This is a genomic window from Uniformispora flossi, assembly GCF_049534875.1.
Lineage (GTDB): Bacteria > Actinomycetota > Actinomycetes > Streptomycetales > Streptomycetaceae > Yinghuangia > Yinghuangia aomiensis.
Genome location: NZ_JBMULZ010000001.1, coordinates 334,984 through 391,737, shown reverse-complemented (window position 1 = coordinate 391,737; position 56,754 = coordinate 334,984). Strand labels below are relative to the sequence as shown.

Annotated in this window: 52 protein-coding genes (1 of these 52 only partly in view); 22 read left to right on the top strand and 30 right to left on the bottom strand. The window is 71.8% G+C overall.

What is annotated here, in order from left to right; all coding sequences use genetic code 11:
* The 3 genes in view from ACPA54_RS01750 to ACPA54_RS01740 are tightly spaced (at most 31 nt apart) and all read left to right on the top strand, a layout consistent with a single transcriptional unit that may run on beyond the window.
* On the top strand, nt 1-621 hold the 3' portion of the coding sequence (locus ACPA54_RS01750; RefSeq protein WP_423526027.1) for a thiolase C-terminal domain-containing protein. Its footprint begins 537 nt before the window's first position; 621 of the gene's 1,158 nt are visible here — the last part of the coding sequence; its start codon lies beyond the left edge, outside the window; the stop codon is at nt 619-621.
* 31 nt (nt 622-652) lie between these two features.
* A complete protein-coding gene (locus ACPA54_RS01745) occupies nt 653-1,729 on the top strand; it encodes an amidohydrolase family protein (RefSeq protein WP_423526025.1) in 1,077 nt (358 codons plus the stop codon).
* Entirely contained in the window at nt 1,726-2,346 is a 621-nt protein-coding gene (locus tag ACPA54_RS01740) for a TetR/AcrR family transcriptional regulator (RefSeq protein ID WP_423526023.1), read from the top strand. Before ACPA54_RS01745 ends, ACPA54_RS01740 begins: the two co-directional genes overlap by 4 nt.
* Nucleotides 2,347-2,457: 111 nt before the next feature.
* On the opposite strand, the gene ACPA54_RS01735 is transcribed toward ACPA54_RS01740, so the two are convergent.
* The 5 genes from ACPA54_RS01735 to ACPA54_RS01715 all read right to left on the bottom strand — a co-directional run bounded on the left by ACPA54_RS01735 (nt 2,458) and on the right by ACPA54_RS01715 (nt 5,721).
* Nucleotides 2,458-3,234: an SGNH/GDSL hydrolase family protein gene (locus tag ACPA54_RS01735; protein WP_423526022.1), complete on the bottom strand. Its 777-nt coding sequence runs from the start codon at nt 3,232-3,234 to the stop codon at nt 2,458-2,460.
* A gap of 147 nt (nt 3,235-3,381) precedes the next feature.
* The gene (locus tag ACPA54_RS01730; RefSeq protein WP_423526020.1) at nt 3,382-3,504 is read right to left on the bottom strand and encodes a hypothetical protein; all 123 of its coding nucleotides are present in this window, start codon (nt 3,502-3,504) and stop codon (nt 3,382-3,384) included.
* On the bottom strand, nt 3,501-3,839 hold the full coding sequence (locus ACPA54_RS01725) for an alpha/beta hydrolase family protein (protein WP_423526018.1): 339 nt from the start codon (nt 3,837-3,839) through the stop codon (nt 3,501-3,503). Before ACPA54_RS01725 ends, ACPA54_RS01730 begins: the two co-directional genes overlap by 4 nt.
* Nucleotides 3,840-3,857: 18 nt before the next feature.
* Nucleotides 3,858-4,766, bottom strand: a complete 909-nt coding sequence (locus ACPA54_RS01720) for an SAM-dependent methyltransferase (RefSeq protein WP_423526868.1) — start codon at nt 4,764-4,766, stop codon at nt 3,858-3,860.
* A gap of 145 nt (nt 4,767-4,911) precedes the next feature.
* On the bottom strand, nt 4,912-5,721 hold the full coding sequence (locus ACPA54_RS01715; RefSeq protein ID WP_423526016.1) for an alpha/beta fold hydrolase: 810 nt from the start codon (nt 5,719-5,721) through the stop codon (nt 4,912-4,914).
* Between the two features lie 159 nt (nt 5,722-5,880).
* On the opposite strand from ACPA54_RS01715, the gene ACPA54_RS01710 reads away from it, so the two are divergent.
* The gene (locus ACPA54_RS01710; RefSeq protein WP_423526015.1) at nt 5,881-7,242 is read left to right on the top strand and encodes a GAF domain-containing protein; all 1,362 of its coding nucleotides are present in this window, start codon (nt 5,881-5,883) and stop codon (nt 7,240-7,242) included.
* Nucleotides 7,243-7,257: 15 nt separating this feature from the next.
* Here the strand turns inward: ACPA54_RS01710 and ACPA54_RS01705 are convergent, their stop codons facing one another.
* Both ACPA54_RS01705 and ACPA54_RS01700 read right to left on the bottom strand, forming a co-directional pair.
* Complete coding sequence (locus ACPA54_RS01705) at nt 7,258-8,136, bottom strand: TIGR03619 family F420-dependent LLM class oxidoreductase (protein WP_423526013.1); 879 nt, start codon at nt 8,134-8,136, stop codon at nt 7,258-7,260.
* A gap of 98 nt (nt 8,137-8,234) precedes the next feature.
* Nucleotides 8,235-9,335: a cupin domain-containing protein gene (locus tag ACPA54_RS01700; RefSeq protein ID WP_423526011.1), complete on the bottom strand. Its 1,101-nt coding sequence runs from the start codon at nt 9,333-9,335 to the stop codon at nt 8,235-8,237.
* Nucleotides 9,336-9,925: 590 nt separating this feature from the next.
* Between ACPA54_RS01700 and ACPA54_RS01695 the strand changes: the two genes are divergently transcribed.
* Nucleotides 9,926-11,062 carry an MBL fold metallo-hydrolase gene (locus ACPA54_RS01695; RefSeq protein ID WP_423526010.1) on the top strand — a complete coding sequence of 379 codons (1,137 nt, stop codon included), beginning with the start codon at nt 9,926-9,928 and terminating at the stop codon, nt 11,060-11,062.
* 71 nt (nt 11,063-11,133) lie between these two features.
* On the opposite strand, the gene ACPA54_RS01690 is transcribed toward ACPA54_RS01695, so the two are convergent.
* A complete protein-coding gene (locus tag ACPA54_RS01690) occupies nt 11,134-11,649 on the bottom strand; it encodes a hypothetical protein (RefSeq protein WP_423526008.1) in 516 nt (171 codons plus the stop codon).
* Nucleotides 11,650-11,779: 130 nt separating this feature from the next.
* Between ACPA54_RS01690 and ACPA54_RS01685 the strand changes: the two genes are divergently transcribed.
* Both ACPA54_RS01685 and ACPA54_RS01680 read left to right on the top strand, forming a co-directional pair.
* Entirely contained in the window at nt 11,780-13,027 is a 1,248-nt protein-coding gene (locus ACPA54_RS01685) for an amidohydrolase family protein (protein WP_423526006.1), read from the top strand.
* A 32-nt stretch (nt 13,028-13,059) separates the two neighbouring features.
* Entirely contained in the window at nt 13,060-13,542 is a 483-nt protein-coding gene (locus tag ACPA54_RS01680; protein ID WP_423526004.1) for a MarR family winged helix-turn-helix transcriptional regulator, read from the top strand.
* Between the two features lie 42 nt (nt 13,543-13,584).
* Here ACPA54_RS01680 and fusA read toward each other — a convergent pair whose 3' ends face one another.
* From fusA to ligD, 5 genes are all read right to left on the bottom strand, one after another.
* Nucleotides 13,585-15,702, bottom strand: coding sequence for an elongation factor G (fusA, locus tag ACPA54_RS01675; protein ID WP_423526002.1), 2,118 nt, complete (start codon nt 15,700-15,702; stop codon nt 13,585-13,587).
* Between the two features lie 624 nt (nt 15,703-16,326).
* Nucleotides 16,327-18,576: an FtsX-like permease family protein gene (locus tag ACPA54_RS01670; RefSeq protein WP_423526000.1), complete on the bottom strand. Its 2,250-nt coding sequence runs from the start codon at nt 18,574-18,576 to the stop codon at nt 16,327-16,329.
* Nucleotides 18,573-19,265: an ABC transporter ATP-binding protein gene (locus ACPA54_RS01665; RefSeq protein ID WP_423525999.1), complete on the bottom strand. Its 693-nt coding sequence runs from the start codon at nt 19,263-19,265 to the stop codon at nt 18,573-18,575. The genes ACPA54_RS01670 and ACPA54_RS01665 overlap by 4 nt, the downstream gene beginning before the upstream one ends.
* Complete coding sequence (locus ACPA54_RS01660) at nt 19,262-19,789, bottom strand: PadR family transcriptional regulator (protein WP_423525997.1); 528 nt, start codon at nt 19,787-19,789, stop codon at nt 19,262-19,264. Before ACPA54_RS01660 ends, ACPA54_RS01665 begins: the two co-directional genes overlap by 4 nt.
* A gap of 141 nt (nt 19,790-19,930) precedes the next feature.
* A complete protein-coding gene (ligD, locus tag ACPA54_RS01655) occupies nt 19,931-20,956 on the bottom strand; it encodes a non-homologous end-joining DNA ligase (RefSeq protein ID WP_423525995.1) in 1,026 nt (341 codons plus the stop codon).
* Between the two features lie 120 nt (nt 20,957-21,076).
* Here ligD and ACPA54_RS01650 point away from each other — a divergent pair, with 120 nt between their 5' ends.
* Nucleotides 21,077-22,141, top strand: coding sequence for an ATP-dependent DNA ligase (locus tag ACPA54_RS01650; RefSeq protein WP_423525993.1), 1,065 nt, complete (start codon nt 21,077-21,079; stop codon nt 22,139-22,141).
* A 605-nt stretch (nt 22,142-22,746) separates the two neighbouring features.
* Nucleotides 22,747-23,397 (top strand): EboA domain-containing protein, encoded by a 651-nt coding sequence (locus ACPA54_RS01645; protein WP_423525991.1) that lies wholly within the window; start codon nt 22,747-22,749, stop codon nt 23,395-23,397.
* Between the two features lie 151 nt (nt 23,398-23,548).
* On the opposite strand, the gene ACPA54_RS01640 is transcribed toward ACPA54_RS01645, so the two are convergent.
* Nucleotides 23,549-24,781 carry a hypothetical protein gene (locus tag ACPA54_RS01640; RefSeq protein ID WP_423525989.1) on the bottom strand — a complete coding sequence of 411 codons (1,233 nt, stop codon included), beginning with the start codon at nt 24,779-24,781 and terminating at the stop codon, nt 23,549-23,551.
* A 160-nt stretch (nt 24,782-24,941) separates the two neighbouring features.
* A complete protein-coding gene (locus ACPA54_RS01635) occupies nt 24,942-25,553 on the bottom strand; it encodes a TetR/AcrR family transcriptional regulator (protein WP_423525988.1) in 612 nt (203 codons plus the stop codon).
* Between the two features lie 221 nt (nt 25,554-25,774).
* On the opposite strand from ACPA54_RS01635, the gene ACPA54_RS01630 reads away from it, so the two are divergent.
* The 3 genes from ACPA54_RS01630 (at nt 25,775) to ACPA54_RS01620 (ending at nt 29,176) form a co-directional block, all read left to right on the top strand.
* Nucleotides 25,775-27,259: an MFS transporter gene (locus tag ACPA54_RS01630; RefSeq protein WP_423525986.1), complete on the top strand. Its 1,485-nt coding sequence runs from the start codon at nt 25,775-25,777 to the stop codon at nt 27,257-27,259.
* Between the two features lie 42 nt (nt 27,260-27,301).
* Complete coding sequence (locus ACPA54_RS01625) at nt 27,302-28,183, top strand: acyl-CoA thioesterase (RefSeq protein WP_423525984.1); 882 nt, start codon at nt 27,302-27,304, stop codon at nt 28,181-28,183.
* A gap of 315 nt (nt 28,184-28,498) precedes the next feature.
* Entirely contained in the window at nt 28,499-29,176 is a 678-nt protein-coding gene (locus tag ACPA54_RS01620) for a hypothetical protein (protein WP_423525982.1), read from the top strand.
* A gap of 24 nt (nt 29,177-29,200) precedes the next feature.
* Here the strand turns inward: ACPA54_RS01620 and ACPA54_RS01615 are convergent, their stop codons facing one another.
* A complete protein-coding gene (locus ACPA54_RS01615; protein WP_423525980.1) occupies nt 29,201-30,106 on the bottom strand; it encodes a helix-turn-helix transcriptional regulator in 906 nt (301 codons plus the stop codon).
* 280 nt (nt 30,107-30,386) lie between these two features.
* Here ACPA54_RS01615 and ACPA54_RS01610 point away from each other — a divergent pair, with 280 nt between their 5' ends.
* A complete protein-coding gene (locus tag ACPA54_RS01610; RefSeq protein WP_423525978.1) occupies nt 30,387-31,439 on the top strand; it encodes an aldo/keto reductase in 1,053 nt (350 codons plus the stop codon).
* Between the two features lie 132 nt (nt 31,440-31,571).
* Here the strand turns inward: ACPA54_RS01610 and ACPA54_RS01605 are convergent, their stop codons facing one another.
* Together ACPA54_RS01605 and ACPA54_RS01600 are read right to left on the bottom strand one after the other, a co-directional pair.
* Entirely contained in the window at nt 31,572-32,174 is a 603-nt protein-coding gene (locus tag ACPA54_RS01605; protein ID WP_423525976.1) for an RICIN domain-containing protein, read from the bottom strand.
* A gap of 876 nt (nt 32,175-33,050) precedes the next feature.
* Complete coding sequence (locus ACPA54_RS01600) at nt 33,051-34,334, bottom strand: ATP-binding protein (RefSeq protein ID WP_423525974.1); 1,284 nt, start codon at nt 34,332-34,334, stop codon at nt 33,051-33,053.
* A 372-nt stretch (nt 34,335-34,706) separates the two neighbouring features.
* Here ACPA54_RS01600 and ACPA54_RS01595 point away from each other — a divergent pair, with 372 nt between their 5' ends.
* Entirely contained in the window at nt 34,707-36,719 is a 2,013-nt protein-coding gene (locus ACPA54_RS01595) for an NAD-binding protein (RefSeq protein ID WP_423525972.1), read from the top strand.
* Nucleotides 36,641-37,111 (top strand): RNA-binding S4 domain-containing protein, encoded by a 471-nt coding sequence (locus tag ACPA54_RS01590; RefSeq protein ID WP_423526866.1) that lies wholly within the window; start codon nt 36,641-36,643, stop codon nt 37,109-37,111. Before ACPA54_RS01595 ends, ACPA54_RS01590 begins: the two co-directional genes overlap by 79 nt.
* 257 nt (nt 37,112-37,368) lie before the next feature.
* On the opposite strand, the gene ACPA54_RS01585 is transcribed toward ACPA54_RS01590, so the two are convergent.
* Nucleotides 37,369-37,797 (bottom strand): GlcG/HbpS family heme-binding protein, encoded by a 429-nt coding sequence (locus ACPA54_RS01585; RefSeq protein WP_423525970.1) that lies wholly within the window; start codon nt 37,795-37,797, stop codon nt 37,369-37,371.
* Between the two features lie 605 nt (nt 37,798-38,402).
* On the opposite strand from ACPA54_RS01585, the gene ACPA54_RS01580 reads away from it, so the two are divergent.
* Nucleotides 38,403-38,804 carry a hypothetical protein gene (locus tag ACPA54_RS01580; protein WP_423525968.1) on the top strand — a complete coding sequence of 134 codons (402 nt, stop codon included), beginning with the start codon at nt 38,403-38,405 and terminating at the stop codon, nt 38,802-38,804.
* Nucleotides 38,805-38,939: 135 nt separating this feature from the next.
* Here the strand turns inward: ACPA54_RS01580 and ACPA54_RS01575 are convergent, their stop codons facing one another.
* From ACPA54_RS01575 to ACPA54_RS01555, 5 genes are all read right to left on the bottom strand, one after another.
* The gene (locus tag ACPA54_RS01575; protein ID WP_423525966.1) at nt 38,940-40,292 is read right to left on the bottom strand and encodes a phosphotransferase; all 1,353 of its coding nucleotides are present in this window, start codon (nt 40,290-40,292) and stop codon (nt 38,940-38,942) included.
* Nucleotides 40,293-40,911: 619 nt separating this feature from the next.
* Nucleotides 40,912-41,226, bottom strand: coding sequence for an MTH1187 family thiamine-binding protein (locus ACPA54_RS01570; protein WP_345674720.1), 315 nt, complete (start codon nt 41,224-41,226; stop codon nt 40,912-40,914).
* A gap of 518 nt (nt 41,227-41,744) precedes the next feature.
* Nucleotides 41,745-41,987, bottom strand: coding sequence for a hypothetical protein (locus tag ACPA54_RS01565; RefSeq protein ID WP_423525964.1), 243 nt, complete (start codon nt 41,985-41,987; stop codon nt 41,745-41,747).
* Between the two features lie 108 nt (nt 41,988-42,095).
* Nucleotides 42,096-43,202: an NUDIX domain-containing protein gene (locus ACPA54_RS01560; protein ID WP_423525962.1), complete on the bottom strand. Its 1,107-nt coding sequence runs from the start codon at nt 43,200-43,202 to the stop codon at nt 42,096-42,098.
* 240 nt (nt 43,203-43,442) lie between these two features.
* Nucleotides 43,443-43,955 carry an Ntn hydrolase family protein gene (locus tag ACPA54_RS01555; protein ID WP_423525960.1) on the bottom strand — a complete coding sequence of 171 codons (513 nt, stop codon included), beginning with the start codon at nt 43,953-43,955 and terminating at the stop codon, nt 43,443-43,445.
* Between the two features lie 187 nt (nt 43,956-44,142).
* Between ACPA54_RS01555 and ACPA54_RS01550 the strand changes: the two genes are divergently transcribed.
* Complete coding sequence (locus ACPA54_RS01550; RefSeq protein WP_423525958.1) at nt 44,143-45,375, top strand: PP2C family protein-serine/threonine phosphatase; 1,233 nt, start codon at nt 44,143-44,145, stop codon at nt 45,373-45,375.
* Nucleotides 45,376-45,468: 93 nt separating this feature from the next.
* Here the strand turns inward: ACPA54_RS01550 and ACPA54_RS01545 are convergent, their stop codons facing one another.
* The 5 genes from ACPA54_RS01545 to ACPA54_RS01525 form a co-directional block, all read right to left on the bottom strand.
* Entirely contained in the window at nt 45,469-46,173 is a 705-nt protein-coding gene (locus tag ACPA54_RS01545; RefSeq protein WP_423525956.1) for a Mut7-C RNAse domain-containing protein, read from the bottom strand.
* 8 nt (nt 46,174-46,181) lie between these two features.
* A complete protein-coding gene (locus ACPA54_RS01540; RefSeq protein ID WP_423525954.1) occupies nt 46,182-46,652 on the bottom strand; it encodes a hypothetical protein in 471 nt (156 codons plus the stop codon).
* A gap of 146 nt (nt 46,653-46,798) precedes the next feature.
* Nucleotides 46,799-48,394 carry an MFS transporter gene (locus tag ACPA54_RS01535; protein WP_423525952.1) on the bottom strand — a complete coding sequence of 532 codons (1,596 nt, stop codon included), beginning with the start codon at nt 48,392-48,394 and terminating at the stop codon, nt 46,799-46,801.
* 42 nt (nt 48,395-48,436) lie between these two features.
* Nucleotides 48,437-48,886 carry a nuclear transport factor 2 family protein gene (locus tag ACPA54_RS01530; protein WP_423525950.1) on the bottom strand — a complete coding sequence of 150 codons (450 nt, stop codon included), beginning with the start codon at nt 48,884-48,886 and terminating at the stop codon, nt 48,437-48,439.
* 238 nt (nt 48,887-49,124) lie between these two features.
* Nucleotides 49,125-49,778, bottom strand: coding sequence for a spermidine synthase family protein (locus ACPA54_RS01525; protein WP_423525948.1), 654 nt, complete (start codon nt 49,776-49,778; stop codon nt 49,125-49,127).
* A gap of 514 nt (nt 49,779-50,292) precedes the next feature.
* Between ACPA54_RS01525 and ACPA54_RS01520 the strand changes: the two genes are divergently transcribed.
* The 5 genes from ACPA54_RS01520 (at nt 50,293) to ACPA54_RS01500 (ending at nt 56,355) form a co-directional block, all read left to right on the top strand.
* A complete protein-coding gene (locus ACPA54_RS01520) occupies nt 50,293-51,711 on the top strand; it encodes an ABC transporter substrate-binding protein (RefSeq protein WP_423525946.1) in 1,419 nt (472 codons plus the stop codon).
* A gap of 42 nt (nt 51,712-51,753) precedes the next feature.
* Nucleotides 51,754-53,952 (top strand): branched-chain amino acid ABC transporter permease, encoded by a 2,199-nt coding sequence (locus ACPA54_RS01515; RefSeq protein ID WP_423525945.1) that lies wholly within the window; start codon nt 51,754-51,756, stop codon nt 53,950-53,952.
* Nucleotides 53,942-54,685 (top strand): ABC transporter ATP-binding protein, encoded by a 744-nt coding sequence (locus tag ACPA54_RS01510; RefSeq protein ID WP_345674707.1) that lies wholly within the window; start codon nt 53,942-53,944, stop codon nt 54,683-54,685. The genes ACPA54_RS01515 and ACPA54_RS01510 overlap by 11 nt, the downstream gene beginning before the upstream one ends.
* Entirely contained in the window at nt 54,682-56,088 is a 1,407-nt protein-coding gene (locus ACPA54_RS01505) for an ATP-binding cassette domain-containing protein (RefSeq protein ID WP_423525942.1), read from the top strand. Before ACPA54_RS01510 ends, ACPA54_RS01505 begins: the two co-directional genes overlap by 4 nt.
* 114 nt (nt 56,089-56,202) lie before the next feature.
* Nucleotides 56,203-56,355 (top strand): hypothetical protein, encoded by a 153-nt coding sequence (locus ACPA54_RS01500; protein ID WP_345674705.1) that lies wholly within the window; start codon nt 56,203-56,205, stop codon nt 56,353-56,355.
* 35 nt (nt 56,356-56,390) lie between these two features.
* Here ACPA54_RS01500 and ACPA54_RS01495 read toward each other — a convergent pair whose 3' ends face one another.
* On the bottom strand, nt 56,391-56,618 hold the full coding sequence (locus ACPA54_RS01495) for a hypothetical protein (RefSeq protein WP_423525939.1): 228 nt from the start codon (nt 56,616-56,618) through the stop codon (nt 56,391-56,393).
* Nucleotides 56,619-56,754: the final 136 nt, after the last annotated feature.

The window sequence follows — 56,754 nt, the reverse complement described above, 5'->3', positions numbered from 1 at the left end:
AACCCGCACGCCTGGTTCCACGGCCGCCCGATCACCCACGACGACCACCAGAACTCCCGGTGGATCGTCGAACCCGTGCTGCGCCTCCTCGACTGCTGCCAGGAATCCGACGGCGGCGTCGCCCTCGTCGTCACGAGCACCGAACGCGCCCGCGACCTGCGCGACGGCCCCGTCGCCCGCATCGCCGCCGCCGCCCAGGCCGACGTCTTCGGCGGCGTGACGACGACGAACTACTACCACGACGACCTGGCCTCGTTCCCCGAAGCCGAGGCCGTCGGCCGGAAACTGTGGGCCGCCTCCGGCCTCGGCCCGTCCGACATGCAAGCCGCCATGCTGTACGAGAACTTCAGCCCCGTCGTCTTCATGCTCCTGGAAGCCCTCGGCTTCTGCGGGCGCGGCGAATCCGCCGGATTCGTCCGCGACGGCAACCTCGGGCCGGGCGGCAAGCTGCCCGTCAACACGCACGGCGGCCTGCTCGGCGAGGGCTACATCCACGGCATGAACAGCATCGTCGAAGCGGTCCGCCAAATCCGCGGCACCGCCGCCAACCCCGTCCCGAACGTCGAACACGTCCTGGTCGCGGCCGGCCCCAGCGGACTGATCCTGGGAGCCGAACGGTGACGCCGACGTGGCCTTCCCCGAGGAGAACCCGATGACCACGGCGCCCGAACGCCTGATCTCCGCCGACTCGCACGTCCGCCCCACCCAGCCGCAGATCAAAGCGCACATGCCCGCCGCCATCCACGACGAATACGACCAGGCCCTCGGCACCCTCGCCGCGAACATGCGCCGCTCGATGGGCGCCGGACAGGCCAACACCCAGTCGCTGGAGAACCGCTCGTACCCGTCGGCCAACCGCCCCGGCTACGCCGACCCGCACGCCCGGCTCGCCGACATGGACACCGACGGCGTCGACGTCGAGGTGCTCTACTGCGAGGTGTCCGGCTTCCGCTACCTGTACCTCATGCGGGACGGCTGGCGCGCCGCGTCCCGCGCCTTCAACGACGCCCTGGCCGAGTTCGCGGCGGCGGACCCGCGGCGCCTGGTGCTGTCGTACCAGATCCCCATCCACGACATCGACCACGCCGTGGCCGAAGTGCGCCGGGTGGCCGCGGCGGGCGCCAAGTCCCTCCAACTCCCGGTCAACCCCTCCGAACTGGGCCTCCCCGACTACTACGACGACCGCTACGTGCCCCTCTGGACCGCGATCAGCGACCTCGGCCTGCCGGTCTGCCTGCACATCGGCCTCAACACCGTCCTCGACGACCTCGCCCGCCGCGACCCCACCCGCGGCAAGGGCATCATGGTGCCGGTCACCGCCCTGATGACCGCGGAAGCCTTCGGCATGTTCGTCTGCACCGGGGTCCTGGAACGCTTCCCCGACCTCAAACTCGTCTTCGTCGAACCCGGCCTCGGCTGGGTGCCCTGGTGGCTCAACACCGTCGACGACCAAGTCACCCGACAGGACTACGACTTCGGCCTCAAGGAACTGCCCAGCCACTACTTCCGGCGGCAGATCCACGTCACCTTCATCGAAGAACCGCACGCCCTCGGCAAGCTGCGGCACGACATCGGCGTCGAGAACATCCTGTGGTCCACCGACTACCCGCACCCGGTGTCGAGCTGGCCGCGCTCCCGGGAACTCGTCGACGAGCAGTTCGCCGGCATCCCCGCCGACGAACGCACGCTCATCCTGTCCGGCAACGCCCTGCGAGTATGGGACTTGTGACGACCCGCCCCACCTCCGGCCCACCGGACGACACCACCCGCGGCAAGGTGATCCAGGCGACCCTGGAATGCATCCTCGACAAGGGCTTCTACCGCGCCAGCTCCAACGAAATCGCCCGCCGCGCCGGCGTCTCCTGGGGCGTCATCCAACACCACTTCGGCACCCGCGAGGCCCTCATGGTCGCGGCCCACCGCGCCGGTGCGGCCCACCTCGAACACCTCGTCGAGGAAGCCGACGTCAGCGGCCCCACCCCGGCCGAACGCCTCACCCGCTACTGGGACCTCCTCAACTCCTACTACGGCCGCCCCGAGTACCTGGCCTCCCTCCAGATCTCCCTCAACCTCACCCGCGACCCCGCGGTCTCCGCCGAAGCCTCGGAAACCATCACCACCATCAACGAACGCACCCAGAAACGCTTCATCGACCTGGAGCACGAAGTCCTCGGCGGCGCCCCCACCACCCCCGGCTTCCTCTTCCACACCCTCCGCGGCCTCGCCCTCAGCCACGTGGTCCTGGAAGGCATCACCCCGACGGAACTCAAGGCCCAACGCCACCCGGAGAACCGTCCCACGCATGCCCGGGAGCTGATCGCGGCGCTGGCGAAGCAACTGGAGTGAGGGGCCGGGGGCCGGTGCCTCCGGGGTGAGGCCCGATCCACCGGGACACGTCTCGGGCGCCGGCCGGAACCCCGACCGACGCCCGAGACGCCCGTTGTTCGACCCCGTCGGCTACGCAGCCGCCGCGAACACCGGCAGGTAGCCCTGCGCCTGTCCCGTGGCCGTCGGGTGGTACGACTCGTCCACCGGCAGTGTCGTGCTGTGCAGCCATGCGGAACCCGAGCAGACCTCGTGCCCGGTGAACGGCGGACGCACGTCGCCGAACGTGAAGCCGGCGTCCGCGGTGCGCTTGGCGATCACCGTGTCCAGCTCGTCCGCGGCCCCGTTGAGCGCCCGGCGCTTCGTGTCGCCGATGCCGAACCAGCAGGACCCGCCGATCTTGTACAGGCGCGAGTAGCCCATCACCACCACGTGCGCGCCGGGCGCCCGCGACTTGATCGCCGCGTACACCTGGTCGAGCAGCCCCGGCAGCTGGTTGTCGGCGAACGCCCGCGCGTTGGCGACCGCGTTCAGGCACGAGTTCTCCGACTGCAGGACACACGTCGTCATCACGTCGGCGAACCCGGCGTCGTTGCCGCCGATCGAGATGCTGACCAGCGTCGTGGACGAATTCACCGCACTGATCTGCCCGTTCAGCACATCACCGGTCTTCGCCCCGGAACACGCCACAAACGCAAACGACGACGGCGCATGCGCCGCCGCCCACAAGGCCGGGTAGGCCTTCGTGCTGCGTTTGCAGTTCCCGCTGGCCCCGTCGTAACTCCCGGCGCCCACACCGGCCGAGTACGAGTCCCCCAAGGCGACATAGCGCCCCGTCTGCGCCTGTGCAGACGGGGCGAGCAACCCGAGCCCGAGTACCGCGAGAAGGAAAGCAAGAACGGCGGACATTCCCGCCGGCAGTGCACGTAACGAACATGCTTGGCGCATGGACACCTCCGCTGTCGGGAAAGCGCGTCCCATATGTAACAGCGAACGAAGATCGTTGGAAGTTGTCACGCAATCTTCCCGTCGACGCTGACCCGAACGGGTCAACCGTCAGCGGGAGAAGGTCTTGTCCAGCTGGCGGCCGGCGTCCTGCCGGAACCCGCGTCCGGCCGCGGAGGGGGCGAGCGGGGGAGCGCAGGCTTCCGCCCCGGGGGCGAACGCGGGGGTCTTCATCTGGTCGTGGGGCTGGGCCGCAGGGTGGTGGAGAGGAAGGCTCGGGTGCGGCGGCCGGTCTGCTGCGCGATGGCGGTGCCGTCGTTGGCCTGTTCGGTGTGGCCGCCGCCCATGATCCACAGGCGCAGGTCGCGCCCCGCACACCGGGCCTTGTCGACGAACGCCTCGATGTGGTCCAGGGGAGACCGGATGTCGTCCCGGCCGCCGATCACCAGCGCGGGGACCCGCAGCTTGTCGGCGTTGGGCAGCGGCAAGGTCCCGGACAGGTCGCGCCCCCGGAAGTAGGTCTGCGCGATCGAGCGCTTCACCGACGGCCAGATGCCTTCGTCGTGCACCAGTCCGGTCGGTAGTCCTCACCCCGCGCCGGAATCGTCCTTGCGCGCCACCCCCGCGTACATCCACACCCGATCCGACCCGCCCCGCGGGGTCCGCGCCGGCCGCCAGTACGGCGTCGGCACGACACCCGGCGACACCGGCGTCAGCCCGTCGAACAGCGCCCGGATCGCCGGGCGCGACCGCAGGGTCATCGGCGTCGGAAGGTGCGCGTAGGCAGCGGCGGCGCTGCGGGCCGAGGCCGGGTTGATCTCGTCGGTGGCGTGGGACAGGACGAGGAGGCTGCCCGGGGCGAGTCCGGCCATCAGCGTGCCGATCGCCCCTCGGGGGTCGTCGCCGTCGGCGAGGTAGTGCACGACGGCGGTGAGGATCAACGCGACCGGCCGATCCAGGTCGAGGACGTCGCGCAGGCCCGGATCCCGCAGCAGCTCCTCCGGGTTCCGCAGGTCCGCGGCCACCACGCCCGTGGCCGCCCCCGGGCGGGCCAGCAGTGCGCGGGCGTGCGCGAGGACCATCGGGTCGTTGTCGGCGTACACGACCCGGGTGTCCGCGCGGGAGTAGTCGTACGGGTCGCCCGCCGTCGGCAGCCCCGTCCCGACGTCCAGGAACTGGTGCACGCCGGACGCCGCCGCGAACGCCACCGCCCGCCGCAGGAAGGCCCGGTTGGCGCGGGCCATCGCGCGGAGTTCCGGGGCCGCCGCCAAAGCGTTCTCGGCGGCTTCGCGGTCGGCGGCGAAGTTGTCCTTGCCGCCGAGGTAGTAGTCGTACATCCGCGCCGGATGCGCGGTGTCGGTGCGCAGTTGGGCGCGCGGCGCGATCGCCCGCGGCGCACACGCCAGGTGCGGGGCGCCCGGGGCGCGGTTGGCGCGGGGGGCTTCCGGGGCCCGGTACACGACGCGTGCGCGGGCGCCGTGCTCGTCCGACGGCATCGGCGTCACAGGCTCTCCGCTCGGGTCACGCCGGACCCCGGCCGGGGAAGGCACACGCCCGCCCCCGCCGGAATCCCGCTCGTTCCGCAGCCTCGCCGCCGCGGCGAGGGAGACCACCGCGGCGGGGCGAAGGCTGACAAGGGGTTCAGCGGTGCAGGAACTCCGCCACCACACCGTTGAAACGCTCGGCTTCCTCGACGAACGGCACATGGCCGCTCTCCGCGAACCGCTCGACCTCCGCGTCCGGCAGCGCCTCGGCCAGCCACCCGGCCAGGTCGCCCGGGAACACCTTGCTCTGCTCGCCGTACACCAGCAGCGTCGGCACGGTGACACACGGCAGGACGGGGCGGAAATCGGCGTACGCCATGTCGAACCACACGTCCAGTGCCGCCTCGGTCGGCGTCTGGGTGGTCTCCGCATACGCCCCGTCCATCGCATCCGACGGCGGGGTCTTCGCGAAGCACGCCTCGATGAACGGCTTGATCGCCAGCGGCCGCGCATGCCGCACGGTCTGCGTGAACTCCGCCAGGTCCAGGCGCGAGTAGCCGCCGAGCAGCGGGAACCGCCAGTCCGGCCCGTCCAGGAACCGGGGCGACTGGTCGACGAACACGGCACTGCGTACGTTGTGGCATCCGAACTGTTCGACGTACGACAGGATCACCGCGGTTCCCATCGACCAACCGACCAGCGTGGCGTCGGTCAGCCCGAGCCGGTCGAGGAGTTCGCGGGCATCCCGGGCGTACTGCGCGAGCGTGTGCCCGTCCGGTGTCTTGCCCGACCGGCCGTGCCCGCGGAAGTCCGGGGCTATCACCCGGTTCCCGGCCGCCAGCGCGGGGATGTTGCCCGCCCAGAACGAGCTGTTCATCGTCCACCCGTGCAGCAGGACGACCGGTCGGCCCGTGCCGTGGTCCTCGTAGTACAGCGGCAGCGAGTCCGACAACTCGACGTAGGGCATGTGCGGTTCCTCCTGGCTGGGTCGTTTCGCGCCGGCGCGGCGCACGCACGGTGTAGCCGTCCGGAAAGTCTGCGTGAACCGGCAGCCCGGCACCCCGTTCGCGCGGGGGGTTGCATCAGGGTTGTGAGACCGCCGCCGCCCGCCTGTAGCGTGGGCGGCATGTCGGATCGACAGCGCGCGGGGGCGCGGGACCGGGCATCACGCGGCGGCACGTCTTCGGACGTCCGTACGCCGATCCGGGCATCCTGGGCCCGCGCGAGACGATCCGGCCTCGCCCCGGACGCCTACCTGCCGCCCGTGCCGCTCGTCGACGACGACCTCGAACACCGCCGCCAGGCCAGCCCGCTCGCGCACGTCTGGCCGCTGCTGCGCCGTTCGCTCGCCAACGCGACCAGCGGACCCAGCCAACTGCTGTTCCTGAGCGACGCCGAAGGCCACCTGCTGTGGGTGGAAGGCGAACACGCCACGCTGCGCGTCGCCGAACGCGCCCACCTGCTGCCCGGCGCCCTGTGGAGCGAAGACGCCGCGGGCACCAGCGGCGTGGGGACGACCCTCGCCACCGGACGCCCGTTCCAGGTCTTCGGCAGCGAGCACTTCCTGTCCGCCGCCACCGCGTTCACCTGCACCGGGACGCCCATCCACGACCCCGGCGACGGCCGCCTCCTCGGCGTCCTCGACTTCACCTGCGCGGCCCGCGACTGGCAGCCGCTCGCCGTCGCCCTACTGGACACCGCCCGGCGGCTCGCGGTCTCCGAACTCGGCGCGTCCCGGCTCCGCGAGGAAGCCCGCGTCCGCACCCGCTACGTCGACCGCCTCGCCAAACGCCTCGGCACCCGCAGCGCGATCGTCGCCCCGGACGGCCGCGTCGTGCACGCCGACCCGCCCGGCTGGCTCCCCTCCCGGCTGCCCGGCAAACCCGCGGAAGGCCCGGTCCTGCTGCCGGGCGGACAGGCGATCCTCGTCGAACGCCTGTCCGCGGGGGGCCTGTTCCTGGTCACCGCGGGGAGCGACCTGGACGGATTCGCCGTCGACCCGGTCCTGCGCTTCCGCGGCCTCGGCCGGGCGAGGGCCATCGTCGAGGTGGCCGGTGCCACGCACGAACTCGGCCGCCGGCACAGCGAGATCGTCGCGCTGCTGCTCGCCGACCGCGGCGGCATGAACGCCAAGGCCCTGGCCGCCGAGGTCTACGGCCCGCAGGGCCGGCCGATCACCGTCCGCGCGGAACTGGCCCGGCTCCGCGCGGTCCTCGGCCACCGGCTGGCGTCGGAACCGTACCGGCTCACCGAGGACTGCGAGGCCGACTTCCTCGACCTGGACCGGGACCTCTCCACCTGTCCCGCGGACGTGCTGCTCGACCGCTACCCGGGCCCGCTGCTGCCGGGCTCGACGGCGCCGGGCGTGGTGGCCCTGCGCGCGAGGTTGGCGGAACGCCTGCGGCGCCGGGTGGAGGGGAGCGGCGACGCGGACACGGTGATCCGGTGGGAGGGGTCGCCGCACGGGCGGGGGCGTTCGGGGGAATGAGTTTCCGGGCCGGGTTCAGTAGCGGGCGATCACGTCGTCGGCGAAGCGGCGTACGGCGTCGAGGCGGTGCTGCGGGGCGGTCGGGTCGTCCGCGGGGTAGACCCACCACGGCGAGGCCTGGCATTCGGTGACGCCGGCTTCCTCGAGACGCCGGTAGCCGTCGAGGTCGGCGATGTCGACCGGCATGACCTTGATCTCGAACGGCAGGTGGTCGCGCCCGTACTCGGCCCGCAGTTCGCGCAGTCGGGCCGTGGCGGCGACGATCTGGTCGGAGGTCGTGTTGACCGAGATCCAGCCGTCGCCGAGGCGGGCGGCCCGGCGCAGCGCGGGCTCGCTGTGGCCGCCGACGTACACCGGCAGCGGGTTCTGCGGTGCGGGGCTGATCATGACGCGGCCGAAGTCGTAGTGCTTGCCGTGGTACTCGACCCACTGCGGGCCGCCGCCCGCGCAGACCGCCTTGACGATCTCGATCGCCTCGTCGGTGCGGGCGCCGCGCGTCCGCATCTCGGTGCCGGTGTACGCGAACTCCTCGGGCATCCACGACAGCCCGACGCCGAGCCCGAACCGCTCCCCGGACATGACCGCCATGGACGAAACCTGCTTGGCCGTCAGCAGCGGGTCGCGGAGGGGGAGCTTGAGGACGTTCGTGTAGAAGCGGATCGTGCGGGTGACCGCGGCCATCGCGGGGATCGCGGTGAACGGGTCGACGTAGACGGTGTCCGGGGCCCAGAACCGCTCGCCGTCGTCGGTGTACGGGTACTTCGCGGACACCGACTCGGGATAGAACACCGAATCGGGCATCGCGACGGACGCGTAACCGTGCTCCTCGGCCGCTTGCGCCAGTCCGAGGAGCTGGTCGGCTTCGACGAGGGCGGCGGCGAGAGTCCACTTCATGGGCGTGTCCTTGCGGGTCGGGCTCGGCGGTCTGATTCTGCGGTAAGGCTTTGGAACTTTGCGGTTTCGTGCGCGTGGGGCAATCCGGTTCGGCTTGGTCAGGCGTCGCGGAGGGCGAACATCACCGAGACCAGGACGGCGGGTTCGCCGTCGAGCGGGCGCCAGCGGTGGTGGGTGCCGCGCTGCACCATGACGTCGCCGGTACGGAGGGACCTCACCACCGGATCGGTGCTCTTCTCCGCGGCGAGGTCGAGCGCGAGGCTGCCGGACAGCACGATGCCGACGTCGATCGTGGCCGTGGTGTGCCAGCCGGCTTCGCCCGGATCGTGCCCGGCGGCGAACTCCACGCGCCGCATGGCGACTCCGTCGCGGATGGGGGACAACTGCCAGTGCCCGTCGGCGTCGCGGAGGTCGGTTCCGCCTTGGGCCACGTCGGCGAGGGGGCCGCCGGTCTGCCACAGGTCGTACATGGCGATCTCACGGGGCGGGAATGCGGGCGCGGGCGGGCCGAAGGAGGCGGCGTAGGAGCGTCCTTCGGGGTCGGTGGCGGTGATGAGGAGGCGGGGGGTGGCGGTGCCGGGATCGCCGGTGTTGTCGGTGTCGGTGTCGGCGTCTTGCGGTGCCGGTGTCGCCGATGCGGTGGTGGGTGCGCCCGCCGGTGGCGCATCCGGTTCGGGAGAGAGCAGCACCGACAGGAACGTGCAGGGGCTTTCCCCCAGGACCCGCCACCGGTGCCGGGTACCGCGCTGGATGACGGCGTCGCCGGGCCGCAGCGCGTATTCGCCCGCGTCGAGCCCGAGCAGGATCTCCCCGTCGACGACGATCATGAGGTCGAGGGTCTCGCTCCGGTGCATGCCGGGCATCGCCGGATCGTCGCCGGGCACGCGCAGCCACGTGTCGTCCCCGGGAGTCCCGGCCGGGATTCCCGGGAACCGGATCAGCCGGCACACCGCCGCACCGGCCTGGGGGAACGCCCCGCGCATCCCGGCCGGCGGGTCGCCGCCGTCCTGCGCGGCGTCGCGCGGGGGCGCTTCGAACCACAGCAGCTCGGACAACCCGTGCCCGGACCGCGAGGCGACGGTGACCGCGGGGATGCCGTCCTCGGCGACTCCGTGCTCGGTCCCGGTGACCACCCGACGCACCCGGAACGCCCCACCGGTTTCTGCCGCGCCGCTCCCGGCTCCGCTGTCGTCGACCACACGCGCTCCCTCACCTGATCTGACGGTACGTCAGGATTAGCAGGGGTGGGTGCAGGCGGCAAGGGGGTGCCGGGGCTCGGTCGCCCTTCAGCTCGGAGAGTTTGCAGGTGGGCACGTGGAGCCAGCCCTCGACCCGCGCGTGTCTCCGGTCGTCGGCCGTCCTCGACGGCCTCGTGAAGCCCAGTACGACGGCCCGCGCCGCGATGGCGGTGATCAGGGCGTCGTAGGACGTCGGAGAGGGCTCGTCGCCCTCGCCGACTCCCGTTCTTCGACGAACGCGATCGGCCAGCCGAACGGGCAATCGATCCCGATCCTGTCCGCCGGCCGGCTGCGGCCGACTCGCAGGTCATGTCGTCGGCCGCCGCCTGCCACGACCGCGCCCGAGCGCTGTCACGCGATCTCGCATCCCGCAGCGCCCGCCGGTTCGGCAGCCCATTCGATCCCGATCGTGCGCATCCCTCTCTCGCCCATTCGGTCGGTCTGATTCGCCTCTTGGTGGGAACACCGCCGTCCCCGGGGGAGTTTTTCCCGTGAGGCTGCGAGCGTGCGGTCTTGGCGACGTGGCGGTGGTCTTTCCGAGGAGGGTTCGTATGGCGGAGTCGGCAGGGGCGGGCGGTCGGCAGACCGCGGCGCTGGTCGGGGCGGCCGCGGTGGCCGGGGTGGCGGCGGCCGTGGGGTGGGTGGCGCGGGATCTGCCGGCCGAGTTCGGCGGGCGGGCGGAAGGGAAGCGGCTGGGACGGATGCTGCGGTCGCCGCAGTTCCACGACGGGGCGTTCCGGAACCCCGTGCCGGCGAGCCTGGTCGAGGCTTCGGACGCGCCGGGCATGGTCCTGCAGATGCTGCGCGACCAGGAGACCCGCCGCCCGGCCGCGCCGGTGCCGTTGGTGGCGGAGCCGGTGGTGCCGGCGTCGCCCGACGGGGTGAGTGCGGTCTGGTACGGCCACGCGACCACGCTCGTCGAGATCGAAGGGTGCCGGGTGCTGTTCGACCCGGTGTGGAGCGAACGGGTCTCGCCGTCGCAGCTGGTCGGTCCGCGGCGGCTGCATCCGGTGCCGGTGCCGCTGTCCGGTCTGCCGCAGGTCGACGCCGTCGCCATCTCGCATGATCACTACGACCACCTCGACCGCGCCACCGTCCTTGCTCTCACCGCCGAGCAGACCGCGCCCTTCCTGGTTCCTCTGGGGATCGGTGCGCACCTGGAGCGCTGGGGAGTTCCGGACGACCGGATCATCGAACTCGACTGGGAAGAGCGCGCCACGGTCGGCGACCTCACGTTCACCGCGACAGCTGCCCGTCATTTCTCCGGCCGTACGCTGCACCGTCGCAACGACACCCTGTGGGGCTCGTGGGTCGTCGCCGGGCCCAGCCGCAAGGTCTTCTACGCCGGTGACTCCGGCTACTTCGACGGGTACGCGCGGATCGGTGCCGAGCACGGTCCCTTCGACCTCACGCTGATGCCCATCGGCGCTTACAGCCCGAGTTGGCCCGACATCCACATGAATCCGGAAGAGGCCGTTACCGCGCATCTCGATCTCGGGGGCGGGCTCCTGCTGCCGGTGCACTGGGCGACGTTCAACCTGGCGTTCCACCGCTGGTCGGAACCGGTCGAGCGGCTGTTGACCGCGGCAAAGACGAACGAGGTGCGGCTGGCTCTGCCGCGGCCGGGGGACCGGGTGGACACGACCGGGGTGAAGACAGACGACCGGTGGTGGGAGCTGGGCGGGTGAGGTCGGCCGCCGCCTAGTCGTGGCCGGTCGGCTTCCCCACCTTGGCTCGGATCAGGAACGGGTGTGAGGGGTCAGGCCTGTGGGGTGTTGTCGGCGCCGGGGTTGCCGTCGGTGCGGGCTTCGAGCCAGTCGGGCCAGGGGACCGGGGGGTTGGGGAGGGGGGTGATGTCGCGTTCGGCGAGGAGGGCCTGGAAGCCTTCGCGGTCGGCGGGGAAGGCGCGGGGGTCGCCGGCCATGATCTCGTAGAGGGTGGCGCCTTCCGGGCCGGCGATCAGGGGGCCGAAGACGGCGCCCTGTTCGAGGGTGATGTGGGTGCCGGCGGGGCAGGGGCGGTCGCCGATGAGGACTTCGCCGGCGATGACGAAGACGTAGTGCTCGGACATGTGGCCGTGGCGTTCGACGATGACGCCGGCGTCGTAACGCGCGTAGATGACCATGCGCTCCGGGGTCCACTCGAGGAACTTCTCCCAGACCGAGGTGCGGCGGCCGCTGTGCGACTGGGCCTTGACCTCGTGCCACGGGGTCTCGGAGATGTGCGTGATGCGGAGTTCGGGGTCGCGGTCGGGGCGGGCCGGGGTGTCGGTCATGGAGCGTCCTCGCGGGCGATGGGGGCTTGTCGGAATCGCTTTGCGGAAAGTAGCTTTTTGAAAAGCTACTTTCAAGACCCCCACCCCAGAGCCCCCAAGCTCCCCACGAGCCCCACCGGAGGATGCCGCCATGACCACCACCCCCGCGGACGCCGTGGCGAGCCCGACGCCGGCGCTCGACGACCTGCCGCTGATCATCTCCGTGGACGACCACGTGCTGGAGCCGCGCGACCTGTGGCAGAAGGAACTGCCCGCCGAGCTGCGCGAGCGCGGGCCGCGGGTGGTGCGGGAGAAGGTCAAGCTGGCGTTCTCCGGCGGCAACTACGGGTTCGAGCGCGGGGCCGAAGACGGCCAGTGGTGCGACGTGTGGGTGTACGAAGACCTCGCGTTTCCGACCGGCCGGCTGCACGCGCCCGCCGGTTTCCCCGAGGACGAGGTGCGCAACGTCCCGGCGATCTACGAGGACTTCCGCCCCGGCGTCTACGACCAGGCCGCACGGCTCGCCGACATGGACGTCAACCACGTCCAGGCCGCGGTGAACTTCCCCAACACCTTCCCGCGCTTCTGCGGCCAGGGCTTCGCGGAGCGTCAGGACAAGGACCTGGCCTACCTCAGTCTGCGCATCTACAACGACTGGATGATCGACGAGTGGAGCGCCGGCGCCGGGCGCGGCCGGCTGATCCCGCTCACCCTGGTGCCGTTGTGGGACCCGCGGCTCGCGGCCGAGGAGGTGCGGCGCTGCGCGGCGAAGGGCTCGTACGCCATCGCGTTCTCGGAGAACCCGTACCGGCTCGGCTTCGCGTCCATGCACTCCGGCGAGTGGGACGTGCTGTGGGAGGCCTGCCAGGAGACCGGCACGGCGGTCACCATGCACATCGGCTCGTCCTCGCACATGCCGAGCACATCGCCGGACGCGCCGCTCGCCGTCAGCATGGCGCTCAGCTCGCAGAACGCCCAGGGCTCGCTGATGGACTGGATCTTCTCCGGCACGCTCCAGCGCTTCCCCACGCTCACCATCGCGTACGCGGAAAGCCAGGTCGGCTGGATGCCGTACCTGCTGGAGCGCGCCGACCTGGTATGGCGGGACGGCGTCGGCGGCGTCGACCTGCCGAACCCGCCCAGCTCGTATGTCGACGGCCGGGTGTACGGCTGCGTCTTCGACGACCAGCACGGCCTGCTGTCCCGCGACTCGGTCGGCCTGGAGAGCATCCTCTTCGAGACCGACTACCCGCACTCGGACGGCACCTGGCCCAACTCGCGGGCCGTCGCGCACCGGCTGTGCTCGGCCGCCGGGATGAACGCGGACGAGGTGTATGCGATGCTGCGCGGCAACGCGATCCGCGCCTTCGGCCTCGAACGCTTCGGCATCGCGAAGTAGCTCAAACCCCCACTCGTGAGGTTCCCGTGTCGATGAGCGGTTTCGGTGCGTGGCCCGGCGTCCCCGACGAGGAAGCCGGGCTGCTGACCCGCATTGTGCGGCTCAACCTGCTGGTGACCCGGGTGCTGGAGCAGCTCGTCGAACCGCACGGGCTGTCCGTCCCGGACTACCTGGTCCTGGCCACCATCCGGCGCTCCGCGTACGGCCGGACATCCCCCGCGACGATCGCGGAGGTGCTCGGCCGCACCACCGGCGGCATGACCCTCACCCTCGACCGGCTGGCGGCGGCCGGCTGGGTCCGGCGTTTGCCGGAACCCAGCGACCGCCGCCGCGTCGGCATCGAACTCACGGACGAGGGACGCGAACTCGCCGAACGCGTCAACAACGCCCTGCACGACTGGGAGGCCCGGCTCCCGGTCGAGCCCGGCGCCCGCGACGACGTCCTCGGCTCGGTGGAGCAGATGATCGCCCTCGTCGAACGCTCGGAGCTGATCCGCGAGGCGTGGAACCGGTAGGGCGGGTCCGGTGGCCGAGAGCCACCGGACCCGACCGGTTCCTCAGCGGGTCGAGCCCGCCACGACCGCCTCGGCGATCTGCCGCGGCACCGGCGCGTACGAGTCGAACTTCATGGTGAAGCTCGCCCGCCCCGACGTCCTGCTCCGCAAATCCCCGACGTAGCCGAACATTTCCGCCAGCGGCACGACCGCGCTCACCAGCTTCGTGCCCGGCCGGTCCTCGATCGCCCGCACGTGGCCCCGACGCGCGCTGATGTCGCCGTTGACCTCGCCGAGGTACGTCTCCGGCGTCGTCACCTCGACCAGCATCAGCGGCTCGAGGAGGACCGGCGACGCCAGCCGCGCGGCCTCCCGGAACGCCGACTGCCCGGCGATCCGGAACGCCATCTCCGACGAGTCCACGGCATGGAAGTCGCCGTCCAGCAGCGTCACCCGCACCCCCGTCAGCGGATAGCCCGCCAGCACGCCCAGCTCCATCGCGGCCTGGCAGCCCTCGTCCACCGACGGTACGAAGTCGCGCGGCACCCGGCCGCCGACGACCCGGTTGACGAACTCGTAGTGCTCGTCCGCCAACGGCTCCACGGCGATCAGCACCTTGGCGTACTGCCCCTTGCCTCCGTTCTGCTTCTTGTACACGAACTCGACCTTGCCGACGGCGGCTTGCAGCGTCTCGCGATACGCGACCCGCGGCCGCCCCACGTTCGCCGCCACGCCGAACTCCCGGCGCATCCGGTCGACCAGCACCTCCAAGTGCAGTTCGCCCATGCCCGACAGGATGGTCTGGCCCGACTCCGGATCCGTCTTCACGTGGAACGACGGGTCCTCCTCGGCGAGCCGCTGGATCGCCGTCCCGAGCTTCTCCTGGTCCGCCTGCGACGCCGGCTCCACCGCGACCTCGAGGACCGGGGTCGGGAAGTCCATCGCCTCCAGCACCACCGGATGCGCCGGATCGCACAGCGTCTCGCCGGTCGTGGTCGACCGCAGCCCCATGACCGCGACGATGTCGCCCGCGCCCGCCGAGGCCACGTCCTCACGCTTGTCGGCATGCATGCGGTAGATCTTGCCGATGCGTTCGCGCGCCGACCGGAGCGGATTGCGGACCTGGTCGCCCGCGGCGATCCGGCCCGCATACACCCGCAGAAAGGTCAGCTTGCCGAGGTGCCGGTCGGTCGCCACCTTGAACGCCAGCGCCGCGAACGGCTCGGCATCGTCGGGGCGGCGCAGCACCACGGTGTCCTCGTCGTCCACCGCGTGGCCTTCCACGGTGCCGCGGTCGAGCGGCGACGGCAGGTAGCGTGCCACCGCATCGAGCAGCGGCTGGACCCCCTTGTTCTTGAAGGCCGTTCCGCACAGGACAGGCGTGACGGTCGGGACGTCCGCGCGGCCCGATGCGAGCGTGGCGCGGCGCACCGCGTCGTGGATCTGCGCCTCGGTCGGCTCCACGTCGCCCAGGTACAGCTCCAGGAACGCCTCGTCGTGGTCGGCGAGGGTCTCCAGCAGCCGGGCGCGGGCGGCTTCGGCGGCGGGGACGAGCGCGGCCGGGATGGCGGCCGTGTCGTATCGTTCGCCGAGCTTGGCCTCGGCCGGCCAGGTCAGCGCGCGGAAGCCGACCACGTCGACCACGCCCGCGAACCCGGCCTCCGCGCCGATCGGCAGGTGCAGGACCAGCGGAACGGCGCCGAGGCGCGTCCCGATCATGTCGACGCAGCGGGCGAAGTCGGCGCCCGCGCGGTCGAGTTTGTTGACGAAGCAGATCCGCGGCACGCCGTAGCGGTCGGCCTGCCGCCACACCGTCTCGGACTGCGGCTCGACACCGGCGACCCCGTCGAACACCGTGACGGCGCCGTCGAGCACGCGGAGGCAGCGTTCCACTTCGACGGTGAAGTCCACATGGCCGGGCGTATCGATGAGGGTGAGCGGGTAGTCGACGCCGTCCAGCGTCCAGTGGCAGGTGACCGCCGCGGACGAGATGGTGATGCCGCGCTCGCGCTCCTGGTCGGTCGAGTCCGTGGTCGTGGTGCCGTCGTGGACCTCACCGACCTTGTACGACGCACCCGTGTAGAAGAGGATCCGCTCGGTGGTGGTCGTCTTGCCGGCGTCGATGTGCGCCATGATCCCGATGTTCCGGGTCCGGGCGAGGCTGCGCGTGGTGGTGGCCATGACGGTGGAGCCCTCTCTGATGGGCGGTGCAGGGTGATGGACAAGCGCGGCGGACCACGCCCACGGCACACGACGAGAACCGGACCCGGATGGCACCGGCAGGCGAGCGCGAAGGCACGCCGGATGGGCGCGCCAAGGGCAGGCGAGCAGGCGACAGGACACCGGACTTCGGCCGCGGGGAAGCGCGGCGTGCCGGTCAACGGCCGTCGTGTGTGGGGAAAGCGTCGCCGCGGTCACGCGGATATGCGGACATGCCGACACCGTGGCGCCGCAGGGCGTCACGGTGGGAGTCGCAGGCGTACGGCAGCGGTCACCGGGCCGGCCGGCAAGGCCGGCTCACCGGGAGCGGATCAGCCGCGCGGCGACGCGAGGCAATCGGGCCAACGGCCCTTCCACGGCTCGCGCTTCGCCGAAGGATGCGCACCCCGCGGACGGTCGCCGAAAGCCCGGCACCGCCCGTCGATTCGCGTGAAGGTCGCATCCATGCGCGCCACGTTAGGGGACGGCGGGCAGCAAGGTCATCCGGATTTCCCTCACCCTGCGGAATCCGCACGGAAATCGCCCGGCCGGAGCAGCGGCGGCCCGCCTCGCTGCCGCTCCGCCGCCGTCCGGTCGGGCGTCCGCTCATTCGTTGCGTGCGGTCTCCGGCCCGGTGATCCGCTTGAGCAGCGGAAGCGTCGACGACACGATCGCCAGCGCCGCGGCCAGCCCGGCCGCGACCAGGACGTAGTACCCGGGCTCCGGCGCCGCCAGCGAATACCCGAGCTGCGAGGTCAGGAACAACTGCGACGCCAGGAACCCGGTGGCGATCGCCACCGCCGACACCGCCAGCAGCGGCACCACCGCCTCCACCGCGACCACCCGCCGCAGCACCGCCAACGGCACCCCGGCCAACCGCAGCAGGCTGAACGGCCGCTTCCGCTCCGCGAGTCCGGCCGCGACGCTCACCGCCAGACTGCACGCCGCGATCGGGAAGGTCACCAGCAGCACGACGTTCGCCAACTGCTTCTGCCCGTCCAGACCTTTCGCGTGCACCGCGTCGGACTCCGCGAGTGTCGTCGGCGGGCGCTCCCCGGGGTAGGCGTCGGCCAGCACCGTGCGGGCCCGCTCCACGGCGGCGGTCGAGCCGTCCGTCCCGACCACCACGGCCACCACCGGCAGCGCGGCGAGGTCCGCTTCGGTGAGCGGCGCGGCCGGCCACGGCGCGGTCGGCGGATCCCACAGGTCGTAGAAGTACATCGGAATCGATGCGGACACCGCCCCCGGCGCACAGCCCATGAACCCGTCGAACTCCGCCAGTTGCCCGCAGGAGACCAGCCCGGCGGTCACCGGGCCGTCTTCGCGCTGCGGGTCCTTCGTGCCGAGCGGATTCGTGTGCACGACCGCGACGCCCCGCACGCCGGGCACCGCGCGCAGCCGGGCCATCGTGTCGTCGGCGATCGGTGCGGCCGCTCGGACGGGATCCCCGGTCTTGGTGAGTCCGTCGGTGTACTCGCCGACCAGGGTGTGGCGCACCTGGTCGTGCCGTGCGGGACGGCCGCGTTCGGCGGTCATCGTGGTGATGATCGCGACCGTCGACGTGGCCACGAACAGCGCCAACACCAGCCCGCTCACCGCGCGGAACCCGGCTTTGGGGTTGTCCGCGAGCCGCCGCCCCGCAATGAGCAGGGCCGGGCGGTCGGTGTGCCGGGCGACCAGCCGGGCCCCCGCCATGGTGAACCACGGGCCTGCGACGACCAGTCCGGCCATGACCACCAGGAACCCGGTCAGGTAGGCCCAGATCTGCCCGTCGGTGGAGGCCAGGCGCCGCCCGACGAAGTACCCCAGCTCGGCCAACCCGAGCAGCAGCGGCACGACGCGGTACACGCGCGGCGGTGCCGGGGTCACGCGCCGGGTCACCCCGAGCGGCGAGATCTGCACGCGTCGCAGCGCCAGCCGGGCAGCGATGCCTGCCGCGACCGGGACACCGAGCGCGACGGCCGCCACGGCGGCCGGGCCGAGCGTGAGGTCGCCGGGCGCGAAGCGCTCCCCGGTGAAGCCGATCTTCGCGATCTGCGGACGGAACGCGAAGAACCCGGTGAACCCGATGACGACGCCCGCGACCGCGGCCAGGGTCGATTCGACCGCGGCCACCACCGAGATCTGCCCCGGCGTCCCGCCCACCAGGCGCATCGCGGCGAAGCGCTGCTCGCGGCGGGCTGCGGACAATCGGGTGGCGGTGCCGATCAGCACGCACAACGGGAACATGATCGCGCCCGCCGTCACGGACAGGATGAGCGCCATGCCGTTCGCGTCGATCCCCGCCCCGGCGCAGCCGTTGCACGAACTCGGGGATGCGGTGGCGATGCCGTCGATCCGCACCGCGCCGGGTGTGGCGGCGAGTTCCTCCGGGGAATGGCCGACGATGACGATCGCCGAGTCGGGGGAGGGCAGGGCCGCGGAGCCGATCGTGCCGGCAAGCGTGCCCGGGAAGCGGTCGGCGAGTTCGGCCGCGGGCGTGTCCCGCAGCAGCTTCCGCATCGCCGGGGACGCGAAGTACTCGCCGGGACCGGGGATGCGCGGCAGCCCCGGTGGCACCGGCGAGCGGGGGCCGGTCGCGGCGATGTCCACCCGGCCGACGTCGTGCCCGTCGAAGTGGTCGAGCGCGACGACCCACCACGCCGGGTCCGTGTTCGGGGCGGCCTTCGCGGCCAGGCCCGGCATCCCCGAATTGAGCCACGCGTAGCGGTCGTTCTGGCTGCGCGTGGCGTTCACCGCGGCCAACGCGGCGAGCAGCATGGTGACGCCGACGGCGATCGCCGCCGCGGTGACGACCAGCCGGGCGAGGGCCTCGCGCCCGGCTCCGAGGGTGAGCCGCAGGCCGAGGCGGATCACGACGCGAGCCGTTCCGCGGCAAGCCCGGCGACCTTGCCGTCCCGCACGATCACTTCCCGGTCGGCATACGCCGCCACCCGGGCCTCGTGCGTCACCACCACGACCGTCGTGCCCTGCTGCCGCGCCGCCTCCACGAGCAGGTCCATGACCTGCTCGCCGGCCAGCGAGTCCAGCGACCCGGTCGGCTCGTCCGCGAACAGCACCTCGGGGCCGGCCACCAGCCCGCGCGCGAGGGCGACGCGCTGCGCCTGGCCTCCCGACAGTTCTCCGGAGCGGCGTCCGCCGAGCCCGTCCAGGCCGAGCCTGGGCAGCCACGACCGGGCCTCGCGCACCGCCGACGACCGCCGGACCCCGTTCAGCAGCAGCGGCAAGGCGATGTTCTCCTCCGCGGTCAACTCCGGCACCAGCTGCCCGAACTGGAACACGAATCCGAACCGCGCGCGGCGCAGCGCGCTGCGCCGCGTCTCGGTCTCGGTGTCGATGCGTATGCCGTCGAAGTGGACTTCGCCGGACTGCGGGACGAGGATCCCGGCCAGGCAGTGCAGCAGCGTCGACTTGCCGGACCCGCTGGGGCCCATGACGGCGAGGACTTCGCCGGGCGCCGCGGACAGCGACGCGCCGCGCAGCGCCGGGGTGCTGCCGAACGCCAGGGTGATGTCGCGGGCTTCGATGAGCGGAGAGCGTGTCATCCGCCGGTCACCTCCCGGGCGAGGGCGTCCAGGCGTGCCGCCGTCAGGTCGATCCAGCGCAGGTCGGACTCCAGGTGAAACAGCCCGTGGTCGGCGAGGAGCGCGTCGACGAGGGAGCCGGAGCGTTTGATGTCGGTCAGTTCGCGCATCCGGCGCATGTGCGCGGCGCGCTGCGCGTCGAGGTACTCCTCGGCGGGGCGGCCGAGGATCAGCGCGAGGACCACCTTGGTGAACAGGACGGTCTGCAAGTGCGGTTCGGCATCCACCGGTTCGGTCAGCCAGGACTCGAACTCGGTGGCGCCGGCCTCGGTGATGACGTACCGCTTGCGATCCGGGCCGCTGCCGGGCTCGGCGTCGCCGACCACGACTTTGCCGTCCCGGGCCAGGCGGCCGAGGGTCGCGTACACCTGGCCGTAGGGGAGCGGCTTGCCGCGTCCGAAGAATGCGTCGTAGTCGCGCTTGAGGTCGTAGCCGTGGCTCGGCTCGCGCTCGAGCAGGCCGAGGAGGGTCAGGGGAACGCTCATGGGCCGAATATACGCTGAGTGTATACGCCGGGTCTATACACCCGGATGAGGCAGCAAAGTCGGATCGGGAGCGTGGGATCGGGGGCGTGGGATCGGGGGGCGGGGGATCCGGGGGCGGGGGATCGGGCGGGCGCCCGCGCCTCAGTCCTCCGACGGCTGCCGTGCCCGGCTCGGCTGCACCCGCGGCGGCTCGCCCGGCATCTTCGGATGGTCGGGCGGATACGGCATCTCGCCCAAGCCGTGGTCCCGCTCCTGCTTGTCGCTCAGCTCCAGCGCGGCCTCCAGGCCGAACGCGTGCTCCGGCATGTCCGCGTGCAGGTCGCCCAGCTCGCCGTACCGCACGGGCATGGTCAGGATGTCGAAATCGTCCGGGTACACGTCGTCCAGCTCGTCCCAGTGCAGCGGCGCCGACACCGTCGCCCGCGGATTCGCCCGGACGGAGTACGCGCTGGCGATCGTCCGGTCCCGGGCCATCTGGTTGTAGTCCACGAAGATCCGGCTGCCGCGCTCCTCCTTCCACCACTTCGTGGTGACCTGCTCCGGCATCCGCGACTCCAGCTCCCGCCCGAGCGCGATCACCGCCCGCCGCACCTCCACGAACGGCCAGTCCGGCCGGATCGGCACGAACAAGTGCAGCCCGCGCCCGCCCGAGGTCTTCGGCCACGCCGTCAGCCCGTGGTCCGCCAGCACCTCGCGCATCGCGTGCGCGGCCCGGACCGCGTCGGAGAAGTCCGTGCCCGGCTGCGGGTCGAGGTCGATGCGCAGCTCGTCCGGATGGTCGGTGTCCCGGCGCCGCACCGGCCACGGGTGGAAGGTCAGGCAGCCCAGGTTCCCCGCCCACAGGACCGCCGCCACGCTGTTCGGGCACATCTCGTCGGCGTGCCGGCCGCTCGGGAAGTTGATGCGGGCGGTCGGAATCCAGTCCGGCAGGTACTTCGGCACCCGCTTCTGGTAGAACGACTCGCCGTCGATCCCGTCCGGATAGCGCTGGAGCGTCGTCGGGCGGTCCCGCAGCGCGCGCACGAGGCCGTCGCCCACGGTCAGGAAGTAGCGGACCACGTCGCCCTTGGTGAACCCGCGCTCCGGGAAATACACCTTGTCCGGGTTGCTCAGCCGCACGGACTTGCCGTCGACCTCGATCTGCTCGGCCTTCTTCGCAGCAGCCATGCCCCAGAGTAAGCAGGTTTGGTGCGGATAGTCCCGGTCGGCACGCCCCCGCGCGACGCCGACGGAGTGCCGGGCGCGGCGCCCTGGCATGGGCGGGGTTGTCGCCGCAAACTGGTGCATATGCACCTTCCCGTGATGCCTCCCGTCAAGCCGATGCTCGCCAAAGCCGCCGCGAAGATCCCGCCGGGCATGCACTACGAGGCCAAATGGGACGGCTTCCGCGCCATCGTGTTCAAGGACGGCGACGAGGTGCTCATCGGCAGCCGCAACACCAAGCCGCTCGACCGCTACTTCCCGGACGTCGTCGACGCCGCCCGCCGCCTGCTGCCGCCGCGCTGCGTGCTGGACGGCGAGATCGTGGTGGCGATCGGCGACCGCCTCGACTTCGACCGGCTCCAGGACCGCATCCACCCGGCCGCGTCCCGCGTCGCGCACCTCGCGGAGACCACCCCCGCCGCGTTCGTCGCCTTCGACCTGCTCGCGCTCGGCGACGTGTCCTACCTGGACAAGCCGCTGACCGAACGCCGCGCCGCCCTGGAAACCGCCCTCGCCGGCACCCCGCCGCCGATTTACCTGGCCCCCGCGACCGACGACGTCGCGGTCGCCCAGGTCTGGTTCGACCGGTTCGAAGGCGCCGGACTCGACGGCGTCGTGGCCAAGGACCCGGCCGGCACCTACCGTCCCGACGAACGCGTCATGGCCAAGATCAAGCACGAGCGCACCGCCGACTGCGTCGTCGCCGGATACCGCGAGCACAAGTCCGGCCCGGTCGTCGGATCGCTGCTCCTCGGCCTGTACGACGACCGCGGACGGCTCCAGCACGTCGGCGTCACCTCGGCCTTCACCATGGCCCGCCGCGCCGAACTCGTGCAGGAGCTCGCGCCGTACCGCACCAACGACGTCGCCGAGCACCCGTGGGCGCGCTGGGCCGAGGCCGAAGCCCACGAAGCGGACCGGCTCCCCGGCGCGGTCAGCCGGTGGACCGGCGACAAGCAGCTCGACTGGGTGCCGCTCCGCCCCGACCTCGTCGTCGAGGTCGCCTACGACCACACCCAGGGCGACCGCTTCCGGCACACCACGCGGTTCCGCCGCTGGCGGCCCGACAAGGCGCCGCACGACTGCACGTACGCGCAGCTCGACGAGCCGGTGTCCTACAACCTCGCCGACGTCCTCGCCGCCCGCTGACGCGACGTCCCTCGGGAACCGAATCCGGCCCCGCCCGCGTCGTTCACTCGTCGCACAGCAATCAGGGCCGGCCCGCCCGGGGGACGTCGCGGCACCGCCGCGCGCGGTGCCGGGCACGCGGGGCGGAACGGCCTGCGTGAACTGGGGGGTTCCATGACGCGATGGGTTTCGTGCTGCCCGCGTCCGGCCGATCCGGAACGCGGGACGGCGGATCCGCCGCACGGACCGTCCCGCGTCTCCGCGCACCTTCGGGGCAACCCGGCGTGGCCGCGGGTGGGTGCGTGATGGCCGAAAAGGTCGGGGAGGACGGGAAATCGGCCGGGCGCACGGGGGTGCGGTTGACGAAGACGGGGGCATCGGAGCGCGTGGCCGAGGCGGGCGGCGGCTCGGGGGAGTGGGCGTCGCGGATCGGGGCGGGCCGTCAGCTCGTCGAGAGCCGACGGTCCGAGCCGGAGGATGTCGGGATACCCGGCGGTTCTCCGCTACTGAACCCGGCGACCCGATCGACCCGACCGACCCCGCCGCCCAGCGCGCGGCAGTGCTCGGCCCCGGCCCCGGCAACGCGCGCCACGGCCAACGCCTCTCCGCCGCTCCCCGTCCCCGGCATGCTGCGCCCGGCCCACCCCTCCCTCACCGAACTGGAACTCGGCTTCCGGAAGGCCGCCCGCGCCGGTTCCGCGCGCTGGCCCGCCGAGGCCGCCCAAGCCGCGGTGGCGGCCGGACCGGCGCGGCAGCGCGCGGTGTTCGCGTCCGCCGGACGGGCCTGCGGGCGTGCACGCATCGCCGCCTGGCCGAGCTGGACGTGCGACGACGCGGCCCGCTTACTGCTGCTCGACGTCTTCGTCGGCGCCGTCCCGCCCTGCGACGCGGCGGCGCTGCTCCGTCGGCTGTACGACCGCGGTGACGCCCACGAACGCCGCGCCGTCCTGCGGGCATTGCCGTACCTGCCGACCGCCGCGGCCTCCGTCCCCCTCACCCGCTCCCTCGCCGAAGACGCGTTGCGCACCAACGACCACCGGCTGGTCGCGGCGGCCCTGGGACCGTGCGGCTACGCGCTGGAACCCGCAGCGTGGCGGCAGGGCGTGCTCAAATGCGTCGTCCTCGGTCTGCCTCTGACGGCGGTCACCGGCCTCGACGACCGGGCCGACCGGGAACTCGCGTCCATGCTCGACGACTTCGTGCGCGAAAGGGAGGCCGCCGGGCGTTCGGTGCCGCCGGAGATCGCTCCCCTGACGGCCCTGGCCCGCGAGTCGTGACGGGCAGCCGACCCGCAACGGCTGCGCGCGGCGTGGCGTGGCGTGGTGGGCGTGGCGGGGCGACGGCACTGCCGCGCAGCCGCCTTCGGCCACGCGGCTCTCCCGGTGCGCCCGGTGCACCCCGTGCGCCCGGCCGCGCGTGGCAGCCCGCTTATCCCGCGGCCGCCCGAGCCGTCGCCAGCAACTCCGGCACCGTCCCCGCGAACTCCGGCAGCAGCGTGAGCGCCACGATCCACGCCTCGACGTGCGTCCCCAGCGTCGGCCTGGTCAAGGTGCTCACCGCCGACCGGGCCTCGTTGAGGTGTCGACCCGACGCGCCGTAGAAGACGCTCAGCGCCCGGACGGCGGGCATTGCCGCGTCGAAGATCGTCCGGGCGGTGATCAGGCCCGCCGCGTAGGCGATCTGCACGCGGCGGACGCTCTCCTGCGAGCCGAAGTCGCGAAGCGCCGTCAAGGCCTCCGTGCGGGCCTCGCGGCGGCGGTTGCGGCTGCGGCCCAGCACGCCGGCCGGGGCCCACGAGGATCCGGTCGCCGGCGTCGCGAGCTCCGGGGGGCAGCCCGGCTCGTCGTTCAGCACGAACAGGCCGGGGAGCGGGCTGTCCGCGTGGGTGCGCATGATCAGATCCCAGTCGAGCGGCTCGTGCGGCGCGAGCATGACCAGGCGCGCCATGCCGCCGGACTCGCGGGCCCGCGCGTCGCGCTGCCGCTTCGGGACGGCGTCCAGGCGACGGAGGAGCTCGCGCGTGCCCGTGAGCCGCCCCACCGCCAGGTCGAGCCGGTGCAGCCCGTGCGGGTGCTCCAGTGCGTCGGCGACCGACTCCAGCACGGCCGCTCGCGGACGCTCGACGAGCGGGACCGTCCGCAGCGCGGCGGCGACCGCGTCGCGTCCGGCCAGCCGCCAGAGGTTCACGCAGCCGCGTAGCAGCACCAACCCGGCGGCCGGAAAGGTCCGTTCGACATGCAAGGCGGCGAGGGCGTCGGCGATCGCGCCCGCATCCGGGGCTTCGATCTGCAGGTACACGGCGCGCTGCGTGGGGCCGCCGCCCTCGCCGGTGCCCGGCACCCGGGTCCCCGGCGGCAAGGCGTGCAGCGCGGAGACGAGGAACTCCCGGCAGGCGTAGGGATGGTGCAGAAGCTGCCGGGCGACCGGCGGCGACGGCTCCTCGGCGAGCCGCCCCAGGATGTCCGGCGTCGCCACCGGATTCGCGGCGAGCGCGACGCGGGCTTCGTCGTGGCCGTGCGCGAGGATGTACGCGACGAGCGCCCCCGTGGGCAGCCCGCCGCTCGCGATCAGGTCGTGGCAGGCGTTCGCGTCGAGTCGTTCGAGGACCGCCCCCATGACCGGCCACGGCGCCTGGCCGAGCAGCAGCGCGCCCGGGTGCACGGCGGATCACCTCTCCCGCGTCGGTTTCGTGCGGCGCAGGTTAGCCGGGAACCGGCGGGGCGGGCACGCGGGTTTTCCCGTCTCGGGTGCTCGGGTGCTCGGGTGCTCGGGTGCTCGGGTGCTCGGGTGCTCGGGTGCCTGGGTGCTCGGCTGTGGCGGATCAGGTGTCCGTTGCCGTCTCCGGGTCGGCGATCAGCGGTGCGAACGCGTCGGCCAGGTAGGCCTGCAGGCGTTCCGGTGGAGCGTCGGCGAGGATCCGGACGTCGGCGATCGACGTGATCATCCCCATGCCGATGTTGAGCGACAGCAGCAGTGCCGCGCGGATCTCGGCATCCGGGCCCTCGAGCTTCTCCGCCAACGTGCTGATGCTCGCGCGGAGTTGCTCGCGCAGCAGCTCGGCGACGCCTTCCCGCCCCGCGCACTGCACCATCAGCACCAAGGGGGACTCGCCCGCGAAACCGGTGGGGCGGCTGCGGAACCACGACACCGACCGGTCGGCGAGTTCGTCGACCGGGCCGTTGATGATCGAGGCCGGATTCCGCTCGTGCGTCACCGCCTCGACGAACAGCTTTTCCTTCGACCCGAAGTAGCGGTAGATCAGCGCCGGGTTCACGCCCGCGTCGGCGGCGATGTCGCGGACCGAGGTGGCTTCGTAGCCGTCCCGCGCGAACCTGGCGACCGCGGCGTCGAGCAGCGCGGCGGCGGTGGCCTCCGCGGAACGGGCGCGGGGGACGTCCGCATGGTCGGCGGTGGCGGAGGCTCGGGTGGCCACGGCTGATGCACCCCTCGTCACGTCGGGATTGTCCCGGTTTTGCTCGGGTGGAGTCCGGGAGCGGAGCGGAAATGAGCCGATTCTCGGTCGCCATCTAACCACCCGCGCGGCCACTCGCCATCCGGTCCCGCCGCGGGGTGGCGCACGCCGTCGTGGATAATATCTGCCGCTTACATGTAAACCAGGTTTACATGGTGCGCGAGCGAGGGGAACCACCTGCCTTGACCACCGTCCCCGGGACGCAGAACGACGTCCCCACCCCACCGGACAACGCCACCGACCTCCGCAAGGCCGCCGCCTCCGGCGAGGCCCCGGAACAGGGTTCGAGAACCGGCATCGTCCTGATGATCCTGGTGCTCGGCGCGCTCACCTACTCGCTGCTGCAGTCGATGCTGGCGCCCGCACTGCCGGTCATCACCAAGGAAGTCGGCACCACCACGGACACCGCGTCGTGGCTGCTCACCGCCTACCTGCTGGTCGCCTCGGTGACCACCCCCGTGGTCAGCCGCCTCGGCGACATCCACGGCAAGAAAAAGCTGTTCGTCGTCGCCATCGCCAGCCTCGGCCTCGGCTCGCTCATCTGCGGCCTCGCCGACTCGATCAGCCTGCTCATCATCGGCCGCGCCATCCAGGGCATCGGCGCGGCGGTCTTCCCGCTGTCGTTCGGCATCGTCCGGGACGAGTTTCCGCCGCAGCGCCGCGCGGCCGCGATCGGACTCACCTCCGCGGTCATGGGCATCGGCGGCGGCATCGGCTCGGTGCTGGCCGGTCCGATCGTCGACCACCTCTCCTACCACTGGCTGTTCTGGATCCCGATGATCGTGTGCCTGTTCACGGTCGTCGCGGCCTGGATGTTCATCCCCGAGTCGCCCAACCGCGTCGCGTCGGCACGCATCAACTGGCTCGGCGCGGCGCTGCTCGGCGGCGGGCTCGCCTGCCTGCTGCTCGCCGTGAGCAAGGGCCGCACGTGGGGCTGGGGCTCGGGCACCACCCTCGGCCTGTTCGCCGGCGCCGTCGTGCTGCTCGCCCTGTGGGTGTTCGCCGAACTCAAGTCGTCCAGCCCGCTCGTCGACATGAAGGTCATGCGGCTGCGCGGCGTGTGGACCACGAACGTGGCCGGCCTGCTCATCGGCTACTCGATGATGGCGATGATGTTCCTGATCCCGCAGCTGTTCCAGCTCCCCAAGACCAGCGGCTTCGGATTCGGCACCAGCGTGACGCTGTCCGGCATGTACATGCTGCCGCTCGCCATCGCCATGCTCATCGCCGGACCGACGGCGGGCGCGCTCGAAGCCCGCTTCGGCTCCAAGCCGTCGCTCATCGGCGGCGCGGCGCTGATCACCGGCGGGTCGGTGCTGCTGATCATCGTGCACGGGGCGATCTGGGAGATCGGCATCGGGCTGTTCATCCTCGGCCTCGGCGTGGGCGCGGCGATGGCCGCGATGGCGAACGTCATCGTCGGCGCGGTGTCGCCGGACCAGACCGGCATCGCGAGCGGCATCAACACGATCGCCCGCACCGTCGGCATGTCGTTCGGCTCGGCCATCTCCGTGGTGGCCATCACGTCGCACACCGCGTCGTCGGGCCTGCCGGAGGAGAACGGGTTCGTCCTGGCGTTCTGGATCGCCGCCATCGCGGGCCTCGGCGCGGTGCTGGTCGGCCTGCTGGTGCCGGCGGCGCGAAGGGCGAGCCGCCAGGTGCAGTGACGCGCTCCTGACGCGGGGCGGGTTCCGTGCCACGATCGGGTGATGACTGCTTCGGGGGACATCGACACGATCGTGGCCACGGCACTCGGAGAGCTGAGAGTACGCGGCAGTTCGGCCCGGCTCACCGCCGAACTGTCCGCGTACCACTGCCTCGACGGCCGAGGCTTCGGTGGCTGGACGGCGGCACTCGCCGGCCTGGCCGCCTCGTGCCTTGCGGCCGACAAGCACCTGCGGAGCCTTCAGACGATCTTCAGTCGGGGGGCGGTGCCGGGCGAGCTGACGTTCGAGGTCACCACCTTGGTGGAGGGACGCACGGCGTCGGCTTATCGCGTGACGGCGTATCAGACGGACCAGCCGGTACTGGCCGCGCTGGCATGGTTCACCGCCCCGTCACTCTTGGCCCCCACGGGCCTCCCGTCCCCGGACTTCGCGACACAGCCGACCCCGGAGTCCTGCCCACGCGTGGACTGGATCGCCAAGATCGGCGAGTTCTTGGGCGGCTTCGAGATCCGCGCCGTCGACTATGCGCTGAGTCAGGCGGAGTTCGAGGGCCCGTTCCGGGACGGCGGGGACGGCGTGGCGCTGTGGGTGGGCGCGGCGGCAGGCTGGGGTGGGTCCGCAGAGACGGGTGCGTCGGCTGTGGTTTCGGGCTTGGCCGAGCGTCTGACCGACCTGATGATGTTCGACGCGTTCCTGATGGACGCCGCCCTCCGCGGCCGCCCCGGCGACGGCATGCTCACCCTCGACCTGACCACCGAATGGCACGCCACCCCAGGCCCCGCGACAGGCATGACCCTGCTCCAGGCCACCGGCCATACCCACGGCCTCGTCGCTTCCACCCACGGCACCCTGACCAGTCTGTCGGGCCACATCCGAGCCACAGCGACAAGCCAGTGCCGGGTGTATCCGGGGGCGGGGCGGTAGACGGGGACGTGCGTCGCAATCGGTCCGCCGTTTTCGACGAGCCGCGCTGCTCACGGGTCCGGCACTCGTCGATCCCGTGTCCACGCGTGGCACTGACGACCTCCCACGAGACGGGCCCTCCAGGCCAGTTCGCCTCGAACGCGGGCAGTGCCGCGGAGCGGCAACCACGTGGACGCGGATGCGGCGCTGGGATACAACCGTTGACGGCCTGCCGATCGCGGCGCTTCGGTTGCCGTCGGGGAAGCGCGCGGAGGCGGTGACGGCCGCCGCGGGGGTCGGTGCCGAACGGGGACGACGGAATGCGGACGTGGCCGGGTGCCGAAGCCGAGCCGCGGACAAGAGACGAACGGGGAACTCGTCGTGCAGCCACAGGATGCCCAGGTCACGCATCCGCCGGTGCGGCGCCGACAGCGGTTCTGGGAGAACCTGCCCGCGCTGCTGGGCGTTCTCGCCGCGTTGATCGGGGCCGGCTTCTTCGGCGGTTGCCAGGTCCAGCAACAGGTGGGCGCCAAGGAACCGGTGACGGTGACCACCACACAGTTCGTCACCGTCACCGCCCCTGCGGCGCCGGCCGCTGCCGGGAACGGGAATCAGGCTTCCCCGAGTACGGATGCTCCAAGTGCGGCGAGTACAAGCGGCGCGGGGTCCGTGCAGTGGACCGGGAAGGTGCGCCTGGGGGACGTGGATCTGGACAGCGTCCCTCCGAGCCAGGTTGCGTACATGGACAGCGACGTGGGTTACAACGGAATGTCCCGCACCCTTGGCATCGGACCGCGCGCGGCAGAGACGGGCAGTCTCGCCGTCGCCTCGGCTGGTTCGCGGCCTACGCAGCAGGAATGCGCGACGCTGCTGACAACCCAGGGGACGACGAGAAACCTGAAGGTGACACCCGGCGAGTCCGAGGTGTTCTGCGTACGGACCGACCGGGGCCGCACGGCCTCCGTCGACGGTTTCGACGGGGAGTTCGTCACCGTGACGGTCTGGGCGAAGTAACCCGCACGTTGCGCAGCTGCACACCTAGCGGACCGCGTCCTCCGGGTGCGCGGGCGTGCGGCTGTGGGTCAGCAGCCGCAGGGCAGCCTCCGACGGGGAGCCGGCCTCGGCCGTGTACGTGATCAGCGTCTGGTCCGGGTCCCCCGGCAGCGTGAGGCTCTCGTAGGCGAGGGTGAATTCGCCGACCTCCGGGTGCCGCAGGTGGTAGCCGCCGTGCGTCTTGTCGCGGACCTCGTGCTCGTCCCACAGTTCGCGGAAATCCGCGCTGTGCTCCGAGAGTTCGGCGACGAGTGCGGCCAGGGCCGGATCGCCGGGGTGCCGGGCCGCGTCCATGCGGAGATAGGCCACGATGTCGCGGGCCTTGACCTCCCAGTTCGCGAACCGGGAGCGGACCTCCGCGTGACGGAAGACGAGCCACGCCTTGTTGCGGTGTTTGGGCGGCAGGTCGTCGAAGTCGGTGAGCAGGGTCGCCGCCAGAGCGTTCCACGCCAACACGTCCGTGCGGCGGCCCACCACGAACGCCGGGGTGTCCGGGATCGAGTCGAGCAGCCGCCGGAGGCCCGGCCGCACCTGCTGGGCGGGTTCCGCGGCGATCGGTGGCCTGCGTCGTCCGGCGGCCTCGACGAGCCGGTTCAGATAGTCGCTCTCGTCCTCGTCGAGGTCGAGCGCGGCGGCGACCGCGTCCACGATCTGCGCCGAAACGTTCTCGGCGCGCCCCTGCTCGAAGCGCGTGTAGTACGCGACGCTCACGCCCGCGAGCTGCGCGAGTTCCTCCCGGCGCAGCCCCGGCACGCGACGGCGCCCGTAGCTGGGCAGCCCCGTCGTCTCCGGCCGCACCCGCGCCCGGCGGGAGCGCAGGAACGCGCCGAGGTCGGCCTTGGGGTCGAGGGGAGACGGGGTGGCATCAGGCGACGGGGTGGCATCGGGCATGAAAGACCTCATAGCTCACGGAACATTCTGTAACCGGTCAAACATCGTCCTGCGGTTGCATCCGGCCCCTGCTCGACAGCGACCGGCGACGCCCGCACGCGCGGTCGCCCCTGCGCGGCCCAACGTCCGCCACCAGCCGCCCATTCCCCGGCAGGCGCGTGGGTGGTCCTGGCAGAACTACGTTCGCGAGGGATCTGGGTCGGCCTTCCGGACTGCCGAAACATGGCTGTCGGCGGCGGGAGAACCCGCAGCCCAAGCCTCCGGAACCTGGAGAATCCCGATGAGCACCCTTCCCGTGCGTCCGCTCGGCACCACCGGCATGGACATCACCCGCGTCGGCCTCGGCTCCTGGGTGGTCGCCGGCGCAGGCTGGCACTACAGCTGGGGCAGCACCGACGACGCCGAGTCCGTGGCCGCGATACGGCACGCGATCGAGTCCGGCGTGAACTGGATCGACACGGCTGCGGTGTACGGCCTCGGCCACGCCGAGGAAATCGTCGCCAAGACCCTGGCCGAACTTCCCGAAGCGGACCGCCCGTACGTCTTCACCAAGGTCGGCCTGGTCTGGGACCCCGCCGACCCGGGCGCGGTCCCGCGCCGCAGCATGCGCCCCGACAGCGTGCGACGCGAGGTCGAGGACTCGCTGCGACGGCTCGGCGTCGAGCGCATCGATCTCTACCAGGTGCACTGGCCCGACAACGGCGACGCCCTCAACTACGGCGCCGACGACCAGGACGCCCCCGCAGCCCCGAGCGCCACCCCGCTCGAGGAGTACTGGCAGGTCATGGCCGACCTGAAGGCCGAGGGCAAGGTACGGGCGCTCGGCCTGTCGAACCACTCGGTCGACGAGCTCACCCGGGCCGAGGCGATCGCCCACGTCGACGTGATCCAGCCGCCGTTCTCCGCAATCAGCCGCGGCGCGGCGGCGGAACTCGCCTGGGCCGCGGCGCAGGGCACCGGCGCGATCGTGTACTCCCCGATGCAGTCCGGGCTGCTGTCCGGCAGCTTCACGGCGGAGCGTGCCGCCGCGCTGGGAAGCGACGACTGGCGTGCGTCGCACCCGGACTTCACGACCGGCCTCACGGCAAATCTCGCGCTGGCCGAGGCACTGCGGCCGATCGCCGCACGGCACGACGCGACCGTGGCCGAGACCGCGGTCGCGTGGACGCTGGCGTGGCCGGGCGTCACCGGCGCCATCGTCGGAGCGCGCAATCCGCGCCAGGTCGACGGCTGGATCGGCGCGGCCGACGTGGAGCTGACCGAGCTGGATCTCGACGAGATCGCCAAGGCCATCGCGCGCACGGGCGCGGGCGATGGCCCGGCACGTCCCTGACACGCCGGACGACACCCCCGCGCCGATACCCGCAGGAGGGGTGCGCGGGGGAATCCGGTCAGGCCCACGCAGAGGGGAGCGCGGCGGCCAGGGCCCCGGGAAAGGCCCTGGCCGCCGTGTGGCTTTCAGCTCCTACCACTGGTACCAGAGGTGGTCATCCCAGGGGTAATTCGTCCAGGGACCGCCGGTTCCGGTGCAGGGGTACATCGTGATCGACTGGAGGGAACCCCAGTCCGAACCGTTGTAAGCCCATCCGGAGACATCGAGGCAGAGGTTCAAGTCCTTCACGCTTTGCAGCGCGAACCGGTCGTCGTTGGCATAGGGGTAGTACTTGATGAACTCCTGGTTGTCGTATCGGGTCTTGTTGCACCCGTACATTCCGACTATGTCGCCCGAATGCGGCGCACCGAGATCGGGGATGTCGAGGCATTGGCCCGGCGTCGCGTTGTTGGCGATGACGAAGGTGGGGCGGCCGAAGTAGTCGACGAGGTTGGTGTTCTGGAATGTCCAGTACCGGTTGCTGCCGCCGCTGTCGCAGTCTTCTGTAATCGCCTTGGCTCCGGGGTTGGAACCGTCGCCGGGCAGGCCCACGCAATACGGGGTAATCGCGTTGCGCAGTCGTAGTGGCCCGGTGTCCGCCTGCGCTTGAGGCACGCTGAGACCCAGGAGGAGGAGAAGGGCCCCCGCGGCGACGCCGAGTTGCCGAATCACTCCGGTGCTTTTTCGTGAACTCACGGTTCCCTCGCTTGCTCGAGTATGTCGGCATGCGGAGGTAACGGTCAGCCCCCCGCCTGACCGGATCAAGCTAAGGCACGGGATGGGGGCGCGGCAGCAAGGGAAGCGCTCGAGCGCGAAATTCGGCCGCCGACGCCGACTCCGTATAACGCCCCAAAACTCCACCGCCACCATGGCTGAATCAAGGCGACTTCGCCCCGGTGCTGCCGGCGCTTCCCCGCGCTGCCGGGACACGACCCCAGGCTGTGCCGCGATGTCCCGGTCGGCCGGCGCACGTTCATTCGCCGGCAGTCCGTAGGCGTCAGAACAGGCGTGTAGTGGAGCCTGGTTCCGGCTCGCGGGCGAAGGTGCGCGAGGTGAGTGGCGTCCAGGCGCGGCCACCGGTGAGGCGGGGATCGGCCATGGATCGGCGGTCCGCGGCCGGCGCAGCCACGGTCCCGGGCGTCGGCAGGTCGGCCGTATACGGCGCCGCAGCCGGCGGAGGCAGGGTGCGGGTGGTCGCGGGGACCGGCCGTTGCGGATCGTTCGGAGGCTCGGGTGTCTTCTCGCGTGTGGCGGTGGACGCGCCGTTCCACTTTTTTGGGCGTGCCCGGCGAGCATCTCGGTGATGTAGTCCGGTGCTTGGATTGGCATACCGGGGGCGCGGGTCCAGGTTTCCGGTTTCGCGAGCCGCACACCGCTGTCGGGGTCGGACACCCCGTCCAACAGGGACTGCATCGTTCGGCGGTTCAAGTCGGCGACCCGCACAAGCCAGTCCTGGTCCAAAAGCGCGCTGTGGGAAACCCCGACTTCGCACCCGGATGAACACCCCACGCGCGGTCGAGCAAGGCGAGCGTCAGCCCGGTTGCTCGCCGCGTGGGGGCGTCGGCCGCGTCGTTACACCCGCGCGTGGGTGGTGATGTCCGCGCGGAAGTCCGCCACCATCGCCGGGGTCACCGTCGGGCGGCACTGGGCGACCGCGTGGAGGAAGTCCTCGGTGCCGGCGCCCGGGGTGGTGGTCTCCGCGGTGTCGAGGTCGCGTTCGAAGGAGACCTGGGCGGCGATGCGGGCGGCGTGGTCGATGTCGGCGGGGGTGAACAGCTCGCTGGCGCGGACCAGGGCCTCGAGGTCGACGTCCGGGCGGCGGGCGTGGGCGTAGCGGGCCCACATCGCGCGGCGGGCGGCCTGGTCGGGGGTGCCGATCGGGATCACGTAGTCGAAGCGGCCCGGGCGCAGGAACGCCGGGTCGAGGGAGCGTACCGAGTTCGTCGCGCACACCAGCAGGCGCTCCTCGCGCTCGCGGAACGCGGGGATCAGCTTCAGCAGCTCGTTCGTCACCGAGTGTGTGCCGCCCGGCGGCGTCGTGGACTCGAACTGGCGTACCGGCGCGATCTCCTCGACTTCGTCGATGAACACCACCACGCGGTCCAGCTCGGCAATCCGCGCGAACGCCTCGCGCAGCGCCGCCGCCAGGTTCCCGCTGTCCGCGAGCCGCGACGGCAGCAGTTCGACGAACGGCCAGCCCAGCCGCGACGCGATCGCGCGGGCGAACGTCGTCTTACCGGTCCCCGGCGGCCCGAACAGCGTGATCGCGCGCGGCGGTTCGACACCGTGCCGCTCGGCGCGCGCCGGATCCGCGAGCGGCAGGACGACGCGGCGCTCGATCAGCGTCTTCTCCTCGTCCATCCCGGCCAGCCGCCCCCACAGATCGCCCGCGGGCATGCGGCCGCCGAGCCGGTCCAGGACGTCCGCCGCGCGGTCGTCCACCGGTTCGACCTTCTCGAAGTACGCCACCGCGGGCCGCCGGTCGTACCCGGCCGTCTGCAGCCCCTCCTGCAGCAAGTCCTCCTCGGGCAGCACATACGCGATCCGCCGCACCCGCAGCTCCACCAGCCGCCGCTCCAACGCCAGCAGCAGCGCGCTCGCCAGCCCCCGCCCGCGCAGCGCCGGTGCCAACGCGATCCGCATCACCCACGCGCGGCCCTCCGCGACGGTCGCCAGCGCCGCGCCGACGACCTCGCCGTCCCGCCGCGCCACCACCGCGGGCTGCCGGGCGGTCAGCGCGGTGATGCACTCCGCGACGGTGAACACCGAGTCCGGGCCGACGCCCGAGGTCGTGTCGATGAGGTGGACGACGGCGGCGAGGTCGTCGTCGCGGTACTCCTGAACGATCCAGCCCATGACACTCTCCCGGCTCGGCGGAAACCCCGCGGGACTGGTCCCGCGCGGTCGTCGAGTGCCGAACGCTAGGGGGCACCGACCCACCGATGACTCCTCCGGAATGGACAAACGGGTGATCCGGCATGCTCCGCGTCGGACAATGCGGTCCCGGGATATTCCGGCGTCGCCGACGAAGGCCCTGACGCGGCCCCGATGCGTGGATGGCCGCCGACGACCACCGACGACCACCGATGACCACCGGATGACGGCCTGAGGACGTTCTGCCGATGGTCTGACGACGTTCTGACGACGGCCGACGACCGGCGGACCCCCCGCGCCCATTCGAGGGACCAACCCCGCGCGGCATCCGCCCGGTTGCGGCAAGGTACCGGCATGGCCTTCGTACCGGACCAGTCCGCCGCACCGCACGGAGCGCCGCCGCGGCCGATGGTGGTGTGCGGCGACGACGCGCTCGCGTACCGCCTCACCGCCGAACTCGCCCGCCTCTATGACCAGCCGGTCACCGTCCTGGTGCCTTCCGCAGGCTCCGCCAACGGGCTCCGCATCACCGAACTCGCCGCCGTACCCGGCCTGTCCGTCACCGTCCGGGAAGCCGCCGCACCCAGCGAGGACGCGCTGATCCACGCCGGCGTCGCGAGCGCCCAGGCCATCGCCCTCGCCTACACCGACGACCAGACCAACATCCACGCCGCCCTCCGCGCCCGTCGCATCAACCCGCACATCCGGCTCGTCATCCGGCTGTTCAACCGCAAACTCGGCCGCTACCTGGAAGACCTCCTGGGCCGCGCCACCCCCGGCGGCACCGACCTCACCACCAGCGTGCTCTCCGACGCCGACCCCGCCGCCCCCGCGCTCGTCGCCGCCGCCCTCGCGGGACAGCGCTCCCGCATCGTCGAAGCCGACGGCCTCCTGTTACGCGCCGCCGACCGCACCGCGGGCGAACCCCTCCGCAGCATCGCCGACGGCGACCTCTGCACCCTCGCCGTCCTGTCCGACCCCGGCGCCGCGGCCGGCCCGCTCCTGCTGCCCGACGACGACGCCGTCGACGCCGCCCACGCCACCCGCAACCGCGTCGTCCTCGAAACCGTCACCCGCGACACCCAACCCGTCGCCCCGCTGCGGGCCCGCGCCCTGCCGCCGAGGCTTCCGCTCCGCGAACTCTTCTCCCGGCGGCTCATGCTCGCCGTCGCCGGCCTCGTCGGCCTCGAAGCCGTGTTCGCCCTGCTCACCTGGCAGGTCACCAAGAACCCGCCGCTGCGCGCCGCCTACCTGTCCATGCTCGACCTGATGGCCATGGGCGACCCGGCAGTCGGCGAACGCAAGGGCCGCCAGATCCTGCAACTCCTCTCCGGACTCACCGGACTTGCCCTGCTGCCCATCCTGTTCGCGGTCGTCCTGCAAGCCCTCGGCTCGTTCCGCAGCGCCACCGCGCTGCGCCGCCCGCCGCGCGGGATGTCCGGCCACATCGTGCTCATGGGCCTCGGCAAGGTCGGCAGCCGGGTCCTCGACCGACTGCACGCGCTCGGCGTCCAGGTGGTGTGCGTCGAACAGAACCCGAAGGCCCGCGGCGTCGCCCTCGCCCGCTCCCTGCACGTGCCGTGCATCGTCGGCGACGCGACCCAGGACGGCGTCCTCGAAGACGCCCTCATCGAACGCGCCGACGCCATCATGGCGTTGACCAGCAGCGACAGCACCAACCTGGAGACGGCGCTGTACGCTCGCGAATGCAAGCCGGACATCCGCGTCGTCATGCGCCTGTTCGAGGACGACTTCGCCGCCGTGGTCAACCAGGCCATGCGCGCGTCCTATCCGCAGGCCACCACCCGCAGCCGCAGCGTCTCCACGCTCGCGGCCCCGGCCTTCGCGGCGGCGATGATGGGACGGCAGATCCTGGGCGCCCTGCCCGTCGAACGCAGCGTCCTGGTCTTCGTGGCGCTGGAGGTGGGCGACCACCCCGACCTGCTCGGCCGCACCGTCGACGAGGTCTTCCGCCCCGGCGCCCGCCGCATCCTGGCCCTCGATCTCGCCCAACCCCACGAACGCCGCCCGCTGATCGCCGGCCCGACGGCCGCGGGGGAGCGACACGAGCCGGAGCTGGCCTGGGGATTGCACCAGGGATACGTCCTGCAGGCCGACGACCGGGTGGTGTTGGCCACGACGCGGGAGGGACTGGCGGCATTGGTGCGGGGGAGGCCGGGGTCGGCTTCGGGTTCGGGTTCGCCTTCGGGGTCGGGTTCGGCTTCGGCTCCGGGGTCGGATTCGGGGTCAGGTTCGGCTTCGGCTTCGGGGTCAGGTTCGGGTTCGGAATCGGGCGTGGTCGGCCAGTCCGCGAGCCCGGGACTGCCGCCGGAGACGGGGGCTCGGGCGCTCGACGGCTCGGGTTAGGGTGGCGTATGGCCGGAGTCACGGGAGAACCGACAAGCGCGCGGGTGGACGCCTGGATCTGGTCCGTACGCCTGACCAAGACCCGGTCGATCGCCGCCACCGCCTGCCGCGCGGGCCACGTCCGCGTCAACGGCGAACGCGTCAAGGCCGCCCACGCGCTCAAAGTCGGCGACGAAGTCCGCTTCCGCCACGACGGCCACGAACGCATCGTCGTCGTCCGCAAACTGATCCTCAAACGCGTCGGCGCCCCGGTGGCCGTCGAGTGCTACACCGACAACAGCCCGCCGCCCCCGCCCCGGGACCTCACCGCCGCCGCGGGCATCCGCGACCGCGGGACCGGCCGCCCGACGAAGCGCGACCGACGGGACCTGGATCGGCTGCGGGGGGCGTAGGTCGGCTGCTGCCGCGGTCGGCGGCTGAGGCTGCTGCTTCGACCAGGCAGGGCCGCGGTGGGTGCGCGGTCCAGGTGACGCGTGCGTTGGCGGCTTCGTGGGCGGTCGGCCGGCGGTTTTGCGCCCCTCCCCCCGCGGAGTCGGCTCGGGACGACCGTGTGGGGGCATACGGCATGCTGCCGCTCCCGCCTGTCGGCGTCCTGCCGGAACGCCCGTCGCCGTGGTGCCGACGCCCGCTTCTGCCCGCTTATGTCCCCTTACGCGTTGAAGGCCCCGGCGACCTCGCGGGCCCAGTGGTCCTCGTGCTCCGCCGAGTCGCCGCTCACGCCGATGCCGCCGACCGGGCGGCCGTCCCGCAGCAGCGGGTGACCACCGCGGCCGAGGTACCAGCCGCCTTCGTGGACGAACGAGGCGGCAAAACCCGGGCGATCGGTCATGAGCTCCTCCATTGCCGCGGTCGGGCGCCCGAAGGCTGCCGACGTCCGCGCCTTCTCACTGGCCAGGCTCGCGCTGAACCGCAGCGCCCCGTCCATGCGCTCGAACGCCACCAGCGTCCCCGCCGAGTCGACCACCGCCACACTCACGGCCCGCCCCAACTCCGCGGCCTTCGCCACCACAGCCGCGACCAACGCCCGAGCAGCCTCCGAGCTGACGTCGTACGCCTCCACCACGTCCTTGCCGGCCATCCGAACCCCTCCGCAACTCGACCACCGGCCCGAACCGACCAGGTGCGCCGCGATCATGCCCCGAGCCGACAGGAACTTCCAGGGCCGCGAGTGGAGGAGGCGGCAGAGGCGGCAGGTTGGGGGGCGGGGCAACGAGCGACGCCGAGGCAGCCGTCCGCTGGCCGACGGCGGGCAGAGGGCCGTGGTCTGCTCTCCGCGGCCGCCCACGCGAAGCGGGTACAGCGACCGGGCGAGGCAAGACAGCGAGCGCCACGCGGAGCGAAACCGGCCGGCGCGGTAGCAGCCGAGGCGGGCGGCGTGACGAGGCTGGACCGGCGCCCGTCCGGGTGTCCGGCGGCGCGGTCGTGATCGGGCCCGCGTCGCGGGCGTTCATGTGCCGTGACGGCGCAAGGCCGGTCGCGCGAGCGGGCACGGTCAGCGAGCGCCCCATCCACGCGTCTTCCCACCTCAAACGCCCCCGTTCGAGTGGTTCGTGTGCTCCGTTCGAGTGGCGGTGATTGCGGTGGGGGCCGTGCAGCGCGTGGACTTCGAGCGAAAGGTGCCGTGGTGGGCGGGAGTTGCCGCCGCGGTGCGGGTGTTCGGCTGTTGGGAGGCGCGAGTTCATCGTGCGTACGTCATCGATCCGTCGCGTCACCGGAGCACTTGCCGGGCTGGCGTTGGCTGCCGCGGCGCTGGTTGCCGGGCAGCCCGCGCATGCGGAGTCCGGGGTGGGGGCGGGGGAGCCGGGGCGGGCGCGGGGTGACGCGTTGTGTCCGGACGGGTACGTGTGTCTGATTCCCGGCGGGGTCGCCGGCGCCGATCCCTACCTGATCCCGGAGTGTGCGAGCGAGTACTTCTCGCCGCCGTTCGTCGCCTCCGGGATCCGGAACAACACCGACGTCATCGTGTGGATCACCACCCCGGACGGCGCATCGCTGTGGATCGGCCCGCACGACAGCGCGACGTTGTGGCCGGTCACGGCGATCGACTCGGTCGTCGCGCAGTGCTTCGTGCCCGATCGCAGGTGAGGACGGACAGGGTTCGCGGCGCGGGTAGACCTTCGCGGGTCAGCGGACGCGGCGGCGGGTTAATACACCTAGGTGCCCTGACCGGCGCAACGCTCGCGGCGCCGTGAAGGCATACCTGGTAGCGGACGTGCCCCGTCACTTGCCATGCGCCTTTTCCGATTCGCTCGCTGGGCGCAGGTTCGCGGCCCGGGTGGGGACAGCCCATGTGGCGGCGTTGTGTGAGGCTCTGGTGCCGGGGGCGAGCGGACGCGTGTAGCCGTGGTGTTGGACATTGCCGAGCCCCGACGCGGCTGCCGTCGGAGGCGACATGGGCTTCTCCGCGCGGGTGATCCGTGGCACGGCCAGTCGTCGGAGACCGGTTTGGTGCTCCCTCGTGTTGACAGGGGTCTTGGTGCGACCACGGGGAATGCCTGGGGTCATATCGATGAACTCGACGAGGTCGCGCACCGTGTCCGACACCTCGGCCGGCTCTTGGCCCCACGCATGTACGCGGGCCGGGTTCACAAGCCGGGTGAGTTCCTCGGCACATGCCCAGATGTGCTCCTCCCGCTGTCCTTCGGGAAGCTTGAGCAGCGCGGTGATGCGTTGCTCGACACGCATCGGGGCGGCCGTGGCCTTGAGCTCCAACTCGTAATTGCGGTAGTGGGTGAAGTCCTCTTCAAGAGAGGGGGCGGCGTCTGGGCGGACGAGGGCAGCACGGTGTTTGATCTCGTCCAACTGGCTTGGTGTGTAGTCGAACTCGGCGCAGTGCTGGGCCAGCGAGCGCGTGAGCGGTCCCCAGCCCGCCAGGTCGAGGTCGATGATGTAGGTTTCCCGGCTTTCCGGAGCGGCACCGCTGGGGCGCAGGATGTTCTCCGGATGTAGGTCGTTGTGCACGAGACCGAAAGGGGTTGGCTGCCAAGGTCGCGCGTAGCGGGCGAACGACAGGGAGTCCCGCTCGAACCGCATTTTCTCGTACCAGACCCGGTACGGCGACCCCGGCCCCAGCAGATGGCTGCGCATCGTGTGGTGGGCGATCTGGCGGTGCATGTAGGCCGAGCTGTTGCGGTCAGCGCCGGCGGTCGCCGGCAGCGGCAGCAGCGGTCCGCGTTCGATGTTCCCGAAGTCGCCCATGACGATGTCCGGCATGTCGCGGATCAGCCATTCCGGGCGGCGCTGCGCCCGTAGCGGCTGGGCTTCGGCGTCGGGTACTCCGGCGACGATCATCCAGGATCCGCCGTCATGGAGCAGCGGTGGGACATGGCGCGTCTGTGGACCCACCGTCGCCAGGATGTCCGCGGGGCGCCAAACCCGCGGTTTGATCCGCCGTTCGGCCGGGCTTCGGAAGGGATCCCAGGGCTTGTGTTCTTCGCGGAGGTAGACCGGGCCTTCGGGCGTCTCGAAGCGAAAGACGGCGCTCTGTGCTCCCGCGCTCATCCGATGCCCGATGCGGTCGCGCTCCTCATAGAGGTGCCGGGCCTCTGCCGCGGTGAACATTGTGGTCCGCACGGGTGAACAGTACGACGGGCGGTGCTGCGGTCTGGCAACAGCGCGTAGCGGTCCGCGTGATCTGGCTGCCAGGTCTTCGCGACTCCCGCACGCGATGGTCGAGTGTCTCCCAGGCTGCTGTGGCAACGGCGCAGCCAAGGTCCACAAGGGACGGGGCGCAAGTCGGCCGTCATACGTCCGTGCTGAACCGTGCAGTGGAGCAGTTGCCGTCGGTGTCGCGCAGGGCCAACCCCGGCACGCCGGACAGGGTCCGACTCCAGGCCGAGTGATGCGGTGTCACCACCCGCGATCGCGTCGGCGCCCGGGGGAGGGCAACAGTGAACCCCCTTCCCCTGGAGGGGAGTCAGCGGCCGAAGAGGTACGGTTCACGTGACCGTCGTCGCGCTTTGTGTAGGGCTCTCGCGCTCATGGATTCGCGCGGCTCGGGCTCCCCGGGTGTCGGCTCGACTGCGGCGCGCGGGCATTCGGGTCGGCGGCCAGGGCGCGCCGACCGTGGCCCGGAGCGCGCCGCAGGCGGAACTCCGTCGACCGGCCGGCGGGGGTGGTGCGGGTGGTGCGGGCCGGGCTTTCGCGGGGCGGGTTCACCGGCAGGGTCCATCGGGAGGGGCGCTGCTGCTCGTCAGCTCTCCGACGGGTTCGGGTGCGTGCCCAAGTAGCGCTCGACCGAGGCGACTTTGCTGGTCAGGCCGTTCGTGACGCCGTCGCGGATATCGGCTTTGAGGGTGATGCTGACGCGGCCGGTGCGGGCCTTGACGGCGTCGACGGCGTCCTTGACGACCGCCATGACCTCGTCCCACTCGCCTTCGATCGAGGTGAACATCGCGTTCGTCTCGTTCGGCAGGCCGCTGGCCCGGACCACGCGGACCGCCTCGGCGACGGCTTCGCCGACGTCCTCGCCGATCCCGAGCGGGGTGACGGAAAAGGCGACGATCATGGGCTTGACCTCCCGGGACGCGAGCCGCGACGGGTGGGGGTACGCCGCCGCGGCTGCCAGGGTAGCCGGGGGCGCCGGGGCTGTTGGGGACGCCGGGCCCGCCGGAGACGTCCGGGCCGAGGTCCGGTGGAGGACCGGCGAGGGATTGGGGTGGAGCCCCGGGCCAAGCTGCCTGCCGGGACGGCCGTGACTGACGGCAGTGACCTGCCCCGACGCGCGCCGGAGTCCCTTCTCCTGGGGCATGCTCCCGCCGACCGCCGACCGCCGACCGCCGACCGCCGACCGCCGACCGCCGACCGCCGACCGCCGACCGCCGACCGCCGACCGCCGACCGCCGACCGCCGCGCCCGGACCAAGCCCGCCGCCCGGCCCGCCTCGATCCGCGTCGGAAGCGTGCATTCCGGGCCCCGAGCTCTGTCCGGTCGGCTCCCGACTCGTCCCAACCCGCGTCAGAGCCCCTTCTCCCGGGCCACCTCACCCGCTCGGTCAGCCCCGCCCGGCGAGCCCCGCCCCGCTCCTCAAAGCTCCTTCGCCCGCCCCTTCTCCCGCATCTCCTCCCGGACTGCCGCCGCGCCGGTGTCCGCCGCGAGGCCGGCGCGGGTCAGCCGGGTGGCCGCGTCCGTCATGCCGTCGGCACGATGCTGGAGTCCGGGGAACGCGACCTTGACCATCTCCTCCTGGGCTGCCGCTGCGGCCATGGTCGCCTGGAGCACCCGCTTGTCCACAGGGATCAAGCCCCTGATCGGTTCGCCTTCGGCCATCTGGCCTTCCCTTCTGCTCGGTCGGCACCGTCGGCGCGACGATAAGCCCCGTGACCACGGGGTTGCGGATGGTGGCCAGTTCGCGCGTCAGCGGCGGTCGTCGGCGGACTACGGAGTTTCGAAGACGACGCCCTCCGCGGGCACTTCGTCGATGTCCCAGCCTTCCGCCAGTGGTACGCCCAGTCGTTCGTGTGCCGTGCGCTGCGCGGACAGGGCTTCCGCGAGGGCGACGTCGCCGCCGCCCATCAGGGTGGCGGCGAGGCGCGGCGGGGCGAGGATGCGGCGCCAGGTGTAGCCGGTGGCCGGGTCGACCGACTCCGGAGCGAGGGATACCAGGCGTGCGGCGGTACGGACGCGGGCCGTGGGGGTGCCGTCGTATACGACGCCCTCGCTGTCGAGCAGGTAGCCGAGGTACGCGGTCGCGCCCAGGGTGGCACCCGCCTCCTCGACGGCTTCGCGGGTCAGCGTCGCCAGGGGGTCGGCGTCGTCGGGTTCGACGGTGCCGCCGGGCATGTTCAGCGTGCCGCGCTTGCCGACGAGGACCAGCACGCGGCCGTCCGGAGCGAACAGCCAGCCCCAGGACTGGCGGACGGGCAGCCCGTCGGTCACCGGCGTGTCCGCATGCCAGGTCCACGGCGCGCCGGCGCGGACCCACTCGCGGACCCGGTGCTGTCGGCGCAGCGGCACGTGGGCGTGGTCGACGGACGGGATCGGGGTGAGTGCGGTCGGGGCGGCGGGGGAGTGTGCGACGGAGTCGGTGGGCGGCTGGAAGTGCAGCGCGTACGGCACGCCCGCCGCGATCGCGTCGAGCGCGGCGCGTTCGTACGCGACGAGCCCGTCGACCGCATCGAGGTCGTCCAGCTCGGCCCACATCAGCGCGTCGTGCTTGTGCGGCTCGGTGTTCTCCGGCTTGCCGGCCCAGCCGAGGACGCGGAAGAACCAGCCGGTGCGCGGATCGCCGGTGGGGCCGCGGTGCTGCATGACGAGTTCGCAGCGCAGCCGCTCGCGCGGGAGGTCGATGCCGGTTTCCTCGCGTGCCTCGCGTATTGCCGCGGCCACGACGTCCTCGCCGGCGTCGACGTGGCCGGCGGGCAGCGCCCACAGCCCGGGCGCGTAGGCCGCGTCGGCGGATCGGCGCAGCAGCAGGACCCGGCCGCCGTCGACGAAGAGGATGTGCACGTCGACAGCGCTGCGGTGGTAGGTCGACTCGGTCATGACTCCCCCGTTTCGTTGCGTGATGCGGTGGTGACAGTCTGCCGAATGCGGGGTCGGGCCACCATTGCGTTGCCCGCGGTCTGTGGACAACCGCCGCGTGCAGATGGTTGTCCACAGCCGAAGGGGCAAACCCCCGCCGAGAGCCGAGAGCCGAGAGCCGAGAGCCGAGAGCCGAGAGCCGAGAGCCCGGAGCCCGGAGCCCGGAGCGCAGGGAGCGTAGCGGGCGCCCGGGGTCTGCGGTCAGTTCGGCGCCGCACCGCCCTGGGGTCTGGCGATGCTGAACTCCGTCACCGGTGGCGCGCAGAAGATCGTCAGGTCGCACGCGACCTGCACGGCCTCGCTGGGGGAGTGGCCGAGGTGGAGTGCGGCCCGGGCGTACTCCCAGCCGGAGCCGATGGCGGTGAAGTCGGCGTAGGTGACGTCGAAGTCCGAGTCGATCTCGAACAGCCTGCCGTCGAAGGCGAACAGGAACGACGAGTGGGCTTCGAAGCCGCTCATCTTGCGTTTCGCCCATTCGACGTACTCGGCGTAGAACTCCAGGACGTCGCGCTCGTCGGACGACGCGGGTGTGTGGGTGTCGAGGAACAGCCGCATGAGGTTGACGTCGCGCAAATGCCCCGAGCCGCCGAACACCAGCGCCTCGCCGATCTTGTACAGCTTGGTGCCTTCGGTCTTGGCCTGCCCCCAGGTCACCTGGGAATCGGCCGCGATGACGATCCGGTCGTCGACGATCTTGCCTGCGATGACGGTCACGTACGCCCCCGTCTGCCGGTGTCGTAGGCCGGTCCCGCGGGCCGCGGGCGGCCTGCATCCGGCGTGATTATCGGACCGGCCGTGGGAGGTCGCCAGCCCCGGACGGCGTAGAACGGCGGCACTCGACGGAGCGTACCGGCGTATTTGCGGGGATCATGGAACGAATCGGCGGCGTAGGAGGGCGGGCATGGCACGGTACGCGTCGCCCGACTCCACGCGGGCGGCCGGCGCCGGCCGCGCTCTGCGGAAGGTCCTGCGGCCGGTGTTGCGCGTCGCCGAGCGGCTGAAGTCCCGGCTGCTGGCCCCGCGGATGGACTTCCTCGCGACCGACGGGACGCCCGCCTCCCGCTGGCGCCTGCTCGCTCGGCAGGTCGCCCTGCCGGTGACGATCATGGTCGTGGTCGCCGCTTTCGACCTGAGTGTGCCGGACACGGTGTTCTACCCGTTCCTGCTGCTCGCGCCGACGCTCGCCTGCGCGACCGCGCCGCCGCTGGCGGTGCTGGCGATCGGGTGTGCCTCGTTGCCGCTGCGGTACCTGCTGGCGCACCACGACGGATACCTCGCGTCCGAGTTCGATCAGCTGTTCCAAGTGAGCACGTGGATGTACGTGCTGGCGACCGCGCTCAGCATGTATCTGTCCGCGGTGCGCATCCGGCGCGAGCGCGAGCTGGTCGCGGTCACCAAGGTCGCCACCGCGGCGCAGCGCGCGATCCTGATGCCGCCGCCGGCCGAGTACGGAGGTCTGCGCTTCGCGGTGCGGTACTTCGCCGTCGCCGACGAGGCGGAGCTGGGCGGGGACCTGTATCTGGCGTTGGACACGCCCTACGGGCCGCGGATCCTGATCGGCGACGTGCTCGGCAAAGGCCTCGGCGCGGTCCGGACCGCGGCGATCACGATCGGGGCGTTCCGCGAGGCGGCCTACGACGAAGTCGATCTCGTGGACATCGCCCGGCGTATCGAGGCCTCGTTGCAGCGGAATGCCCCGGCGGAGCGGTTCGTCACCGCGTTGCTGGTGGAGGTGCGCTCCGACCACGTGATCTTCGTGCACCGCGGCCACGAGCAGCCGGTGCTGGTGACGGCGGACGGGCGGGCCCGGGTCCTGGACCCGCCCGAGCCCGGGGTGCCGCTGGGCCTGGGCGATCTGGACACGGTGGCGCCGCGGTCGTGGGGCGAGCCGTTCCGCGAAGGCGACTTGCTGCTGCTGGTGACCGACGGGGTGTCGGACGCCCGGAACGAGTCCGGCATGTCCTACCCGGTGGCGGACCGGATCAACGCGCTGGTCGGCGGTCGGGCGCCGGCGGAACCGGCGGTGGCCGTGGAGCGGCTGGGGGAGGACCTGCTGCGGTTCGCGGGGAGGCGGCGGATGACCGACGACGCGCTCATGGTGGGGCTGGCGCGGAAGCCGTCGGAGTCGGGCTGAAAGCCGCCCCCGGACCCGTCACACCCGCGCCGTCCCACCACCTCGGCGGACTCGGCCCCGCACGGTCGGCCGCGGCCGCTCAACCCCGCGCGCTCAACCCCGCACCGCCTCCACGGTCCGCCGTGCCTTCGCCACGATCTCGTCGAGATGCCCGCCGTGCGACCCGTGCCAGTACACCCGGTCGCACGACCCGCACCGCGCGAAGCTGTCGACGGACGCCAGCGTGCCCGGCTCGACCTCGTCGGCCACCGACTCCTTCGGAACCGGCCGCAGCAGCCCGTTGCACGCCGTACAGAGCGTCCACGGGGCGAGCGGCGGGGCGAAGCGGTGCAGCAGGTCGTCGAGTTGCGCGTCGGGGCGGGTGCCGCGCACATAGGCGCCGAACCACAGGTTGCGGCGGCGCAGCAGCCCGCGGTCCTGGGTGAGCAGGACGCGCCGCTCGGCGTTGGCCTGGTCGACGAGCACCGGGTCGTCGCAGTCGTTGTGGTACGCCGTGTCGATGCCGAGCAGCCGCATCCGCCGGGCGAGCGTGCCGAGGTGGACGTCGAGCAGGAACCGCAGCTCCGGCTCGGGCACCGCCTGCGGGCGGGTGACCGCGTGCACCTCGACGCGTTCGCCGCCGCGCGGCCGGTACGCCGCGTCGGCCTCGGCGCCGTCCACCACGAGCCGCCCGACCTCGGGCAGCGGCACCCCGGCGGACTCCACGAGGTGGCCGAGCGTGGAATCGTCGGCGATGGTGGCGGTCACGCCGCCTTCGCGGAGCCTCGGCGGCAGGAACAGGCCGAGGTCGTCCGCCATGACGAGGGTCAGTTCGGCGGAGCCGGCAGGCTTTGCGGACCCGGCAGCGGCTGCGGAATCCGCGGACCCGGCGGGGTCGGATCGGGGCGTGGAACGGTCGTGGATGTCGGCTCCTGGCATGCCGCCAGCATGCCACCGCCGGGAGCCCCGGTCCCGGGGTTTTCCGGCGCGCCGACGGCCGCCCTTTCGGCCGCCGCGGCCCGCTCGAACTCGGCCACCGGATCCACCCCGCACTGCCGCAGCAGCCGCAGCACGTCGCCCAGGACCTCGCGGGTGCGCAGGAGTTCACTCGCCAGGTTCATCGCCCCGACGTCCTCGACCCAGTCCGCGAGGGCGAACGCGCGTTCCGCGCCGACCAGCTCGCGGTGCTTCCGCAGCGGCCGCGGGATCCCCACCCAGCAGTCGAACGGCGACGACGCGGGCAGCACCCCCGCGGCGGGGCGGGCGGACGCGGAGCGCGGGCGTGGGACTTCGTTCACGGCCGTGGGCCCTCACCTCGGGGTCGGGGCGGATGCCCAATCCGATCGTGGCGAAGTCAGCGTAGGCCACCGCGCACCCGGAGTCGATCGTCGACGGGCACGCCGGGAGCGCGAGCCACCCGACCGGACTCGCGCCCCCGAGCACCCTACGAATTGCGTGCGGATTCCCGGGACGGCGACACCGGCGGACTCTGCCCCGACCGCGCAGCCGGCTCGGCCGACTCGGCCGGCTCGGCGGACTCGGCCGACGCTGCGGGCCCCGGCACCCCGCCCTCCTCGACGGGAACCGCCTCGACGGCCACCGACGACCCGGAACTCGGCACCGCGAACGCCACCACCGCGCCGATCACACACGCGACGGCCAGCAGCCCGAAGCAGATCCGGTAGGCCGTCAGGCTCGGCACGCCGCCGCCCGCCCCCGACCCCACCGTCACCGCGCTGAGCACCGCGCCCAGCACCGCCACGCCCACCGCGCCGCCGATGGTCCGCAGGACGGCGTTCATGCCGTTCGCGACACCGGTCATGTCGGACGGCACGTTGGCGTTGACCGTCGCCGGCATCGCCGCGAACGCCAGGCCGAGGCCGAACCCGAAGACCGTGAACACCGCGGAGAACGCCCAGATGTGAGCGGTCAGCGGCAGCAGTGCGAGGAAGCTGACGGCGCTCAGCAGCGGCCCGCACACCAGCGCCGGCTTGGGCCCGTACCGGTTGATCATGCGACCCGCGACCGGCGCCGCGGCCAGGTTCCCGAGCGCACCGGGCAGCATGTACAGGGAGGCGGCCAGCACAGTCGTCCCGAAGCCGTAGCCGCGCGATTCCGGGGCCTGCAGGAACGGGGCGAAGAGCAGCCCGGAGCCGTACATCGCCATGCCGGTGAGCATGCCGGACAGGCCCGCGAGCAGGACCGGACGCCGCGTCATGACCCGCAGGTCGACCAGCGGGTCCGCGCAGCGCAGCGACCACCACGCCCACACCCCGAACAGCACCGCGGCTGCCACGAACCCCGCGACCACCATCGGCGAACCCCAGCCGGCGCGGCTGCCCCGGCTGATGGCGACCAGCAGCGCGGACAGCCATCCGGACAGCGCGAGCGCGCCCAGGATGTCGACGTGCCCTTCGCGGCGCCGCTGCACGGTGTCCGGGACGAGCAGCCAGACCAGCGCCACCGAGACCGCGGCGACGAGCGCCGAGAGCCAGAACAGCAGGTGGTAGTCCCAGCGGTCGGCGATGAGCCCGGCGAGCACCGAGCCGAACGTGGAGCCGACACTGATCGTCGCGCCGATGATCGCGATGCTGCCCGCGGTGCGGTGCCGGGGGAACTCGTCGCGGACCACGCTCAGCGCCAGCGGCACGACACCGCCGCCGAGGCCCTGCAGCACGCGCCCGGCGACGAGCATCGGGAACGACGTGGTCACCGCCGCCAGCACGGAACCCGCCGCCACCGCGCCGAGCGAGATGAGCAGGAACCGCTTCTTGCCGCGCATATCGCCCAGGCGCCCGATCAGCGGGGTCGCCACGGCGGCCGCGAGCAGGTTCCCGGTCAGCGTCCACGAGATCGCCGAACTGGAGACGTGCAGCCGGTCTTGGAGCCGGGGCAGGATCGGCGTCACCACCGTCTGCATGACGGCGATCGCCGTGGCCGCGAAAGCCAGCGCGGTGAGCACCAGCGTGGGGTTGCGGCGCGGGGCTTTGCCGGCGGCGGCGTCGACATGTGCGCCGGCGGAGGGCGTGTCAGTACTCACCAGGTCACGTGCTTCTGGGACGCTCGGGCTGCTCGGACGCGTTCAGGACGACGCGACGAAGAGCGGCAGATCCTGTACCCAGTCGCAGTGCAGCGACCGCGTCTCGATCCGCCAGCCCTCGTCGGTGCGCACGTACACGTCGAGGTAGCGGACCGCCATCACGCGGTCGCGGCGCACCCCCGACTCGTCCTCGTAGATGTGGTGCGCCGTGCAGTACGTCTCGCCTTCGGCCCGGTCGCCGTCGAACGCGACGAGCTGATTGGCCACCAGATGCTGGGTGGCGATGTACCGTTCGAGGCCCTTCATGGCCGCGGCGATCTGCTCGCGGCCGGTGCGGACCACGGGCTCGGCGCCCGGGTCGCGCTGCACGACGAGGCGGCCTTCGGGGTGGAACTGGGCGGCCACGAGTTCGGGCTTGCGACGGTCGGCGCCGTGCGCGTACGTCTCGACCAGCTCGCGCAGCGCCATCTTGTCCGCCGCATGATCCGCCATGGTTCCGTCCCCTCGCCTGCCCCCGGTATCACCGGCCGTCACCGCATGCTGACATGGATAGAGGACTCACACAAGTTTTCCTTGACGGTTCGTCAGGTTTCGTGCCGAGGGTTCTGACCTGGGAAAACGTCGGGAAATCTGCGCGTTACCGGGCGGCAATACGCAGGGTGTCGTTCGCCACGCCCAACCATCCGGGGAGCTGCCGCCGACACCGCGGCGGCCATCGCGGGCGGGCTGCTCACCGCGCCAGGAACACCACGTCCGGCACCCCGCGCGGGACCCGCACCGGAACCTCCCGCACCGCGACGTCGCCGAACACCTCGGCCAGCCGCGTCTCGAACGCCGGGCTCGCCGCCGCGCTCCACACCGCGAGCACGCCGCCGGGCGCGAGCTTCGCCCGCAGCGCACGCAGCCCGGCGGCGCCGTAAAGCGACGTATTGGACGCGGTCACCGTCCAGTCCGGGCCGTTGTCGATGTCCAGGCACAGCGCGTCGTACGCGCCCGCATCGCCGTCCTCGAACGCCCACTCCACGAGATCGCGGTGCAGCAGCGCCACCCGCGGATCGTCGAGCGCGTGCCCGGAGAACGGCGCCAACGGGCCCCGCTGCCAGGCGATCACCGGCGCCTCGCGCTCCACCACCGCCACCGCGCCGACTTCCGGCCGCGCCAGCGCGGCGCCGAGCGAAAATCCCACCCCGAGTCCGCCGACCAGAACGCGAAGTCCGGTGCGCGGCGCCGGATTTGTCAGGGTGTCCACGGCGGCGTCCACCAACAGCCTTTCCGAGGCGCCGTCGCGGGTGTCCATCAGAAACGTGCCATTGCTCACGATCTCGAAATGCCCGCCGCTGCGCCGGAGTACCAGCTCGCCGTTCGCCGTGGTCACGCGGTCCACGACGGCAACTGTCGCCGGATCGACATTTCGCTTAGCCACCATGTCGTTGCCCTTTCCCGAGGCCTTTTCCGGATCATGCCCGGACCGTTACCCGACCGGCGCTTTCCGAGCACGTGTCGGCTCTTGCACCCTGATGACGTCGCGATTAGTGTCCCGGCCATTGATTTATGGTCCATCAACTGATGGCATCGCCGGACCGTTCCGCCGCACCCACCCACCGACCGAATCCCCGCCACCGCGGGCGCCGGCCGGGCCGGATCCCGGGCCGGCGCTTTCGCACGTGAGCACATGCGGGCACCAACCGGTCGGCCCTCACCGCGGCCGGGCGGCACGGCACAGGGGCACCACGGCACGGCGCGAGCACCACAGCACATGCACCACAACGCACCACAGCACTTGCACGAGCTGCACGACTTGCACGACTTGCACGGTCTGCACCACCTGCACCACTGCACGAAGAAGCCGACCAGGACATTCTGCGTCCGGTCAGCGGACACGAGTGTCGGGAGAGCTGATGGCGTCACTTTCCGTAAGGCGTGGGGTTCGGCGATGGGCGGTCGGCATGGTCGTGCCGCTGCTGTTCGTCGCCGCATGCGGTCGTTCCGGGGACGACCGGAATGCCGAAGGCGGGATCGGAGGAAGCGGCGGCAACCCAGCGGCGCCGGGGCCCTCCAGCAGCACCACCGTCCCCGCAGGGGACTTCGGCGACCTGAAGGGCCTGTGCGGCCCCAAGCCCGCCGACCAGAAGCCGGCCTCCGGCGCACCCGTGCGCGGCGTCACCGACAACGAGATATCGGTGACCACGCTGGGCGACCCGGGCAACCAGATGCAGCCCGGCCTCGGCCAGGAGTTCTTCGACATGTCCGACGCGTTCACCAAGTGGTGCAACGACGCGGGCGGCATCAACGGCCGCAAGATCAAGGTGAACAAGCGCGACGGCATGCTCATGGAGGCCGCCACCAAGATCACCGAAGCCTGCCAGAGCGACTTCATGCTCGTCGGCGGCGGCAACCCGATCGACGACGTCACGGTCGAACCGCGCCTCGGCTGCAACCTCGGCGCGATTCCCGGCTACGTCGTCACCACCGCGGCCATCCAGGCCCCGCTCCAGGTGCAGCCCGGCGGCATCCCCGCCGACGAGGGACCGGTCGGCCCCTACAAGGCGCTGTTCGACAGGTACCCGGACGCCAAGGGCAAGGTCGGCATCATCGGCCAGAACCTCGGCGCGCTGTCCGCCGTCGCGTCGCGCTACGCGGACGCGGTCGGCAAGGCCGGCGGCACGGTCGTGACCACGCAGCTCGCCTCTCCGATCGGCCAGGAATGGCGCACCGTCGTCGAGGCCCTCAAGGCCGCCGACGTGCAAATCCTGGTCAGCGCGGGCACGTTCGCGGTCAACGCGACGCCGTTCCTGCAGGAGATGAACAACGCCGGGTGGGCGCCCAAGGCGATCCTGTCCGACCAGTCGGCCTACAACAACTTCAACCTGCAGAGCGCCAAGGACGCCAACGTCCCGGACTTCTACGTCTACACGACGTACTGGCCGCAGGAGAACGCCGCGCAGAAGCCCGTCGCCAAGCAGGCCGTCGACCTGTTCCACCTGAAGAACAAGAACGGCCGCATGGTCTACTTCAACTACGCCGGCCTCAACGCGTGGCTGCTGTGGGCCGCTTCGGTCAAGGACTGCGGCGCCGACGTCACCGTCGAATGCGTCCTGGACAAGGCGAAGCGCCCGGGCTGGACCGGCGGCGGGCTGTTCGCGCCGAACGACGTGGGACCGCTCGACCAGATGCACGCCAACGGCTGTTTCACGATGACGAAGCTGGACAAGGACAAGGGCTTCCCGGTGGACATGGACGTCACCAAGCCCAACACCGACACCATCTTCAACTGCTCCCCGGACAACGTCGTCAAGCTCGACCAGGCCTACACCTGATCCGAGCGGTCCGGCCACGCCGGACCCGGCCTGGGAGGGCGCGTGCAAGAGTTCATCACCTTCACGATCATCGGGCTGGCCACCGGCGGGATCTACGCGATCACCGCCGGGGGCCTGACCCTCACGTACACCACCACGGGCATCTTCAACTTCGCCCACGGCGCCACCGGCATGTTCGCGGCGTTCCTGTACTGGCAGATGCACTACGGCTGGCACTGGCCGATCTGGCTCGCCCTCGTGGCCTGCCTGCTGGTGTTCGCGCCGCTGTTCGGCGTGCTGCTGCACCTGGTGATCATGCGGCGCCTGGAAGGGACATCGGCGGCCACCAAACTCATGGTGACCGTGGCCATCCTGCTGTCGCTGGTGGCGTCGGTCCTGTGGATCTGGGACCCCAACGTCAACCGCACCGCGCAGCCGTTCTTCCGCGGCAAGGTGCTCGAGGTCGGCGGCGTCAACGTCCCGTACAGCGACATCACCACGCTCGCCGTGGCGCTCGCCGTCGCGGTCGGCCTGTGGGTCCTGCTCACCCGCACCCGCATCGGCATCGCCATGCGCGCCACCGTCGACGACCGGTCACTCGCCCAACTCAACGGCGCACGACCGGAGATCGCCGGCATGCTGGCGTGGGCCATCGGCACGAGCCTGGCGGCCTTGGCCGGCATCCTCGTCGCACCGAAGCTGTCGCTGAGCCCGCTGCCGCTGACGCTGCTGATCGTCAACGCATACGCGGCCGCCGTGATCGGCCGGCTGAAGAGCCTGCCGATGACGTTCCTCGGAGCCATGCTCATCGGCGTCGCGGGCGCCTACGCCACCAACTACATCCCGAAGTGGAAGGAGGGCTACCCCTACCTGTCGGGCTTCACCCCGACGGTGCCGGTCGCCGTCCTGTTCGTGGCGCTGCTGCTCATGCCGCAGACGCAGCTGCGCGGGCACAGCTCCTCGCGCACCCGCGAGTTCTCCCGCAAGCCGACCTGGCCCGGCGGGCTCATGTTCGCGGCCGCGGTGGTGTTCGGCGCGTTCGTCGCGTCGCGGACGCTGAGCCCGACCGACCTCTTCAGCAGCACCAAGATGTGGGGCCTCGGCATCATCGCCCTGTCGATGATCCCGCTCATCGGCTACTCCGGCCAACTGTCCCTGTGCCAGCTCAGCTTCGCGGGCATCGGCGCCATCACCGTGGCGCACCTCGGTGACGGCGGCGAGCCGATCGCCTTGCTCTGGGCGGCCATGATCTGCGCGGTCATCGGAGCGATCATCGCGCTGCCGGCGCTGCGGCTGTCGGGTATCTACCTGGCGCTGGGGACCGCGGCCTTCGCGGTCGCGCTCGACCGGTGGATCTTCCAGCTCCCGAAGTGGAACTGGGGCGGCCACACCTACCAGGTGTTCAAGAGCGGCACCCTGCCGATCAAGCGGTTCGACCTCCCGTGGGTCGACATCAACAGCGACCGCGCGTACTTCGTGTTCGGCGCGGTGTGCTTCGCCCTGGTCAGCCTCGTGGTCGTGGCCATCCGCCGCGGCGAGTTCGGCAAGCGCCTGCTCGCGCTCAAGGACAGCCCCGCGGCATGCGCCACGCTGGGGATGAACCACAAGCTGACGACCCTGTCGGTGTTCGCCACCTCGGCGGCCATCGCCGGGATCGGCGGCGGCATCTACGGCGGCGCGGTCCGCTCGGTCAGCTCGACCAACTTCGAGTTCTTCACCGGCCTGTCCATCCTCATGTCGATGGTCATCGCCGGCCTGACCTCGCCGGGCGCCGCGCTCTTCGGCGGCATCCTCCTGGGCACCCCGCTGATGACCAACCTGTTCCCCGACTGGGCGCAGCTGACCACGATCCTCATCGGACTCAACGGCATCGCGCTCGGCCGCAACCCGAACGGGTTCATCGCCGCGCAGATCCGGCCCAAGTGGGATCCGGCGCTCAAGCACCCGGCGGTCATGGGGACCGGTATCGCCGGCGTGGTCGTGGTGTTCCTCCTGCGGGAAGGCGACATCATCGGCAACTGGTCGATGGTCATCGGCATGTTCATCGCCGTCGCGCTCATCTCGTCGGTCTCGCGCGGCATCGACAGCCGCAAGGCCGGGAAGACCCTCACGGGAGCGAACGACCTGCCGGAAGGCATGACCGCGGTGCCGGAAAAGCTGGGCGTGTCCCAGCCGTTCACCCCGGCCGACATCGAGGCCCTGGACCGCACGCTGGGCCTCCCGCCCGTCACCGCACTCGCAGGAGGCCGCCATGGGGCTTGAGGTCACCGACGTGACCGTGAAGTTCGGCGGGCACACCGCGCTCGACAACGTGTCGCTGCGCGCGCTCAACGGGCAGATCACCGGGCTCATCGGGCCCAACGGCGCGGGCAAGACCACGATGTTCAACGTCATCACCGGCCTCCAGGCCCCGCACCGCGGCAAGGTGATGCTGGACGGCCGCGACATCAGCAAGCTCCCGCCCTACCGGCGGGCCCGCCGCGGCATGGCCCGCACGTTCCAACGCCTCGAACTGTTCGGGTCGCTGACCGTGCGGGAGAACATCCACGTGGCCGCGGCACAGTACCGGCGCCGCCACCCGTCCGCGGAACGCGCCGGGGCGGCGACCGGCCAGCTCGTCGAACGCCTCAACCTCGGCCACATCGCCGAGGTGCGGGCCGACCAACTGCCCACCGGGCAGGGCCGCATGGTCGAACTCGCCCGCGCGCTCGCGTGCCGGCCGCGCATCCTCCTGCTCGACGAGCCGGCCTCCGGGCAGGACGAGGCGGAAACCGTCGAGTTCTCCCGGGTGCTGCGCGAAGTCGCCACGGAAGGCGTCGCGGTCCTGCTCGTCGAGCACGACATGGACCTGGTCATGTCGGTCTGCGACGAACTGCACGTCCTGGACTTCGGGAAGAAGCTCGCGCAGGGCACCTGCCAGGAAATCCAGGCCGACCCGGCGGTACGTGCCGCGTACCTCGGCGAAGCCGACGAGGAACTGGTGGAGTCCGCATGACGCTGACACTCGAACTCCCGGTCCCGCTCGAGCCCGAGTCGCCGCCCGTCCTCGAACTGCGCGGTATCAAGGCCGCATACGAGCAGGTCGAGGTGCTGCACGGCGTCGACCTCGCGGTCCCGGCCGGCAAGGTCGTCGCGGTCCTCGGACCGAACGGCGCCGGCAAGACCACGATGCTCAAGGTCGCGTCCGGCATGCACCCGCCGACCGGGGGCGACATCTGGCTGGCCGGCCGCCGGGTCACCGGCGCGTCACCCGTCGACCTGGCCCGGCTCGGCCTGTGCAGCGTTCCCGAAGGCCGCGGGGTGTTCCCGAACCTCACGGTCGCCGAGAACCTGTGGATGGCGTCCTACCGCGGCGTGTCCAAGGCGCAGATCGAAGAGCGGGTCTTCCCGATCTTCCCGCGCCTCAAGGAGCGCCGCCGCCAGGCCGCCGGCACGATGTCCGGCGGCGAGCAGCAAATGCTCGCCATGGCCCGGGCGATCGCCACCGACCCGGCGGTGCTGCTCGTCGACGAACTGTCCATGGGGCTCGCCCCGCTCGTCGTCGAGCAGCTTTTCGAGATCGTCGCGCAGATCGCCGACGGCGGCGTGACGGTGCTGCTCGTCGAGCAGTTCGCGCAGACCGCGCTCGGCGTCGCCGACCTCGCGGCGGTCATGACCGGCGGCCGTGTCACCGCGGTGGGCACGCCGCACGAGATCGCCGCCGGACTGCACAGCGCCTACCTGGGCGGCGGGGGAGAACCCGACGAGCCCGAGGAAAGCGACGCGACCGCGTTCACCGCCATCCTCCCGGCGGTACCGCCGGCCGATTCCCCCGCCGAGGACCCGCTCGTGAAGTCCATACCGCCCCCGCCCGTCCCCGCGTTCGCCACGGAGTCCGACTCCGCCGCGGACCCGGCCCCGACCGACGAGCCCGCCGCCGCGCCCGCGGACGGCGGAACGCCCGACACCGACGGCGACACACGAGGTGAACCCATGAGCACGAACACCGCCGGTGTTCCGCCGACTGTTCCGGCGGGCACCCCCCTCCCCGTACAGCCCCCCGCGCCGCCCGTGCCTCCGCAGGGGGACCGCACCCAGGCGCTCGCCATGGACGTCGGCGGCCTGCGCATCAAGCCGCCGAACACCACCGCCGACACCCAACTCATGTGGCTGGGCGTAGTGTTGATGGTGGCGGGCATCGGTACCGGCGTGGGCGCTTACATCATGTCCCACACCACCACCTTGTACCTGACGCAGTTCGACGCGATCGTGGCGGCGTCGCTGGGCGTCAGCATCTCCATTGCGGGCATGGCGCTGTTCATCCGGTACTCGCTGTCCACGTTCCTGCGGTTCTGGCTGGCCCGGCTCATCGCCGTCCAGCAGGCGGCCATCCAGCAGAACACGCCGCCCTCCTCCTGAGAGCCCGCCGCGCGGCTCCTCCTGAGGACCGATGCACGGCCGACCCGCCCAGTGCCAGGCTGGGCGGGTCGAGCCGTTATGCCGTTTCCGCCGCGCACTCCGGAGGGTCCCGCCGTGACCGAGAACCCCGCCGCCGACACCGCCGAAGGCTCCTCCCCGTCCGCGCCCGGACGCGGGACGATGCCGTGGCTGCTCGTCGGCGTGCTGATCGCGTTGTTCGCTGTGCTGGCGTACGCGGTGGTGATGGTCATCCGCATGCTGGCGTGAACACGTCAGTACACGTCAGTACACGTCAGTACACGTCAGTATTCGTGCCGCCGCATGCGGTAGCGGATCACCAAGAGGTCGACCACCGCGACGACCGCGGTGAGGACCAGCACGATCGCGGCGAAGATCCACAGTCCGCGTTCGGTCGGGAACGTCGCGGCCGCGAACACACACCAGGCGATGCCCGCGATCGACAGCGCCAGTGCCCACCGGGACAGGACCCTGCGCAGCGGCAGGTCCGTGACGGCGTCGTTCGGCTCCATCCCGTGATGGCGCACGCGCCGGTGCGCGATGATGCCCATACCCGTCGGTTACCCGGCTCGGCGCAGATGACGCGGAACGATCACGCGGGCGGGCCGGACCCGGGCCCCGGCGCGCGCCGCGGCCACCGGGCGGCGT

Excerpts from the sequence above, each read along its gene's own strand:
- ACPA54_RS01510 (WP_345674707.1), top strand. The coding sequence starts at position 53,942 with ATGGGGCTTGAGGTCACCGACGTGACCGTGAAGTTCGGCGGGCACACC.
- ACPA54_RS01615 (WP_423525980.1), bottom strand. The coding sequence starts at position 30,106 with ATGCCCGATGCCACCCCGTCGCCTGATGCCACCCCGTCTCCCCTCGAC.
- ACPA54_RS01560 (WP_423525962.1), bottom strand. The coding sequence starts at position 43,202 with ATGACCGAGTCGACCTACCACCGCAGCGCTGTCGACGTGCACATCCTC.
- ACPA54_RS01595 (WP_423525972.1), top strand. The coding sequence starts at position 34,707 with ATGGCCTTCGTACCGGACCAGTCCGCCGCACCGCACGGAGCGCCGCCG.
- ACPA54_RS01550 (WP_423525958.1), top strand. The coding sequence starts at position 44,143 with ATGGCACGGTACGCGTCGCCCGACTCCACGCGGGCGGCCGGCGCCGGC.
- ACPA54_RS01730 (WP_423526020.1), bottom strand. The coding sequence starts at position 3,504 with ATGAAGACCCCCGCGTTCGCCCCCGGGGCGGAAGCCTGCGCTCCCCCG.
- ACPA54_RS01705 (WP_423526013.1), bottom strand. The coding sequence starts at position 8,136 with ATGAAGTGGACTCTCGCCGCCGCCCTCGTCGAAGCCGACCAGCTCCTC.
- ACPA54_RS01650 (WP_423525993.1), top strand. The coding sequence starts at position 21,077 with ATGCACCTTCCCGTGATGCCTCCCGTCAAGCCGATGCTCGCCAAAGCC.
- ACPA54_RS01665 (WP_423525999.1), bottom strand. The coding sequence starts at position 19,265 with ATGACACGCTCTCCGCTCATCGAAGCCCGCGACATCACCCTGGCGTTC.
- ACPA54_RS01520 (WP_423525946.1), top strand. The coding sequence starts at position 50,293 with ATGGCGTCACTTTCCGTAAGGCGTGGGGTTCGGCGATGGGCGGTCGGC.
- ACPA54_RS01645 (WP_423525991.1), top strand. The coding sequence starts at position 22,747 with ATGCTGCGCCCGGCCCACCCCTCCCTCACCGAACTGGAACTCGGCTTC.
- ACPA54_RS01585 (WP_423525970.1), bottom strand. The coding sequence starts at position 37,797 with ATGGCCGGCAAGGACGTGGTGGAGGCGTACGACGTCAGCTCGGAGGCT.
- ACPA54_RS01625 (WP_423525984.1), top strand. The coding sequence starts at position 27,302 with ATGACTGCTTCGGGGGACATCGACACGATCGTGGCCACGGCACTCGGA.
- ACPA54_RS01600 (WP_423525974.1), bottom strand. The coding sequence starts at position 34,334 with ATGGGCTGGATCGTTCAGGAGTACCGCGACGACGACCTCGCCGCCGTC.
- ligD (WP_423525995.1), bottom strand. The coding sequence starts at position 20,956 with ATGGCTGCTGCGAAGAAGGCCGAGCAGATCGAGGTCGACGGCAAGTCC.
- ACPA54_RS01685 (WP_423526006.1), top strand. The coding sequence starts at position 11,780 with ATGACCACCACCCCCGCGGACGCCGTGGCGAGCCCGACGCCGGCGCTC.
- ACPA54_RS01745 (WP_423526025.1), top strand. The coding sequence starts at position 653 with ATGACCACGGCGCCCGAACGCCTGATCTCCGCCGACTCGCACGTCCGC.
- ACPA54_RS01530 (WP_423525950.1), bottom strand. The coding sequence starts at position 48,886 with ATGGCGGATCATGCGGCGGACAAGATGGCGCTGCGCGAGCTGGTCGAG.
- ACPA54_RS01720 (WP_423526868.1), bottom strand. The coding sequence starts at position 4,766 with ATGCCGTCGGACGAGCACGGCGCCCGCGCACGCGTCGTGTACCGGGCC.
- ACPA54_RS01505 (WP_423525942.1), top strand. The coding sequence starts at position 54,682 with ATGACGCTGACACTCGAACTCCCGGTCCCGCTCGAGCCCGAGTCGCCG.
- ACPA54_RS01570 (WP_345674720.1), bottom strand. The coding sequence starts at position 41,226 with ATGATCGTCGCCTTTTCCGTCACCCCGCTCGGGATCGGCGAGGACGTC.
- ACPA54_RS01660 (WP_423525997.1), bottom strand. The coding sequence starts at position 19,789 with ATGAGCGTTCCCCTGACCCTCCTCGGCCTGCTCGAGCGCGAGCCGAGC.
- ACPA54_RS01715 (WP_423526016.1), bottom strand. The coding sequence starts at position 5,721 with ATGCCCTACGTCGAGTTGTCGGACTCGCTGCCGCTGTACTACGAGGAC.
- ACPA54_RS01610 (WP_423525978.1), top strand. The coding sequence starts at position 30,387 with ATGAGCACCCTTCCCGTGCGTCCGCTCGGCACCACCGGCATGGACATC.
- ACPA54_RS01690 (WP_423526008.1), bottom strand. The coding sequence starts at position 11,649 with ATGACCGACACCCCGGCCCGCCCCGACCGCGACCCCGAACTCCGCATC.
- ACPA54_RS01545 (WP_423525956.1), bottom strand. The coding sequence starts at position 46,173 with ATGGCGGACGACCTCGGCCTGTTCCTGCCGCCGAGGCTCCGCGAAGGC.
- ACPA54_RS01695 (WP_423526010.1), top strand. The coding sequence starts at position 9,926 with ATGGCGGAGTCGGCAGGGGCGGGCGGTCGGCAGACCGCGGCGCTGGTC.
- ACPA54_RS01495 (WP_423525939.1), bottom strand. The coding sequence starts at position 56,618 with ATGGAGCCGAACGACGCCGTCACGGACCTGCCGCTGCGCAGGGTCCTG.
- ACPA54_RS01680 (WP_423526004.1), top strand. The coding sequence starts at position 13,060 with ATGAGCGGTTTCGGTGCGTGGCCCGGCGTCCCCGACGAGGAAGCCGGG.
- ACPA54_RS01710 (WP_423526015.1), top strand. The coding sequence starts at position 5,881 with ATGTCGGATCGACAGCGCGCGGGGGCGCGGGACCGGGCATCACGCGGC.
- ACPA54_RS01735 (WP_423526022.1), bottom strand. The coding sequence starts at position 3,234 with ATGTCCGCCGTTCTTGCTTTCCTTCTCGCGGTACTCGGGCTCGGGTTG.
- fusA (WP_423526002.1), bottom strand. The coding sequence starts at position 15,702 with ATGGCCACCACCACGCGCAGCCTCGCCCGGACCCGGAACATCGGGATC.
- ACPA54_RS01565 (WP_423525964.1), bottom strand. The coding sequence starts at position 41,987 with ATGGCCGAAGGCGAACCGATCAGGGGCTTGATCCCTGTGGACAAGCGG.